General features: G+C 64.0%; 50 protein-coding genes and 7 pseudogenes (2 of these 57 running past the window's edge). 21 read left to right on the top strand and 36 right to left on the bottom strand.

What is annotated here, in order from left to right; all coding sequences use genetic code 11:
• Positions 1–237, bottom strand: the 5' portion of a protein-coding gene (gene istB / locus D2T30_RS24115) for an IS21-like element helper ATPase IstB (protein WP_128209012.1). It extends 465 nt beyond the left edge of the window; only the first 237 of its 702 coding nucleotides appear in the window; the start codon lies at positions 235–237; the stop codon falls past the left edge of the window.
• Positions 238–246: 9 nt separating this feature from the next.
• A pseudogene (gene istA, locus D2T30_RS11460) lies at positions 247–1641 on the bottom strand (IS21 family transposase); the annotation flags it as partial.
• 149 nt (positions 1642–1790) lie between these two features.
• On the opposite strand from istA, the pseudogene D2T30_RS11455 reads away from it, so the two are divergent.
• A pseudogene (locus tag D2T30_RS11455) lies at positions 1791–3012 on the top strand (IS3 family transposase); the annotation flags it as partial.
• 790 nt (positions 3013–3802) lie between these two features.
• On the opposite strand, the gene D2T30_RS11445 reads toward D2T30_RS11455, so the two are convergent.
• From D2T30_RS11445 to D2T30_RS11415, 7 genes are all read right to left on the bottom strand, one after another.
• Positions 3803–4591: an ABC transporter ATP-binding protein gene (locus D2T30_RS11445; protein WP_164884286.1), complete on the bottom strand. Its 789-nt coding sequence runs from the start codon at positions 4589–4591 to the stop codon at positions 3803–3805.
• 36 nt (positions 4592–4627) lie between these two features.
• A complete protein-coding gene (locus D2T30_RS11440) occupies positions 4628–5320 on the bottom strand; it encodes an ABC transporter permease (protein ID WP_128208966.1) in 693 nt (230 codons plus the stop codon).
• A 2-nt stretch (positions 5321–5322) separates the two neighbouring features.
• The gene (locus D2T30_RS11435; protein WP_128208965.1) at positions 5323–6036 is read right to left on the bottom strand and encodes an ABC transporter permease; all 714 of its coding nucleotides are present in this window, start codon (positions 6034–6036) and stop codon (positions 5323–5325) included.
• Positions 6033–7196: an NAD(P)/FAD-dependent oxidoreductase gene (locus tag D2T30_RS11430; RefSeq protein ID WP_128208964.1), complete on the bottom strand. Its 1164-nt coding sequence runs from the start codon at positions 7194–7196 to the stop codon at positions 6033–6035. Before D2T30_RS11430 ends, D2T30_RS11435 begins: the two co-directional genes overlap by 4 nt.
• Positions 7189–8664, bottom strand: coding sequence for an NAD(P)/FAD-dependent oxidoreductase (locus D2T30_RS11425; RefSeq protein WP_128209011.1), 1476 nt, complete (start codon positions 8662–8664; stop codon positions 7189–7191). The genes D2T30_RS11430 and D2T30_RS11425 overlap by 8 nt, the downstream gene beginning before the upstream one ends.
• Entirely contained in the window at positions 8664–8966 is a 303-nt protein-coding gene (locus D2T30_RS11420; protein ID WP_128208963.1) for a (2Fe-2S)-binding protein, read from the bottom strand. Before D2T30_RS11420 ends, D2T30_RS11425 begins: the two co-directional genes overlap by 1 nt.
• Before the next feature lie 83 nt (positions 8967–9049).
• A complete protein-coding gene (locus tag D2T30_RS11415; protein ID WP_128208962.1) occupies positions 9050–9892 on the bottom strand; it encodes a transporter substrate-binding domain-containing protein in 843 nt (280 codons plus the stop codon).
• 138 nt (positions 9893–10030) lie between these two features.
• Between D2T30_RS11415 and D2T30_RS23925 the strand changes: the two genes are divergently transcribed.
• The 7 genes and pseudogenes from D2T30_RS23925 to D2T30_RS24110 all read left to right on the top strand — a co-directional run.
• Positions 10031–10924 carry a LysR family transcriptional regulator gene (locus tag D2T30_RS23925; protein ID WP_128208961.1) on the top strand — a complete coding sequence of 298 codons (894 nt, stop codon included), beginning with the start codon at positions 10031–10033 and terminating at the stop codon, positions 10922–10924.
• Between the two features lie 24 nt (positions 10925–10948).
• Positions 10949–11331: pseudogene (locus tag D2T30_RS11405) on the top strand (aldehyde dehydrogenase family protein).
• A 292-nt stretch (positions 11332–11623) separates the two neighbouring features.
• Positions 11624–12304, top strand: a complete 681-nt coding sequence (locus tag D2T30_RS11400; protein WP_206612932.1) for a GntR family transcriptional regulator — start codon at positions 11624–11626, stop codon at positions 12302–12304.
• Positions 12305–12511: 207 nt separating this feature from the next.
• Complete coding sequence (locus D2T30_RS11395; RefSeq protein WP_128208959.1) at positions 12512–13459, top strand: 3-hydroxyacyl-CoA dehydrogenase family protein; 948 nt, start codon at positions 12512–12514, stop codon at positions 13457–13459.
• Between the two features lie 25 nt (positions 13460–13484).
• Positions 13485–14864 carry a short-chain fatty acid transporter gene (locus D2T30_RS11390; RefSeq protein ID WP_128208958.1) on the top strand — a complete coding sequence of 460 codons (1380 nt, stop codon included), beginning with the start codon at positions 13485–13487 and terminating at the stop codon, positions 14862–14864.
• Positions 14865–15020: 156 nt separating this feature from the next.
• Complete coding sequence (gene fahA / locus D2T30_RS11385) at positions 15021–16343, top strand: fumarylacetoacetase (RefSeq protein WP_128208957.1); 1323 nt, start codon at positions 15021–15023, stop codon at positions 16341–16343.
• 299 nt (positions 16344–16642) lie between these two features.
• Positions 16643–16930: pseudogene (locus tag D2T30_RS24110) on the top strand (DJ-1/PfpI family protein); the annotation flags it as partial.
• 180 nt (positions 16931–17110) lie between these two features.
• Here the strand turns inward: D2T30_RS24110 and D2T30_RS11375 are convergent.
• From D2T30_RS11375 to D2T30_RS11365, 3 genes and pseudogenes are all read right to left on the bottom strand, one after another.
• A complete protein-coding gene (locus D2T30_RS11375; protein ID WP_241651252.1) occupies positions 17111–17995 on the bottom strand; it encodes a helix-turn-helix domain-containing protein in 885 nt (294 codons plus the stop codon).
• Between the two features lie 34 nt (positions 17996–18029).
• Positions 18030–18218, bottom strand: a pseudogene (locus D2T30_RS11370) (hypothetical protein); the annotation flags it as partial.
• 195 nt (positions 18219–18413) lie between these two features.
• Positions 18414–19319, bottom strand: coding sequence for a LysR family transcriptional regulator (locus D2T30_RS11365; protein WP_128181661.1), 906 nt, complete (start codon positions 19317–19319; stop codon positions 18414–18416).
• Positions 19320–19680: 361 nt separating this feature from the next.
• On the opposite strand from D2T30_RS11365, the gene D2T30_RS11360 reads away from it, so the two are divergent.
• Positions 19681–20265: a hypothetical protein gene (locus D2T30_RS11360; RefSeq protein WP_128208956.1), complete on the top strand. Its 585-nt coding sequence runs from the start codon at positions 19681–19683 to the stop codon at positions 20263–20265.
• Positions 20266–20865: 600 nt separating this feature from the next.
• Here D2T30_RS11360 and D2T30_RS11355 read toward each other — a convergent pair.
• From D2T30_RS11355 to D2T30_RS11345, 3 genes are read right to left on the bottom strand one after another with little or no spacing between them, the layout of a single operon-like run.
• The gene (locus D2T30_RS11355; RefSeq protein WP_128208955.1) at positions 20866–22137 is read right to left on the bottom strand and encodes an acetylornithine deacetylase; all 1272 of its coding nucleotides are present in this window, start codon (positions 22135–22137) and stop codon (positions 20866–20868) included.
• A gap of 6 nt (positions 22138–22143) precedes the next feature.
• Positions 22144–22845, bottom strand: a complete 702-nt coding sequence (gene tenA, locus D2T30_RS11350) for a thiaminase II (protein ID WP_164884285.1) — start codon at positions 22843–22845, stop codon at positions 22144–22146.
• 23 nt (positions 22846–22868) lie between these two features.
• Positions 22869–24197: an amidohydrolase family protein gene (locus tag D2T30_RS11345; protein WP_128208953.1), complete on the bottom strand. Its 1329-nt coding sequence runs from the start codon at positions 24195–24197 to the stop codon at positions 22869–22871.
• A 407-nt stretch (positions 24198–24604) separates the two neighbouring features.
• On the opposite strand from D2T30_RS11345, the gene D2T30_RS11340 reads away from it, so the two are divergent.
• The 3 genes from D2T30_RS11340 to D2T30_RS11330 are packed head-to-tail and all read left to right on the top strand — an operon-like array spanning position 24605 to position 27055.
• Positions 24605–25312 carry an ABC transporter ATP-binding protein gene (locus D2T30_RS11340; protein WP_241560770.1) on the top strand — a complete coding sequence of 236 codons (708 nt, stop codon included), beginning with the start codon at positions 24605–24607 and terminating at the stop codon, positions 25310–25312.
• The gene (locus D2T30_RS11335) at positions 25309–26073 is read left to right on the top strand and encodes an ABC transporter permease (RefSeq protein ID WP_241648384.1); all 765 of its coding nucleotides are present in this window, start codon (positions 25309–25311) and stop codon (positions 26071–26073) included. The genes D2T30_RS11340 and D2T30_RS11335 overlap by 4 nt, the downstream gene beginning before the upstream one ends.
• 34 nt (positions 26074–26107) lie before the next feature.
• Positions 26108–27055, top strand: a complete 948-nt coding sequence (locus tag D2T30_RS11330; RefSeq protein WP_128208952.1) for an ABC transporter substrate-binding protein — start codon at positions 26108–26110, stop codon at positions 27053–27055.
• Between the two features lie 151 nt (positions 27056–27206).
• Here D2T30_RS11330 and D2T30_RS11325 read toward each other — a convergent pair whose 3' ends face one another.
• The 9 genes from D2T30_RS11325 to D2T30_RS11285 form a co-directional block, all read right to left on the bottom strand.
• Entirely contained in the window at positions 27207–28214 is a 1008-nt protein-coding gene (locus D2T30_RS11325) for an aldo/keto reductase (protein ID WP_128208951.1), read from the bottom strand.
• A 70-nt stretch (positions 28215–28284) separates the two neighbouring features.
• Positions 28285–28686: a RidA family protein gene (locus D2T30_RS11320; protein WP_128208950.1), complete on the bottom strand. Its 402-nt coding sequence runs from the start codon at positions 28684–28686 to the stop codon at positions 28285–28287.
• A gap of 51 nt (positions 28687–28737) precedes the next feature.
• Positions 28738–29679, bottom strand: a complete 942-nt coding sequence (locus D2T30_RS11315; protein WP_128208949.1) for an ABC transporter permease — start codon at positions 29677–29679, stop codon at positions 28738–28740.
• Positions 29661–30752 carry an ABC transporter permease gene (locus D2T30_RS11310; protein WP_128208948.1) on the bottom strand — a complete coding sequence of 364 codons (1092 nt, stop codon included), beginning with the start codon at positions 30750–30752 and terminating at the stop codon, positions 29661–29663. The genes D2T30_RS11315 and D2T30_RS11310 overlap by 19 nt, the downstream gene beginning before the upstream one ends.
• On the bottom strand, positions 30745–32238 hold the full coding sequence (locus D2T30_RS11305; RefSeq protein WP_128208947.1) for an ABC transporter ATP-binding protein: 1494 nt from the start codon (positions 32236–32238) through the stop codon (positions 30745–30747). The genes D2T30_RS11310 and D2T30_RS11305 overlap by 8 nt, the downstream gene beginning before the upstream one ends.
• Before the next feature lie 5 nt (positions 32239–32243).
• Positions 32244–33209, bottom strand: a complete 966-nt coding sequence (locus D2T30_RS11300; protein WP_128208946.1) for a BMP family protein — start codon at positions 33207–33209, stop codon at positions 32244–32246.
• 84 nt (positions 33210–33293) lie between these two features.
• Positions 33294–33698 (bottom strand): RidA family protein, encoded by a 405-nt coding sequence (locus tag D2T30_RS11295; RefSeq protein WP_128181684.1) that lies wholly within the window; start codon positions 33696–33698, stop codon positions 33294–33296.
• Positions 33695–34813, bottom strand: coding sequence for an LLM class flavin-dependent oxidoreductase (locus D2T30_RS11290; protein ID WP_128208945.1), 1119 nt, complete (start codon positions 34811–34813; stop codon positions 33695–33697). Before D2T30_RS11290 ends, D2T30_RS11295 begins: the two co-directional genes overlap by 4 nt.
• A gap of 26 nt (positions 34814–34839) precedes the next feature.
• Entirely contained in the window at positions 34840–35778 is a 939-nt protein-coding gene (locus D2T30_RS11285) for an alpha/beta fold hydrolase (RefSeq protein WP_206612930.1), read from the bottom strand.
• Between the two features lie 303 nt (positions 35779–36081).
• On the opposite strand from D2T30_RS11285, the gene D2T30_RS11280 reads away from it, so the two are divergent.
• Positions 36082–36372: a winged helix-turn-helix domain-containing protein gene (locus D2T30_RS11280; protein ID WP_206612929.1), complete on the top strand. Its 291-nt coding sequence runs from the start codon at positions 36082–36084 to the stop codon at positions 36370–36372.
• Positions 36373–36459: 87 nt separating this feature from the next.
• Here the strand turns inward: D2T30_RS11280 and D2T30_RS11275 are convergent, their stop codons facing one another.
• From D2T30_RS11275 to D2T30_RS11245, 7 genes are read right to left on the bottom strand one after another with little or no spacing between them, the layout of a single operon-like run.
• Positions 36460–38226, bottom strand: a complete 1767-nt coding sequence (locus D2T30_RS11275; protein WP_128208943.1) for an ABC transporter ATP-binding protein — start codon at positions 38224–38226, stop codon at positions 36460–36462.
• Positions 38223–39182 carry an acetamidase/formamidase family protein gene (locus D2T30_RS11270; protein WP_128181692.1) on the bottom strand — a complete coding sequence of 320 codons (960 nt, stop codon included), beginning with the start codon at positions 39180–39182 and terminating at the stop codon, positions 38223–38225. Before D2T30_RS11270 ends, D2T30_RS11275 begins: the two co-directional genes overlap by 4 nt.
• Positions 39183–39186: 4 nt before the next feature.
• Positions 39187–40797, bottom strand: a complete 1611-nt coding sequence (locus D2T30_RS11265; RefSeq protein WP_128181694.1) for an ABC transporter substrate-binding protein — start codon at positions 40795–40797, stop codon at positions 39187–39189.
• A gap of 27 nt (positions 40798–40824) precedes the next feature.
• On the bottom strand, positions 40825–41745 hold the full coding sequence (locus tag D2T30_RS11260; RefSeq protein WP_128208942.1) for an ABC transporter permease: 921 nt from the start codon (positions 41743–41745) through the stop codon (positions 40825–40827).
• Positions 41745–42629, bottom strand: coding sequence for an ABC transporter permease (locus D2T30_RS11255; RefSeq protein ID WP_128181698.1), 885 nt, complete (start codon positions 42627–42629; stop codon positions 41745–41747). Before D2T30_RS11255 ends, D2T30_RS11260 begins: the two co-directional genes overlap by 1 nt.
• On the bottom strand, positions 42622–43230 hold the full coding sequence (locus D2T30_RS11250; RefSeq protein ID WP_128181700.1) for an ANTAR domain-containing response regulator: 609 nt from the start codon (positions 43228–43230) through the stop codon (positions 42622–42624). Before D2T30_RS11250 ends, D2T30_RS11255 begins: the two co-directional genes overlap by 8 nt.
• The gene (locus D2T30_RS11245) at positions 43227–44321 is read right to left on the bottom strand and encodes a transporter substrate-binding protein (RefSeq protein WP_128208941.1); all 1095 of its coding nucleotides are present in this window, start codon (positions 44319–44321) and stop codon (positions 43227–43229) included. The genes D2T30_RS11250 and D2T30_RS11245 overlap by 4 nt, the downstream gene beginning before the upstream one ends.
• A gap of 334 nt (positions 44322–44655) precedes the next feature.
• Between D2T30_RS11245 and D2T30_RS11240 the strand changes: the two are divergent.
• Together D2T30_RS11240 and D2T30_RS11235 are read left to right on the top strand one after the other, a co-directional pair.
• Positions 44656–45335: pseudogene (locus D2T30_RS11240) on the top strand (IS3 family transposase); the annotation flags it as partial.
• A gap of 205 nt (positions 45336–45540) precedes the next feature.
• Positions 45541–45819, top strand: a pseudogene (locus D2T30_RS11235) (transposase); the annotation flags it as partial.
• Between the two features lie 211 nt (positions 45820–46030).
• On the opposite strand, the gene D2T30_RS11230 reads toward D2T30_RS11235, so the two are convergent.
• Positions 46031–47050 carry a LacI family DNA-binding transcriptional regulator gene (locus tag D2T30_RS11230; RefSeq protein WP_128208940.1) on the bottom strand — a complete coding sequence of 340 codons (1020 nt, stop codon included), beginning with the start codon at positions 47048–47050 and terminating at the stop codon, positions 46031–46033.
• A 147-nt stretch (positions 47051–47197) separates the two neighbouring features.
• Between D2T30_RS11230 and D2T30_RS11225 the strand changes: the two genes are divergently transcribed.
• Genes D2T30_RS11225 through D2T30_RS11205 form a run of 5 tightly spaced genes read left to right on the top strand, consistent with a single transcriptional unit; the run spans position 47198 to position 51990 of the window.
• The gene (locus D2T30_RS11225) at positions 47198–48364 is read left to right on the top strand and encodes an ABC transporter substrate-binding protein (RefSeq protein WP_206612928.1); all 1167 of its coding nucleotides are present in this window, start codon (positions 47198–47200) and stop codon (positions 48362–48364) included.
• A gap of 26 nt (positions 48365–48390) precedes the next feature.
• Positions 48391–49416 carry an ABC transporter ATP-binding protein gene (locus D2T30_RS11220; protein WP_128208939.1) on the top strand — a complete coding sequence of 342 codons (1026 nt, stop codon included), beginning with the start codon at positions 48391–48393 and terminating at the stop codon, positions 49414–49416.
• Positions 49413–50291, top strand: coding sequence for an ABC transporter permease (locus tag D2T30_RS11215; protein ID WP_128208938.1), 879 nt, complete (start codon positions 49413–49415; stop codon positions 50289–50291). The genes D2T30_RS11220 and D2T30_RS11215 overlap by 4 nt, the downstream gene beginning before the upstream one ends.
• A gap of 3 nt (positions 50292–50294) precedes the next feature.
• The gene (locus D2T30_RS11210; RefSeq protein ID WP_128208937.1) at positions 50295–51086 is read left to right on the top strand and encodes an ABC transporter permease; all 792 of its coding nucleotides are present in this window, start codon (positions 50295–50297) and stop codon (positions 51084–51086) included.
• Between the two features lie 19 nt (positions 51087–51105).
• Positions 51106–51990 (top strand): phosphorylase family protein, encoded by an 885-nt coding sequence (locus D2T30_RS11205; RefSeq protein WP_128208936.1) that lies wholly within the window; start codon positions 51106–51108, stop codon positions 51988–51990.
• Positions 51991–52090: 100 nt separating this feature from the next.
• Here D2T30_RS11205 and D2T30_RS11200 read toward each other — a convergent pair whose 3' ends face one another.
• Positions 52091–52648: a nucleotidyltransferase family protein gene (locus D2T30_RS11200; RefSeq protein ID WP_128208935.1), complete on the bottom strand. Its 558-nt coding sequence runs from the start codon at positions 52646–52648 to the stop codon at positions 52091–52093.
• Between the two features lie 638 nt (positions 52649–53286).
• Between D2T30_RS11200 and D2T30_RS11195 the strand changes: the two genes are divergently transcribed.
• Positions 53287–53868: an MFS transporter gene (locus tag D2T30_RS11195; protein WP_128208934.1), complete on the top strand. Its 582-nt coding sequence runs from the start codon at positions 53287–53289 to the stop codon at positions 53866–53868.
• Positions 53869–53998: 130 nt separating this feature from the next.
• Here D2T30_RS11195 and D2T30_RS23375 read toward each other — a convergent pair whose 3' ends face one another.
• The 3 genes from D2T30_RS23375 to D2T30_RS11185 form a co-directional block, all read right to left on the bottom strand.
• Positions 53999–54430: an ATP-binding cassette domain-containing protein gene (locus D2T30_RS23375; protein WP_206612927.1), complete on the bottom strand. Its 432-nt coding sequence runs from the start codon at positions 54428–54430 to the stop codon at positions 53999–54001.
• Between the two features lie 2 nt (positions 54431–54432).
• Positions 54433–55083 (bottom strand): ATP-binding cassette domain-containing protein, encoded by a 651-nt coding sequence (locus tag D2T30_RS23370; RefSeq protein ID WP_206612926.1) that lies wholly within the window; start codon positions 55081–55083, stop codon positions 54433–54435.
• Positions 55084–55158: 75 nt separating this feature from the next.
• Positions 55159–56289: the 3' portion of a helix-turn-helix domain-containing protein gene (locus tag D2T30_RS11185; RefSeq protein ID WP_128208933.1), read on the bottom strand. Its footprint extends 645 nt past the window's final position; 1131 of the gene's 1776 nt are visible here — the last part of the coding sequence; its start codon lies off the right edge, out of view; its stop codon occupies positions 55159–55161.

The following is a 56289-nucleotide window of genomic DNA, read 5'->3' as shown; positions in this document are numbered from 1 at the left end:
ATCTCGCACCAGCGTCTCGTTCACGGGCGTTTCCTCGAAGGCGAACTCGTCGATCTCCTTGGCCAAGGGAAGCCGTGCGATCGTCATCTGGTATTTGATCGAGCGTGCCTGCTTCTCGCTGATCTCCGCGTTCAGCAGGTCGCCGACGATCTGCTGCGGCTCGTGCTGTCGCTTCACTGCCGTGGCGATGATCTCATCGTAGGCGGCTTTCATGCCGTAGAGCTTCCGCTGGCCCATCGCGTCCAGCACCTTGCCCAGCTTGCGCTGAACGCGCCTGATCGCTGGCGGCAGTTCCCATTCCTTGAAGGGAGCTCCGTTCCGAAGGGCGCCGGGCTTGCGGGCCGGAACCGGAATATAGTGCAGCGGATCGTAGATGGCCTTGTCGCGACCGAAGGCGCGTTCGTGCTGCCCGACGATCTTGCCGTCCTGCCAGAACTCGACGCTCGGCATATGCGCGGATCTCGACCGGTCGACCTACAGCGCGACCGTCCACCGAGTAGCGGTTCTTGTCGAACCGGACGAGACAGGTCTTGGAGACCGAGGCCGGCACGGCATGGAAGCCATCGAAGGGACCGACATAGGGCACCAGACTCGCACGCTCGTCCTGGAACACCTCCCAGATCGTGCGCTCGCGCAGCTCGGGGTGCGGATGGGATCTGGCCCAGGCAACACAGCGATCCTTGAGCCACGCACTGAGTTCGGCGTGGCTTTTGAACTTCGGTCGAGACACGAAGAACCGCCGCCGGACAACGCCGACCTGGTTCTTGACCTGTCCCTTCTCCCAGCCAGAGGCAGGGGTGCAGGGCCGTTCATCGAGGCGCCATTGGTTCAAGCCCAATGGACGGCGGATCGACCAGATAGCGCCCGCACATCTGCTGGAAACGGCGATTGTAGGCGCGGTCGCGGCCAACGAAAATCGTATCCGCCGCCGTTTTCGTTCGGCTTGGCCTCAGACCCATGGCGGCCCAGCCTCACTGTCGTAGATCCCCCGAGCGCAGGCACCCCCGAAGAAGGCGAAGGCCTTGTCATGGCGTCGAAGATCGAAGCCATCGTAGCGCCATCGGTCCGAGCCCGATGGCTGAGGCTCCTGCGTCTCGCGCGGATAGGCCCGGACAAACAGCATCCGGCTGTGGCAGAGGCGGACATGCGCAACCTTCACTGTGGTGGTCGCCCCATCGATCACCACGATCTCGTGGCTCCAGTCGAACTGATAAGCCTCGCCCGGATCGAAGATCAACGGCACATAGGCGACGGCCGAAGCCTCCCGTTCCTCCTTGGACCACGAGCCCGCGTAGCGCCGGACAGCATCGTAGCCACCGTCATAGCCGAGGGACCGGAGTTCCTCGAAAACCCTGATCAGGGTCAGGCGCTCGCGCTTCGGTTTCAGGGCGTTTGCCGCCAGCATCCCGTCGAGCTTGTTTTCCAGGGGCCGATCTTCGGCAGCGGCTGGATTGTCCGTTCATAGGTCAGTTCCGTCACACCGGATCGGATCACTCTCCGCACCGTTCGGCGTGGCCTTGAACCGGTGGCGGCTCACGCCGCACTCCACGAGATCCGCAACTCCCGGCATATCTGCTTGATCGTCTTCTTCTCCTGGAAATACGCCCGACGGATCTTCGCAGTCATCTCCACAACCAACATCCCGCACTGCACCCCCCCGATGACCACGGGGGCATCATGACCATCAGTGTAAGGAGGCAGTTTTCTATGCCGGTTCAAACACTTTTGACGAGCCACTGAATTTTCCTCCAACTGAGATTGGAGTCCGGTCTTGATTGGAGGACGAACAGATGAAGCGGAAACGATTTACGGAAGAGCAGATCATCGCGGTGCTGCGGGAGTACGAGGCCGGTGCGAAGGCAGGCGAGCTGGCCCGCAAGCACGGGATCAGCTAGGCGACGCTGTATAATGGGAAGGCGAAGTATGGCGGGATGGACGTGTCCGACGCCAAGCGCCTGAACGCTCTGGAAGACGAGAACACGAATCTTAAGAAGCTGTTGGCCGGCCAGATGCTGGACGCTGCGGCGCTTAAGAAGCTTCTGTCAAAAATGGCAGGGCCTGCCGTGAAGCGCGAAGCCGTCGCGCATCTGCGGGCCGTCATGGGCCTGTCAGAACGGCGGGCTTGTTCCATCGCCGGAGCGGACCGGAAGAGGGTGCGCTACCAGTCGTGCCGTCCGCCAGAGACGGAGCTGCGCGCCAGGGGATCTCGCCAACGCGCGGCGCCGCTTCGGTTATCGTCAGCGGTTCATCCTGCTGCGGCGGGAGGGCGAACCATCGGGGGTCAATCGCCTCTATCGTCTCTACCGGGAGGAAGGACTGACGGTTCGCAAGCGTCGAGCCCGACGGCGAGCCGTCGGCACATGGGCTCCGATCCTGGTTGAGGCAAAAGCAAACGCTCGATGGTCGCCGGACTTCGTGCATGACCAGTTTGCCTGCGGGCGGCGGTTCATTCGCCGTTAGGCGCGCACCAATGGCGCCTCAACGGCTCATTGCTGAACATCGTCGATGACGTGACGCGGGAATGTCTTGCCGCAATCCCGTTTACCATCGGCCTCGAACCGATGGCGGCTCGATGGCTCACCCTCGATCTCCGGCAGGCGTGTTGCTCGGAAACTGACCGACCTGATCGATCGTCGCAGCAAACCGGGGATGATCGTGTCCGATCACAGCACGGAGCTCACTTCGAACGCGATCCTGACCTGGTCGAAGGATCATCGTGTCGAGCGGCACGATATCGCGCCCGGCAAGCCGATGCAGAATGGCTCTGTCGAGAGCTTCAATGGGCGGATGCGCGATGAGCTCTTGAACGAGATCCTGTTCTCCGGCCTCGCCCATGCCCGCAGTGCCATCGTCGAATGGGTGGAGGATCCCAATACGACGAGGCCCCACTCCTCGCGTGGCTATCAAACCCCGGCGGCCTTCGCCGGGCTTCTCGCCGCAACCGCCAATCCGGTTGCTCATCCCGCGCCTCAGGGCGTGACAGTAACAGACGAGGCTCTAATCGCCGCTGGAAGAAGGTTCAGTGGCACGTCAGCCGGCCTCAAGAACAGGATGATGTCGCCCGAGATCGCCGCCGAGGCCATGCGCGCCTATGCCGAGGAGACCAACCGGCTGAACCGGGAGCGCCACTCGAACGGCGACGCCTGGAAGGCGGAACTGGTGAAGGTCGGGAAGCAGATCAGGGGCATCATCGAGGCGATCAAGGCCGGCATGCTCCATGAGAGCATGAAGGGCGAGATGACGGAGCTGGAAGCGCGCAAGAAGGAACTGGCGGAGCTTTTGGCCGATGGGCCGGATGATGGGCCGGACATCCTACCGAGCGCATCGGCGGTCTATGCGAAGATGGTCGCGGTCCTCACCGGAGCGCTGGCCCGACCCGACGAACGGCCGCAGGCGGCCGAGGCTTTGCGGATGCTGATCGAGAAGATCGTGCTCACTCCGGCCCAGAATGTGGGAAATCTACGCCACATTGCATGGCGAACTGCGGACGATCCTCGAATGGACCGATCGGCAAGCTATTGGAAAGGCGTCCAAAACGACAAAACCCGCGGTGTTATCCGCGGGCATGCCTGAAACGGTAGTTGCGGGGGCGTGCAGCTACCGATACCGACATTCGCTCCAGATAGTGATCTGACAAGCCGCTGTTGCAGCCCTTGCATCGGGTTGCTGTCCCGCCGGGATCTATCCGGCTTTCCGCCTTCAGCGGAGCAGGGACAAGCTGGAAAATCTCTTCCAGCGTCGCTCCGGCAGCCACCGCATGCGACGCAATCATCATCCAGCGACGCGACGGCAAATCATCGCTTCAGCCCTGATTGAACCGGGAAACGAACTGGTCGAACCTCGGGTTGTGGCCGCCACCGAAGAGCTGTTGCGGCGTGCCCTCGGCGCCGATCTGCCCCTGGTCGAGAAACAGGATCCGGCTTGAGACGTCGCGCGCGAAGGCCATCTCATGCGTCACGATGAGCATCGTCCGCCCTTCGTCCGCCAGATCGCGCATGACCTTCAGCACCTCGCCGACCAGTTCCGGGTCGAGCGCGGAGGTCGGTTCGTCGAACAGCAGCACCCGCGGCTTCATGACCAGCGCCCGCGCGATCGCGGCGCGCTGCTGCTGCCCGCCGGAAAGCTGCGCCGGATAGGCATCGCGCCGCGCGGTCAGGCCGACGCGCGCCAGCATGGCCTCCGCCTCTTCCCGGATCTCGGCCCGGCTGCGCCCCTGCACGTGGACGGGCGCCTCCATCAGGTTTTCGAGCACGGTCATGTGGCTCCAGAGGCAGAAGTTCTGGAAGACCATCGCCACCTGCGTGCGCAGACGATCGACCTGCCGGCGATTGGCGATCCGCAGCCTGTCCTTGCCGGCCCGCAGCCCGACCTCTTCGCCAAAGATGTGCAGCCGGCCCGCCGACGGCATTTCCAGAAGATTGAGGCAGCGCAGGAATGTCGATTTTCCCGAACCCGAGGCGCCGAGGATCGAGATGACCTCGCCATCCCTCGCGCTGAAATCTATCCCTTTCAGGACCTCGACGGTTCCGAAGTGCTTGCGCAGGCCCTCGGTCGCGATGACCGGGCTCGTATTCGCGGTGTTTGCTTGCATGGGGGAAGTCATGGCATTTCCAATCCTGTGGGGGGTTCAGGTGCGGCGATGGGCGTGATGGGCGTTCAGCCGCCGTTCGACCAGGGCGACGGCCAGGCTGACGAGGAAGGTCAGCGCCAGATAGATCGCACCGGCGACGACGAAGACCTCAAGCGCGCGATAGGTCGAGGAAATCAGCCGGTAGGAGATGTTGGTGACCTCGGCCACGGTGATCACGCTGGCGAGCGAGGTCGCCTTGACCATGAGGATGACCTCGCTGCCGTAAAGGGCGATGCCGTGGCGCAGGGCGATGGGCCAGGTGATCCGGCGGCGCAGCAGGACCCCCGACATGCCGGCAGCGCGCGCGGCCTCGACCTCACCTTCCGGTACGGCCTGCAGCGCGCCCCGGATGATCTCGGCGGTATAGGCCGAGGTGTTCAGCGCCAGCGCCAGGATCGCGCACCAGTAGGGCTCGCGCAGGAACGGCCAGAGGAAGGAGTCCCGCAGCTCGGGGATCTGGCCGAGGCCGTAGTAGATGAGAAAGATCTGCACCAGCAGCGGGGTGCCGCGAAACACCTCGACATGGGCGAGCGCGATCCACCGCAGGGGGGCGATCCCGCTGGCGGCGGCGGAGGCGACCAGCACGGCCAGCACGCCCCCCGCCAGAAGGCCGGAACCGGCGAGTTGCAGGGTGAGCGGAACGCCCGACAGGAGCTGGCGCGCGACGTCGATGAGAAAGGGCCAATCCATGACTAGCGGCTCCACGGTTTTGCGAGATGGCGTTCCAGCCCGCCGAGGGCCGCGCCGGTCATGCGTCCGATGATCAGGAACAGGATGGCGGCGATCCCGTAGAACAGCAGCGGCTGGCGGGTGGAACCGGCCGCCGTGCCGGCCTGACGCAACAGCTCGGTCAATCCGATGACGGAAAGCAGCGAGGTTTCCTTGAGCACCGATTGCCAGATGTTGCCGAGCGCGGGCAGCGCGAAGCGCAGGGTCTGCGGTGCGATGATCCGGCGCAGCAGCAGGTGCCGCGGCATGCCGCAGGCGGCGCCCGCCTCGATCTGGCCGCGATTGAGGCGCAGGAAGGCCGACCGGTAGGCCTCGGTCTGATAGGCGCCGGAGACGAGGCCGATGGCGATCACGCCGATGACGAACACCGGCAGCGAGTAAAATCCGGGAAAGCCGCCAAGGTTCATCACCTGCGTCACGGCGACGCTTCCGCCGAAGAACAGCAGATAGACGATGAGAATCTCCGGCACGCCACGGAAGATCGTGGTGTAGAACTGGCCGATCATCCTCGGGGCGAGCAGGGACGAAAGTTTCAGGGCCGCGCCGAGAAGCCCGAACAGGCTTCCCAGAAAGAAGCCGCAGATCGCGGCGGCGATGGTCGTTCCGGCGGCTTTCAGCAGCAGGAATCCCCATCCCTGCGGTCCGAAGCCCAGTAGTTCAAAAGTGCCTGGCGTCATGCGGAGCTCCTTGACATCGGGCGGTGATCGGGACGGACGAAACGGTCCGTGGCGAAAGGGGCGAGCCGCGGATCGGGGCGGCCCGTGACGATCGACTGCGCGACGATCTCGCCCACGGCGGGGGCGAGCTGGAAGCCGTGGCCGCAGAAGCCGAAGACATGCCAGAGGCCGGGGTGCAGGCTGCTCGGGCCGATGAACGAGATGCCGTCCGGTGTTTTGCCTTCAAGCCCGGTCCATGTCCGCACGACGGGGACCCGCGCCAGCGCCGGAAAGGCCGCGACGGTGGCGGCGGCGCTCGACGCCATGCGGTCCATCACCACGAAGGAGGTGTTGCGGTCGAGGCAGGGCTTGCCCGATATGCCGCCGCCGATGACGAGCGATCCGACCGCGCTTTGCTTGAACGACAGCGGCTGGTCGATGCCGATCACCACCGGCGCGAAGAGCGGTTTGACGCGGGCCGTCACCATCATCGACAGCGCCAGAACGTCGAGCGGCAGGGTTTCACCCACGCTCTCGGCCACCTGCGCGCCCCATGCGCCGGCGCAGTTGACGACCTGTTCCGCCTCCATCGGCCCGGCATCCGTTTCCGCGCGCCAATGCCCTGCGGCCTGTGGTGTCAGGTCGCGCAGGGAACAGCCCTCGATGATGCGCACCCCCGCCGCCTCGGCCGCCAGCCGGAAGGCGCGGGCGGCATTGGCCGGGTTCGCATGCCCGTCGCGCCGCGAGATGAGCCCGCCGAGGGCCGAGGGCGCGAGCCCCGGCAAGAGCCGGTGCAGCTCCCGCGGCTCGACGACCTCTTCCGACAGGATCCCGCGGCGCTGCATGTCCTGCACGCGGGCATGGATCCATTGCAGCTCCGCCGCCTCCATCGCCACGGCGATCTGCGAGACCCCCAGACGGATCTCACAAGTTTCGGCCGCTTCCGCGCCGACGATATCGGCGAGGTTTTCCCACATCTCCATCGCGCGGAGGGAAAGCGGATATTCCCGCACGTCGCGCATCAGCAGCCGGAGCCCGCCCGCATTCACGCTGGAGGCATGGCGTCCAGCGATGTTCTTTTCGATCACCGTCACCCGGCGCCCCGCGCGTGCGAGGAACAGGGCGGCCGCGCAGCCATGCAGCCCGCCGCCGATGATCAGGACGTCCGAGGGACTATTCATCGGCATCATCTCCGGCGGCAACGGGCTTGTCTTCGAGCGACACGACTTGCGCGAGTTCAGGATCCAGCCCCGTCAAACCCGCCAGCGCGCCGAGCGGCAGCGGCCGAACCGGGGGGCGGGCATGGAAGGGAACGGGCGGCGCGGAACATTCAGCTTCAAGGATGCGGGCCAATGTGACGGCGCAGTTCCGCCCCTGACACGGCCCCATGCCGCAGCGCGTGATCCCGCGGATCTGGTTCATCTCGGTCGCTCCGGCACGGATCTGTGTGCGCAGCGTGCCGGCGGTGATCTCTTCGCAGCGGCAGACGGTGGTTGTGTCAGCGGGCAGATGTTTCGCCAGTCCGGGCGGAAAGGCCGCGTCGATGAAGCCCCGCGCGGCCATCGCTTGCCGGACGTCGGCGGCGGTGTCCGAGGCCGCGGCCCCCAGGATCGCCGCCGCGACATGCCGCCCATGCGCGATGGCGGCCTCGGCCCCGCCGATCCGCCGGGCATCGCCCGATATCCGGATGCGGCACGGCCCTGCCGTCAGGGACGGCCCGGGCACCAGCTCCGCCCGGCCATCGGGCGATGTCCTCGGCCGCCAGCTTGCCTCCGAATCCCGCCATTCGAGCGCCAGCCCGGCGCAATGCGCCAGATCGACCGAGGGCACGATGCCGTCATGGACCACCAGCAGGTCGCAGGGCAGGTCCAGCGTCTTGCCCGAGACCTTCATGCTCACGGCCTCGACCCGCTCCGTCCCTTTCGCCGCCAGTTCGGTGATGCCCGTGCGCATCGGGATGCCCGCCAGCCGCAGACGCGCGAGCCAGTCCAGCCCCTTGACGACGGCGGGCAAGGCGGCGGGGCGCAGCTGTGCCAGCGCGGCGATCTTGTCGCGCAGGCGGTCCGTGCGCGCGATCAGCGCCGGCTTCACGCCGAGGCGTCGCAACTGTTCCGCCAGAAGGAAGATCAGCGGCCCCGTGCCCGCAAGGACGATGCGCCCCTCGGGCCTCAGGCGCCCGGCCTTGATCAGCGTCTGCACCGCGCCGGCGGTCATCACGCCGGGCAGGGTCCAGCCCGGAAAGGGCGTCGGCCGTTCCATCGCGCCGCTTGCAAGCACGACCTGCGGGGCGCGCAGATAGCCCGCCGCGCCGCCCCGGAGCCAGCCGACCGTGCCATCGGCGCGCAGGTCCCAGACCGTCGTCTCGGGCCGATAGTCGATCCCCGGCGTTGCGCGAAAGGCCTGCATCAGCGCCTTGCCCGCGCTGTAGGCGGGGCCGAGCGCCGCCAGAAGCGCCCCGGTTTCCGGATCCGCGAAATTCGCCTCGAGCGCGCGGAAGATCTGGCCGCCCGGCGCGGGTTGCATGTCGAGGACGATGACCCGCCTCCCGGCAGCCGCGAGGTCGATGGCCGCCGACATGCCGGCCGGGCCGGCCCCGATGACGATCACATCCGCATCGGCGGCGGGCGCTCCGAAGGACAGGGCGTTCATCACGGGGAGACTCCGTCGATCGTGGCCGCGCCCTGCTGCGTGCGGACCCGCATCCCATCCGAGACCGGCGAGAGGCAGGCCTGACGGCTTCCGACGCCGTCGATCTCCACCAGACAGTCGAAGCAATGCCCGATCATGCAATAGGGCAGCCTCGGCGCCCCGCTGACCGGCGTGGTGCGGAAGCGGGACAGGCCGGCCCGCAGCAGGCATGCCGCGATCGTCTCCCCCGGGCGGGCCGGGATCGGCGTGTCGTCCATGAAAATGGTTATCGTCGCCTCGGCGGACCCGATGGGCGTAAACATGTCGGCACCTGTCTGTGGATGGGGTCGGATCGCAGCAACGCGACCGGGGGGAGGTCCCCTCCCCGCAGGGAGGGGAGGCCGCGTCACTCGTGGATGGAAATGTCGACGCCGAACCACTTTTCGGTCAGCGCCTTGTTGGTGCCATCCTCGTTGACCGCCGTGATGGCATCGTCGAAGGCCTCGCGCAGCGCGTCGTCACCCTTGCGCAGGGCGACGTTGGTCGTGCCCATACCCAGCACCCCGCCCGAGAAGGTCGGGCCGGTGAAGACCAGCGCCGGGTTCGCGTCGATGACGGCCTTGAAGGCGGTGACATTGGCCACGGCGACGTCGATGCGCCCGGCGGAGAGTTCAAGGCCAAGCTGCTCGAACGACGGATATTCGCGGATGTTCAGGCCCTTGAAATATTCCGAGACGAAGCTCGCCGCGGTCGAGCCGGTCTGCACGCCGATCACCTTGCCGGCCAGACCCGCCTTCAGCGTGTCGATGGCGCTGGACGCCTCGTCAGGTGCATTCGTCAGATCGAAGGACAGACCCGTATCCGGCAGTTCCGCAAGGCTGGTGTCGCCCATCGCCAGAAATCCGTTCGGCGCCTTGGCATAGGGCCGGGAGAAGGCGACGACCTTGGTGCGTTCCTCGGTCACGCCCATCGAGGCCATGATCGCGTCGTATCGCCCGACGGTCAGGCCGGGAATGATGCCGTTCCATTCCTGCGCGACCACGGTGCATTCGATCTTCATCCGTTCACACAGGATCGGGATCAGGTCGATCTCATAGCCGACGAGAGAGCCGTCGGCGGCAGAATAGTTCCACGGGGGATAGGCCCCCTCGGTCGCGATGGTGATGCGTTCCGGCAGGTTCTGCGCGGCGGCCGCCCCGGCAATGAGAGGCAGAATCGCAAGCGCAAGCGTCATGTGACGTGCAAGCATTTCCCTGTTTCCTTTTGTTTGTTTTGTCGACGGGCCGGCAGTCCGGACCGAAGCCCTTTTTCCTTAGCGGCTCGATCGAGGTTTATGGATACAGTATCTGTTTGATCTGAGACCAAGCTGAGCTTATGCTGAAAGCCGATGTCATCGCTCATTCCCTCCCTGAACTGGCTCCGCGTGTTCGAGGCTGCCGCACGGCATCAGAGCTTCGCCAGAGCCGCGCAGGAGCTGAACATGTCGGCCGCCGCCGTCAGCCAGCAGGTCCTTGCGCTGGAAACCTCGCTTGGCCGGCCGCTGTTCGAGCGCGCGCCCAATCGCGTGACCCTGACGACCGAGGGAAGCGATTTCCTCCCCACGGTTCAGGTGTCCCTCGCGACGATCGAAAGCAAGGCCTCCCTCCTCTTCGCGCGGCAGCGTGTCGAGCGGATCACCCTGCTTGCCAGTCAGCTGATGGCGATGAGCTGGCTACCCCGTGTCATCGCCGATTTCGAGCGCGACAATCCCTTGATCCGTGTCGATGTCGTCATGGAGGGGGTCAGCCGGGGCGATGCGCCGGATCTGGCCATACGCTTCGGCGATGAGCCGCGGCTGGTGCGCCATCCGGGCTGGCTGATGGGGATGAGCCATGTGGTCCTCGGACGGGCGGAAGATGTCGCCCGGCTCGACAGCCTTGACGACCTGCTGTCGTCATTCCGGCTGTTCGACCTTGCCCCGCATGTGATGGGCTGGGCCGCGCTGCTCCACCACAATTTCGGACCGATGCCGGACCGGCACCTCAGAATCGAGATCGTCGACACGACGCCTCTTGCGCTCGTCATGGTCAGTCAGGGCATGGGGCTGGCGATCGGCCATTACCCCGTCTGCGCGCCGCTGGCCAAGGCTCTGGGCCTGCAGGTCTGCCCGCTGGTCCCGAGGACGCCGGGGCCGGGCAATTACTACCTCGAACAACCAGTGGGCCGTCCGCAACGGGCCGCCGTATTCCAGTTGGAACGCGCACTTCAGGCGGCGGCTCAGGTCTCCATGCGGGCAATGTAGCGCTTCCGCCGTTGGGGGGATGATATGATCGTCGCCGAGGATGCCGATCCGGTGGCGGCGGGGCTGGCCTGTGCGACGCGGAAATACCGCAATTCTGGGCAGGTTTGCACTGCGCCCACCCGGTTCTTCGTGCTGAAAGTCTTTGCCGGCCGTTCACCGAAGCCTTCCTTGAAAAGGCCCGGTCGATCCGCGTGGGGGACGGGATGGATCCCGACGCGCAGATGGGTCCCGTTGCCGACCACCGCCGCGTCGATGCGCTGGAGGCCTTGACCGCGGGCGCCGAGGCCAAGGGCGCCAGACTGCTGTGTGGCGGCAAGCGGCTGAACCGCGAGGGCTATTTTTTCCCGCCGACGGTGTTTGCGGACCTGCCGGATGAGGCAGATGTCCTGAAGACCGAACCCTTCTGACCGCTCGCGATCATCAATCCCTTCGGCTCGCCGGACGAAGCGATCGGCTACCCGCCCAGAAACCGAGGATGGCTGCGTGAAGTCTACCGGCGCTCTGAACTCAACGGGGAAAAGGGCGTGCCCGATCACGCCCGACTTCCGCAACAACGTCTTTCTGCACAGGTCAGGACCTGATGAGCAGAAAGCGGCACGAACCGCCCTCCCAGATTTTATTTTTGCACAGAATCGATTTTTATATATAGAATGAAAAATAACATCGTCGCACGGGCTGCATATCGGAGAGGAGGGGCTGGTGACAAACAAGGCTGCGCCAGAGGAAGGAACCCTGACCGAGAAGGCTGCGCAGTTGCTGCAGCGCGAGATCCTTCAGGGCGTTCTTGAGCCGGGAGCAAGGCTGGCGGTCATCGACCTTTCCGAACGATATGGCATCGGGGCCACGCCCATCCGCGAGGCGTTGTCGCGTCTGACGTCGCAGAATCTTGTCGCTGCGGTCGGGCGGCGCGGCTTTCATGTGCGCGGCATGAACTATGAGGATCTGCACGACATCACCCGTGTCCGCTTTCTTGTCGAGCAAGAGGCCCTGCGTCTGTCGATGCGGCAGGGCGGTGACGAATGGGAAGGAGAGCTGGTCGCCTCACTGCACCGTTTGCAGCTTTACGTCGAACGGGCCGGATCGAATTTCGGCGCGGGCGGAGAGCAGTTCGACCAACTGCATCACCAGTTCCACGCCAAGCTGATCGGTGGGTCCGGTTCTCCGCGTCTCACCGAACTGGCGCGCGATCTTTACAATCAGGCCTATCGGTATCGGCGCTCCAACATGCGCAGGTTGATCGACGCCGACGACTTCATGCAGATGCACCGGGTTCTGGCGCATGCCGCCCTGAGCCGCGATGAGACACGCGCGCTGGAGCTGCTGCATGAACATCTGAATTCCACCCTGGCCAATGTCTATCCTGATCGGGAGAGGCCCTGACCAGAAAGCGCTGTGGGAGGTTCCGGAGGAGGTAGCGTGACGGGGCCGTAGCGGCCCAAGAAGTGGCGATAGCTGAGGCTGCGCCGGGACTTCGGCCCCTCAGGGCCGGAGATGGGAGAGAAATGTCAAAGCAGAGCGGTGCTGCCGCCCGGAACATGTTCCGGGGGAATGGCTTCGCGCACCCGCACTGCAAGGGAGGAGGACGACATGACGGAAATCAGGGATATTGCGATCATCGGTGCCGGGACAATGGGCCACGGCATCGCGGAAACCTTCGCGCGCTTTGGATATGAGGTCCGGGTTTACGAAAAGTTCCGGGCCACGCAGGAAAAGGCCCTGGCGAGCATCGCCGAAGAACTGGGTCTTCTGGCCGAGATGGGCAGGATCGAGACCGCTTCGATCGACCAGATTCTTGGGCGGATCACCTTTTGCGAGGATCTGGCCAGCACGGTGAAGGGCAGCGATTTTGTCATCGAGGCCATACCCGAGGACATCGGGATGAAGCGGGACCTGTTCCGCGCGCTCGACGCACTTTGCGACCCGGGAACCATTCTGGCGAGCAATACCTCAAGCCTCGATCTTTTCGACATGATCGACGGGGTGCGCCCGGAGCGGGTGAAAAGCTGCCTGATCTGCCACTGGTATAATCCGGCGCATCTGGTGCCGCTGGTCGAGCTTTCGCAGTTCGGGAACATGCCCGATGACGCGCTCGAACGGGTCGAAAGGCTGTTCACCGGCATCGGCAAGAAGACGATCCGCGTGCTTGCGAACATTCCCGGCCTGATCGCCAACCGCATTCAGCAAGGCATCGCGCGAGAGGTATTCTCGCTCATCGAGATGGGCGCCGCTTCGCCCGAGGATATCGACGCCGCCCTGAAATACGGCCCGGCCTTTCGTTATGCGACGACCGGCCAGCTCGAAATCGCGGATTTCGGCGGCCTCGATATCTGGTGCACGGTGGGCGACAATCTTCTGCCGGCCATCAGCAGCGCACAGAAGGCGAGTGACCTTCTTCGCCAGAAGATCGCCGAGAACAAGCTCGGCCTCAAGACCGGCGAGGGGTTCTTTGCCTATGCCGATGATCGCAGGAGCCAGGTGACGCGCGATTTCCATATCCGTCTGATCCGCCAGCTCGCGGTCACGGAGCAGAACTGAACCGGTTCCAGGGGAGGAGAGAACCATGATTACCGACACGAGACAGATGGGCGGCGGCTCATTCCTGTGGCGACTAAGCAAGAAATTCGACTTCGCGGCAGAAAAGATCATTCCGGATCCGCTGGTATTCTGCCTGATCTTCACGCTGGTCCTGTTCGTCTGCGGCGTGCTTTTCACCGGCAGCACGCCGCTCGACATGGCGCAATACTGGTATGACGGCATCTGGTCGCAGATCGCCTTCGCCTTCCAGATGTCGTTCATGGTGGTCTGCTGCGCGGTCGCGGCGCGCTCGCCGCAGATCGCGGCCGGGCTCGACCGTCTGGCGGGACTCGCGCGGACCCCGATCTCGGCGGTGCTGCTGCTGATGGTCTTCGGCTATCTGGCCAGTTTCGTGAACTGGGCCTTTGCGCTGATCGTGACGCCGGTGCTGGCCATGGCGCTCAGCAAGCGGATCCCCGGACTGCATTTTCCGATGCTGATCGCGGCGGGATATTCGACGATGATCCTTGGCCAGTGCCTCAGCCCGACGGGAACCGTCTTTGCGCTGCTGGCCAGCCCGGAGCATTTCCTTGCCGGCAAGATCGGCGTCATTCCGCAGACGGAGACCACCTACAATCCGGCGAATATCGTCATCTGGGTGATCCTTGCCTCCATCACCGTGCTGATCGCGGTCATGGCCCTGCCGCCGACGCATCAGGTAGTGGAGTTCCGGAGCGAAGCGGCCCCTGCCCCACCATCCGCGGCCAGGCTGGATTCCACCGGGGAATCTCTTGCCGATCGGATGAACGGCAGCCGGTTGATCATGTGGGCGATGGGGCTGCTTGGCGTGACCATGATCGTCTACACGATCGTGTCGAACGGCCTCTTTTCCTCGTTGACGCTGAACTTCGTGATCTTCGTCTTTCTCATCCTGAACTTCTTTCTCTACAACACGCCGGAGAAGTTCATCACCGCATACCGCGACAACCTGAAGCTTGCGACGGATGTGATGATCCAGTTTCCGTTCTATGGCGGAATCGCGGGGATGATGGCCCAGTCGGGCATGGCGGTGGCGGTGGTCGGTTTCTTCACCTCGCTTTCGACCGCCGAGACGATGCCGCTTTACACCTACTACGCCACCTCCTTCGTGAACCTGTTCATCCCGTCCCAAGGCGGACAGTGGATCGTTCAGGGGGATATGACGGTCGATGCCGCGATGCTTCTGGGCGCGGATCTGAACCTGGTGGTGAATGCCTTCGTCTACGGCGATCAGGCCACCAATCTGCTGCAGCCGCTCTATGTCATTCCCGCGCTGGCGGTGGTGGGAATGCGGCTCAGGGATGTCTGGGGTTACATGGCGTTCCTGTGGTGCATCTGGTTCGTCGTGACCTCTGTCGCGCTCCTCGTGATCCCGAGATTCTTCTAGGGGAGCCATACCGATGACCCGCCGGTTCCGCCGCCTGTGCGCGGTATCGGCGGGCCTCCTCTCCGGGAGCCGCCAAGCGGGTGGCATCCGGGGAGGTTTACTTCGCCGATGCGCTTGCGGATCGGCCCGGACCGAACCTAACGCAGGATGGATTTGATGGCCTTGTACCTCGATATTGATCACACCCATGACATTGCTCAGAAAAGCTGGGTCCCGAGCGCGAATGCGCCCGATACCGAATTTCCGATCCAGAATCTGCCACTCGGCGTCTTTTCAACCGAAGAGGGGAAGACGCATGTGGGCGTGGCGATCGGCGATCAGGTCCTCGACCTCGTGACGGCGCATGACATGGGGCTGCTGGGCAATGCGGTCCCGCGCGATCTGCTTGCGACCGATAGCCTCAACACTTTTTTCGCCGCGGGTCACACCACTGGCATTGCGCTCCGCCACGCTGTCTTCGCACTGCTGAACGAGGCAGATCCCCGCGATGCGGCGCGGCATGGCGCGGAGTTGCTCCACCCGCAGACGAATGTCGTGATGCACCGCCCGACGCGGGTGGGGAACTACACCGACTTCTATGCCGGCATTCATCACGCCGTGCGCGCGGGCTCCCTCCTGCAGCCCGAGAACCCCCTGCCCGACAACTACAAATGGGTGCCGATCGGCTATCATGGCCGCGCCTCGACGGTAAAGGTCTCGGGCATGGCGGTCCGCCGGCCAAGCGGTCAGCTGATGGCGGCGCAGGGCAATGGCACGCCCAGCTTCGGCCCCTGCCGCGAGCTGGACCTCGAACTGGAAATGGCGGTCTATCTGGGCAAGCCTTCCGCCTGGGGAGAGACGATCGCAATCGCCGAGGCCGGTGAACATATCGCGGGCTACGGGCTTTTGAACGACTGGTCGGCACGCGACATCCAGCGGTGGGAGATGAAGCCCCTTGGCCCGTTCCTGGCAAAGAATTTCGGCACGACCGTTTCGCCCTGGGTGCTGACGCCCTATGCGCTTGCACCGTTCCGGGTTCCCATGGCTCCGCGCGATGCGGAGGATCCGCAACCCCTGCCCTATCTCCATTCTGCGCAGGATCAGGCGGCGGGAACGTTCGACATCGCGCTGGAGGTGAAGCTGCGGACCCGCAGGATGCTCTCCGCCGGCGAGGATGCGGTGACCATCATCACCTCGAACATGCGGCATCTTTACTGGACACCGCAGCAACTGCTGACGCATCACGCCTCTTCGGGTTGCCAGATGGAGGCTGGCGACCTGATCGGCACGGGCACGATCTCGGGGCCGGTCGATGATCAGCTCGGCAGCCTGCTTGAGCTGACCGTGAACGGGCAACAGCCCGTCAGGCTACCGAATGGCGAGATGCGCAGCTATCTGGAGGACGGGGACGAAGTCACGCTGAAAGGGTTTTGCCGCCGCGAAGGCTTTGCCCCGATCGGTTTCGGCGATTGCTCCGGGGTCGTTGCGGCGGCGTCGTGACGCTGCGCGCGACGAACAGTAATCGCATCGGCATCGGGAAGAAGATCGGACGCGCATGTCGCACCTGCCAGTTGGTCACATCTGTGCAAAGCCGCTTGGCGGGGATGAGTCCGTTTCCGAAGTCTGAAGTCTGGATTGATCGGCTGATTGGACGCATAGGCCCGAAAGATCATGCACGGCACGACGACAGATCGCCGCAAAAGGAACGCAACCGCGCGAGGGTCTCGAAACGGAACGGGAGCTTCATACAGGCCAGCCCCGCTCTCAGCGTGATGGACCGTTGATCTGCTCGCCTGAGGATGGCCAAAGCTCGGGGCCATGGCCCCGAGCAAATGCGAACACGCCCCGCGCCCGGGTCAAACGGGGTGATGGATCGCATCACCGCCGAACCGGAGAGCTTCCGGGTCGTAACCGGGTCGCTGGTGTTCGGCGCGGCGGGGATGCTGCGCGGGCGACGGGCGACGACGCATTGGAACGCGCATGATTTCCTTGCCCGTTTCGGCGCCATTCCGGTCGAGGGGCGGATCGTACGGGATGGCACGCTGATCTCAGCGGGCGGGGTGACTTCGGGGATCGACTTCGGGCTTGCGGTGCTCGCCGAACTGCCCGGGCAGGCCGAGGCGGAAACCGTGCAGCTGTCGCTCGAATACGCCCCGGCACCGCCGTTTCAGGCGGGAACCCGGAGACCGCGCCTGCCGCCGTGCTTGCCGCGGCCCGGGAAAGGCTGGCACCATCACGGCACGCGCGGGCGGCCATCCTCGACCGGATCAGCGCGGCGCAGGCCTGATCCGGTCGTCCGTCCTCTCTTCCGGTTGCCCCGCCCCAGCCGGGAACCTTGCGCGATAGACAGAGGGCGGCAGGCCCATCGCCGCCCGGAAATGCTCGCGGAAGTTCGTCGCGCTGCCGAGACCGCAAAGCGCAGCGATTTCGCCGACGGAGCGCGAGGAGCCTTCGAGCAGCTCCTTCGCCAGTGACAACCGTTCGCGCAGCAGCCATTCCCCCGGCGCCAACCCGGTCGCATCGCGGATATGACTCTGAATGCTACGCGAGTTGACATGCGCCTCTCCCGCCATGCGCACGATGCTCCAGTCCTCGTCCAGATGCGCCCTGATCCTGTCGAGCAGTCCCGCGACACGCGTGCCCGACGGCGTCGGCAGGGGGCGCTCGATGAACTGCGACTGGCCGCCATCGCGGTGGGCCGCGATCACCAGACGCCGCGCCACGCGGTTCGCGGCCTGTGCGCCATAATCGCGGCGCACCAGATAGATACACAGATCGAGCCCCGCCGAACTGCCGGCCGAGGTCATCACCGCCCCCTCATCGACGTAAAGCGCATCCGGCAGAACGGTGATCTTCGGAAACCGGGCGGCGAGCCGCGCGGCGTGATGCCAGTGCGTCGTGGCTCGTTTCCCGTCGAGCAGCCCGCATTGCGCCAGCACAAAGGCTCCGCCGCAGATCGAAACGATCCGTGACCCCGCCGCATGGGCATCGCACAAGGCCGACAGAAGCCCGGCAGGCGCGGGCTCGTCCATCCCCCGCCAGCCGGGAAGGACAACCGTATCCGCCCGGGGAAGCAACTCCAGACCGCCATCCGGCTCGACCCGCAATCCGCCTGCGGCGTGGATCGGGCCGGGCTCTGCGGCGACGGTCATGCAGCGATACCAGCTTTCGCCCATCTCCGGCCGAGACAGGCGGTCGGCCATTGCGCCCGGCTCTCGCAGTTCGCCAGACCATATCCCTTGTCCAGTCAGATCAGCAGGGAGCCTCGTCGCTTCAGCGCATTCGCCATCAGGCTTGAACCAGTGGCGCCTCAATGGCTCATTTGCAAGACTTCCAGTTCGTCGTGCGGTAGCGGGCAGGCTCAGGTTTACTCATGACAGAAGTCTAACAGCATGGATTCGCCTTGGGCATCCTGCTGGAGATAGACTTTCTTCAACAGCCCCTTGCACAGATGAAAAGCCGTTTCATCCACGAGCTTCCCATCGCGCGATAAAGCAACTGCGCTACGTCGACCAGAAACCCGCGTCCAGGTTGATGTGACATCTCCCTTGACAAAACCCGACACCCTGCTCAGGCCGCAATCCCGGATTGGGAAAAACCCATCCGCAGCATCTTGATGAACTCATGCGCCGCAAAGGACAGCTTGCGGTCGCGGTGCACGCAGACCGACGAACGCACCATCAAAAAGGTCGGGACATCGATCGGAATGGCCACCAGCAGGCCCATCTGGATCTCTCGGAAGGCTGCTAACACGGGGCCGAGCGTCACGCAATTTCCGGTCGCGGCCATGGCGCGAGGCAGCTCGATGTTGTTGGTCTCGACGACATAGTCAGGCTGCAGACGTCGGGCCTCGACCGCGCTGTCGAACAGCTGACGCAGGCCAAAGCCACGGTGCGGCAACGCAAGCCGGTTCTGACAGATCTCGTCAAGCCGGACGGTCGCATTCTGGGCCAGCGGGTGGTTGGTGGCGACAAGGCACATCACCGGATCGGCGCGCTCGACCACGATCTCGAGCTCGGGCCGCAACGAGGCGTTATAGGTGATGCCAATGTCGGTCTGGTTCTTGATCAGCGCCTCGACTATGGCATCGCTGGCGTTGCTCGATACTGAAAAGCGAATGCCGGGAAAGCGGCTGCTGAAACCCGCGATCACCTCGGGCAGCATGCTCGACAGCACCCCCTCCATCACATGGATCTTGACCTCGCCCTGACGTAGCGACCTGAACCCCGAGATGCTGTCCTTTACCTGGTCAAGTTCCCGGAACATGTTACGGGTATAGCGCTCGAGCAATACGCCCGCGGGGGTCAGTTCGACACCGGTGTTGGTCCGCTCGAGCAGCGGCGCCCCAAAGGAATGTTCAAGCATCGCCAGCTGTCGGCTGACAGCCGAGGGCGCAACATGCAACCGGTCTGCTGCGCGGCGAATGGCCTTGGTCTTGGCGACCTCGTTGAAATAGCGAAAGGCGACAAAGTTCATCTGAGGTCTCTTGGGCCAGCGAAGTCGTCATGGGTAAAGGCATCCGGCGGCCCAGAGGCGGGCCCGAACGGTCGGGCCATATGGCCCGATGTCGGATCAGTCCGCGGGGCGGGCCGCCTGTCGGTTCGCTGTCGGCGTCGTGACGTACCGAGATCAATCTGGCCGTTATCAATCCGGCAACGCACGAGCTGGAAAATGGGGCTACACCGCAACCGGGCGGTATGGCTAGCCTTGGCGTTGAAAGGACTATCAGGAATACGGCACTTGCGGAATTTATGTTCATATCGACCGAAAATCATGCGAAAATGAAAATTGCTTTAGCCCCCTTTGCACTGCTCATGCTGCGGCCAAAGGCCTCGGTATGCTGAGGGCGCCCCCCCGCGCCGCCCTGCCGACACACCCGGATCGACAAGCCAATACGCTGGCCGACTGTATCCGGCGGCTGCGCCTCGTCGAGCGGGTGGTGATCGAGGACGGCCATGGCCACTTCTGGCTGGTGCTTCCGGCGGCCTTCGCCAGTGCGGGCAAGGTCGCGGCGATGACCCGGGACGCGGGCGGTGCCATGGCACTAGTGCGCAGCGCGGGTGATATGGCGGCCCAGGCCAGCGCCACCGCCCTGAGCGCGCTTTTCGCACGCCTCGGCATTGCCAGCGTGCTGGCCGATGATCCAGCCCCGGATACCGCCAAGGAAGCGACCGCGCCCCTGCCCGAGCTTTGCACCGAAGCCGCGAAGGATGCGGCCGAGATTGCCACGCTGGCCATCGCGCTGGCGCAGGTGGCGGGACTGCCCGAGCAGATGCTCGTCTGTCCCTGTCTTGGGAGGGAAGGCGGCGCGTGCAGCGCTGAGGCGCTGGAGGCTCATCCAGCACTTGGCCAGTTGGCCCGACTGCGAATTGCCGACCATGCGGCCCTGACCGAGGCGCTGGCCCGGCTTCAGACGCCATGATGGCTGTGAACGGATTGGGCCGGCGGCCTCTCCCGCGGCGTTCTCCGTTCGAGGGGTGCACCAGAATTGGCTGGTGCCGAGCGTCAAGAATGGGGAAGAGACCAGATACAAGAGACGGCAGGTTTGTCTGACTTGCTATGTGCAAGGCAATGATTTCGGTCGTGGTTGATCTGCGCCGAACATGCCCCGGCAAAAGCTGGAACCGGCTGACATGTTCCGCACTGATCCTGCACGGCGACAGGCTAGGAGGAGGTAGACGGAAGCATATCGGCGCTGGCTTTCGATGGCATGCACCTACACTGAACCGTGCCCGGCCGAGCCGGATATTCCATAGAACAATGCCTTGCCAGAAATCATGAGAGCAGGTTGCGGGAAAATCCTGTGCGTCAGCACCAACCGAGGCTGAAGGCAGGAAATCGACCTTAAATCTGCCCGGACCACCCGGTTTCCGCGCCATTTCCCTGGAATGAGGACAGCTTCCCCAGCTTGGCCAATCGAAATTCTTTTCAGCGGTCTGTCAGGCCACACCTGCCACTGCTGCACCAGAACAAACTCGCGAAGAAACAGGCGGGCCAGATGGCCCGCCGTTTCCTTCACGGTTCAGCTCTTGGGCTGGTCGAGCCATTCGACCATGAAGCGCAGCATCACCTTGGTGAAGTCGATCAACTGCGCGATCTCGACCGATTCATTGACGGCATGCGCCTCTTTCAACGTGCCCGGACCATAGACAACAGCCGGGATTCCCACATGGCCGAACCAGCCGCCATCGCTGACGCTTGGCGAAATGCCAAAACTGGCGGACTGGGCCAGCACCGCCTGATGGGTCGCCGACAGCAGCTGCGTTGCCGCATGCCCGCGGTCGAGGTTCAGCGCCGGGAAGATCTCGCCCCGGTCGATGATCATCGATCGCCCTCCCCATTCGAACACGGGCGGGTTCTCGCGCAGCCAGGGATCAGCGGCGGCAACGGCGGCCAGATGCGCCTCGATCTCGGCCACGATGTCCTCGTGGCGCTCATCGGGCAGGAAGTGGACAGTGATCCACAACCGGCATTCATCAGCGACAAAAGCCGCGTGCCGCCCCCCCTCGATCACGGCGGGATTGATGGTGTTCGAGCCCGGCGCCATGCCGGGGAAGGACTTGGTCACCGCCCAGTGCCGTTCGAGTTCCTGCAGGCCCGCGATGATCTTCATCATCTTTTCGATGGCACTGGCGCCTTTCAGCCCGCCACCGGCGTGGATCATCTGCGCGCGGGTGCCGTCATGGTGCGTCGCCTTCGAGCGCACCGTGACCCAGCCGGTGATCACTCCCCCCTGCCCCTGCAGAACCAGGTCCGAGGTGTCCACCACCACGGCATAATCGGCCTTGTAGCCATGCTCATGGCATTCGAGCGTGCCGGGCTCGCCGACCTCTTCCCCCGTGACGGCCTCAAAAAACAGGTCTCCTTTCGGCGCCCATCCCGCCTCACGCAAAAGCTTCAGCGCGAAGAGAACGCCAGCGATCCCCCCCTTCATGTCCGAGGTGCCGCGGCCAAAGATGCGCCCGTCGCGGATGAAGGGATCGAAGGGGCCGGTCTCCCACGGCTCGTCCTCGTGGACCTCGGCCACATCGACATGGCCATTGACGATCAGGCTGCGGTGGCTACCGGGGGCTGAGCCCTTGAGCGTGCCCACGACGTTGCTGTCGCCGGGGTGCAGTTCCCAACGGTCGGTGGAAAAGCCAAGCCCCTTCAGCAGGCCCTCGATATGGTCCTGCGCGGCGTCAGTGTTGCGGGCGGGCGGCGCGGGGGTTTCAAAGCGCACAAGGTCGGACAGAAGGGCGAGAAGCTCGTCCTGCCGCCTCTCGACCGCGCCGATCAGGCTGTCGATATCCATGTTGTATCAGGCTCCCGTTTTGCGGCGCGGATCGGCATCCATACCCATCTGCCAGAAATCCGCTTCGAGCCGCGAAGCCGTGGTGAAGATCTCTTGCAGGCGGGCAAGACGTGTCTCGCCGCCATAGCGCTGGCCGATGTCCTCGAACTTGCACAACGAGGCCGCGACCATCTCGTGGTATTCCTCGCCCTTGTAGTTCTCGATCCAACTGCCGTAGGGGTTGCCCTCGATCCGGGTGGTGGACGCGGCAAGCAGCCGCTGGCCGATCTCGGCATAGCCTGCCACGCAGGGCATCAGCGCGACCAGCAGGTCGAGCAGGTCACCCGAATTGCCAATATCATTGACATAGCGGGTATAGGTGATCGTCGCATTCGCCTCGGGTTCGTATTGCATCTGGGCTTCGGAAAGGCCCCAACTGGCGCAATAGGTCACATGCAGCGGCACCTCTTGCAAGATGCCCTGCAGCGCGGCATTGGCGGCACGAATGTCGCTGACGGTCTGCGATTTATAGACCGCCAAGCCATATGCCCGCGCGAAATGCTTCAGGAACAAGTAGTCCTGCACCAGAAAGCGGCGGAAGCAGGCCTCCGGCAGCTCGCCCGTGCCCAGTACGCGCACAAATTCATGGTCGACATAGCTTTCCCAGATCTGGCCCGCACCCGCGCGCAATTTGCCGAACAGGCCGGCGGAGAAATCAATCTCAGTCATCGTCATTCCCAATTTTGGTATTTTCAGGCCTGCGCGCGACGCACGACGACCATTTTCTCTTTCATCCGCACAAAGGCCGCATTGGCCTTTTGAACGATCTCGCGTTCGTTGGCGCGGGTCAGCACGCGGCCTTGCATCACGACTTCGCCATTGATGATCGTAGTGTCGACGACGCTACTGTTCGAGGCAAAGACCAGATGGCTCGTCATCTGGACCGGCGTGTCGCGCAATAGCGGCGTAAAGATCGGCGACTGGGTCTCGATCAGGATGATGTCGGCCTTGTTACCCACTTTCAGAGCCCCGGTCTGGTGACCAAGGGCACGGGCGCCGTTGTTCGTAGCCATGCGCAAGACATCGGCCGCCTGGCACAGACTGGCATCGGCCCGGTGCGCGCGATGCACAAGCGAGGCCCATTTCATCACCTCGAACATATCGGCCGAGTTGTTGCACTCGACCGCATCATGACCAAGGCCCACGTTGATGCCGGCCGCCAGGAACTCGGGCAGGCGTGCCACGCCGTTGCCGAGCTTGGCGTTCGAGTTGGGGTTGTGCGAGATATGCGTGCCGGTCTCGGCGATCATGCGAATCTCGTCGTCGCTGAGGTGCACGCAGTGGGCGGCGACACAATCGGGACCAAGAAAACCCGCCTCATAGGCCAGTTCCGTCGGCCGCTTGCCGAATTGCTTAAGCGAGAACTCGACCTCGGTCTTTGATTCATTGAGGTGGATGTGCAGCCCCGCGCCCAGATCGTTCGCCAGCGCGCGGGCATCACGCAGCAGCCCGGGCGAGGACAGCGGCACCCATTCGATACCCACCCGCACCTCGATCAGCCCATTGCCACGGCCGTGGTTCTTGTGGAAGGCATCCTTGTTGGTCTCGAGCGTGTCAAGGTCGTGCTCGGGCAGAGCCACATCGTTGCACAGCACCGCGCGCATACCGATGTCGCAAGCGGCATCGGCCAGGCTGTCAAGCTGACGGTACATGTCGTTGACCGTGGTCACGCCGGATTTGATCGATTCCGCGTAAGAGGCCATGGCCGCCCAATAGGCCGCCTCGGGGTCCAGCGCGCGCACCAGCGGGTACCAGCATTCGTCGAGGTATTCCCACAGCGGCATGTGGTCATTGTAGCCCTTGCCGATCGCGGTGTGGTAATGCAGGTCGATCAGGCCCGGCATGATGATCTTGTCGGTGGCGTCGATCACCCTGTCGCCCGCCTGAGGGGCAACGGAGTCATGGCCCGGCACGATAGCGGTGATGCGGTCGGCCTCGATGATGACCGAGCCCTCTTCGTGATAGGTTCCCGCCTCGTCCAGCGTCAGGACCATACCATTTTTCAAGATCAGACGTGACATGCTTATTCCCTCGTTGTTCGCCCCCTGCTTATGGCCGTCGGGGCCGCGGCGGGTTCATCGGCGTCGAGAATAACCAGCGATTTCAGCATGCACCGCTCGAAAAGAAATGCCGGTGCGTTGCCAGAATAAGAACGCAAGCGCTATTTAGATCAACATCGCTTGCCGTCAGACGGCATCATGGTCTGCTTGCGTGAAGATATTCCGCATGTTGTTGCAAAATCGGCAACGCGTAGTCTCAATAACGCGTCTGAGCCATCCCGACGCCTCGGCATAACATCCGCCCATCAGCCCCGGCAGGCCAGTCGCAAAGGCCGTCAATCCTGCGGGGATCACTGCGAGGATGACCATTGAACAAACCAGCCGTAGCGGACGCCACGCCGGGAAAAGCGGGACAAATCGGGATCCGGGTGCGTGATCTTGCCCTGCGCTTCCACAGGCACGTGATCTTTGAAAACCTTTCCTTCGATATCGAGCCGGGGCAGTTCGTGGCCCTGCTCGGCTCAAGCGGCGTCGGCAAAAGCAGCCTGCTCAAGATCATCGCCGGCCTGCAAAGCCCCAGTGCCGGCAGCGTCACCGCCACCGACGGTGGCCCCGTCCCCGGGCGCATCGCCTATATGGGTCAGCAGGACCTGCTGTATCCTTGGCTCACCTTGCGCCAGAACGTGACGCTGGGGGCGCGGCTGCGCGGCGAAAAGCCCGACCTCGACTGGGCCGATCACCTGATCGAGCGCGTCGGGCTGACCAAACGGCGCGATGCATTGCCGATGATGCTGTCGGGCGGAATGCGCCAGCGCGCGGCCATTGCCCGCACCCTTTACGAACGCAAGCAGATCGTGCTGATGGACGAGCCCTTTTCGGCGCTTGACGCCATCACACGGGCAAGCGTTCAGGATCTTGCAGCCGAGCTTCTGGCCGATGCGACCGCCTTGCTGATCACGCATGATCCAATGGAAGCCTGCCGCCTCGGCAAGGTGCTTCTGGTGCTCTCGGGCGGCCCGGCCAAGCTGGACGCGCCGATGGTCATCCCCGGTGCGATCCCGCGCCATCAGGACGAACCGCATGTCGTCGCGGCGCAGGCCGCGCTCTTGCGCCGATTCCAGGAGTTGCAGTCGTGAAATCCTCGAACCTGTCGCGGCTGCGCGGCCTTTTGATCTTTGTCGGCCTGATCGCCATCTGGTGGGCGGTGACCGCGCTGAGCGGCATTCCGAAATTCATGTTGCCCAGTCCCGCCTCGGTCGCGCAGGCCATATGGGTTCAGCGCGCCATGCTGACGCATCACACCCTGGTCACGCTGAGCGAAATCGTGCTGGGTCTGGGCTTCGGTCTGGCCTTTGGCGCGGTGCTGGCGCTGGCCATGATCCTGTCGAAGACGCTGCAAAGCTGGCTGATGCCGGTGATCGTGGTATCGCAGTCGATCCCGGTCTTTGCCATGGCCCCGCTGCTGGTGCTGTGGTTCGGTTTTGGCATGGCGTCGAAGGTGGTCATGGCCGTGCTGATCATCTTCTTTCCCGTCGTCGCGGCGTTTTATGACGGGTTGCGGCGGACCGACAAGGGCTGGCTCGACCTTGCCCGCACCATGGGGGCCACACCCTACGCAGAGATGCGCCACGTTCGCCTGATCGCGGCGCTGCCCGCCTTTGGCTCGGGGTTGCGGGTGGCGGCGGCGGTCGCGCCCATCGGGGCGGTGATCGGTGAATGGGTCGGCGCCTCGGCCGGTCTCGGCTTCATGATGCTGAACGCCAATGCGCGGATGCAGACGGATACCGCATTCGCCGCGCTGTTCATCCTGGCACTCGTCGCGGTGCTGCTGTGGCAGGGGGTCGATCTGTTCCTCAAGCGGATCCTCTACTGGGTGCCCGACAGCTCCGCCAACTGAATTCGATCCACAACAACCAACAAGGGAAGCACAGATGAAACTGAGAAAAAGCCTGCCGATACTGGGCTGTGCGGCGATGCTGATGACCGCCGCCCCGGTCTATGCACAGGAAAAACTGACCGTCCTGCTCGACTGGTTCATCAACCCTGACCATGCACCGCTGATCGTGGCCGAGCAGATCGGTGCCTTCAAGGATGCGGGCCTCGATGTCGAGATCATCCAGCCCTCGGATCCCTCGATGCCGCCGCGCCTGGTCGCGGCCGGTCAGGGCGACATCGCCATCAGCTATCAGCCGCAGCTTTACATGCTGGCGCAAGAACAGCTGCCGGTGAAGCGGGTGGCCACGCTGGTCGACCAGCCGCTGAACGTGCTGGCAACCGTCGAGGGCAAGGGCATCACCAGCCTTGAGGATCTCAAGGGCAAGAAGGTTGGCTTTTCGGTCAGCGGCGTCGAAGAGGCCACGCTTGGCGGCATGCTCTCCTCGGCCGGCCTGAGCCTTGACGACGTCGAGATGGTCAACGTGAACTTTCAGTTGGTCGCGGGCCTGCTGACGGGTCAGGTCGATGCGGTGATCGGCGGCTATCGCAACTTCGAGGCGACCGAGATCCGGGAACAGGGCGCCACGCCCATCATATTCCCGGTCGAAGAGCATGGCACACCGATGTATGATGAACTGATCGTGCTGTCGGCGGCCGACAAGTCCGACGATCCCAAGATCAAGGCCTTTGTCGCGGCGCTCAAGAAGGGCACCGAATACCTGCGCGCCCATCCGCAAGAGACCTGGGAGCGGTTCATCAAGGATTACCCCGACATGAACACCGACCTTTACAAGACCGCGTGGATCGACACTCTGCCCTTCTTTGCCAATGATCCCGGCAAGCTCGATGTCGAACGGTACGAGGCATATGGTGCCTTCCTCAAGGAGCACAAGCTGATCGGCGAGGATGTCAACGTGATGGATTATGCCGTCGAGACCGAGTGATCACTTAGGGGTTCTCAGGACATATCCCCCTCTGGCTCCCCCCAATCCGTGACCCCATAACCCGCGGGCCATATGGCCAAGAGAAGAGCCCCCCTTCTGGCAAGAATGGGGGGCTTTTCCGTTTTAGGGTGGGAGAGCTCCCACCATATCGTTACAGGCGCGCGATACGCCCCTCGATCGGATGATGCGGATCGACCGGGCCGAGGCTGGACCCCTTGCCGGGCGAGACGAGCGCGTCACAGAAGGCCTCGTCCTCAGCCGACCACGGGGTATCGAGCGCGGCCAGGCCGTCTTCCCATTGCGCGAAGGTGCGCGGTCCGACCAGCGTGCTGGTGACAAGGCGGTTGCGCATAACCCAGGCCTGGGCCAAATGCGCGGGATGCCGCCCGGTCGAGACCGCATAGTCGGCCAGCTTGGCAGCCAGCTCCAACGATTCCGGGCGCCACTCTGCCTCGAGCATCCGGGGGTCGGCGCGGCCTGCGCGGGTGGTGGCATCGGGCGCCACACCGGGGCGATATTTCCCGGTCAGGATGCCACGGGCCAGCGGGCTGTAGCAGACCGTCCCCACACCGAAATGGGCGGCGGCGGGGAAATGCTCGACCTCGGCCTCGCGGTTGACGAGGTTATAGAGCGGCTGCGAGGCGACGGGGCCAGTGATGCCGGCATCCCGCGCGATACGGGCGGTCTCGGCCAGGCGCCAGGCCTTGAAGTTCGAAACGGCGAAATAACCGATCTTGCCCTCGCGGATCAGCTCGGCAAAGGCCAGCACCATCTCTTCCAGAGGGGCATTGAAATCAGCCTTGTGCATGTAGAGGATGTCGATGAAATCGGTCCCCAATCGCCTGAGCGAGCCATGGGTCGCCTCGCGGATCCATTTGCGCGACATGCCCGATTGGTTGGGGCCCGAGCCCATGGGGTTGCCGACCTTGGTGGCAAGAACCCAGTGGTCGCGCTCGGCCGAAATGGCGCGGCCGACGACGCGCTCGGACTCGCCACCGTTGTAGATATCGGCGGTGTCGATGAAATTCACGCCGCGATCGCGCGCAGCGGCAATGATGCGTCCCGACTCCGCCTCATCCGTCGCACCGCCGAACATCATCGTTCCGAGGCACAGCTCGGAGACCTTGAGGCCACTGCGGCCGAGGTATCTGTAATCCATGGTCCTGTTGTCCTTGTTCTTTCGGGCCTTGGGGGCGACGCCGGGACACAGGCCCCGGCGTCCCGGCGCATCAGGCCGGAATGACGGCCGTGGTCGCGATCTCGACCAGGAATTCGGGGCGCACCATCTCGAGCTTGACGCAGAAGCGGGCCGGCAGCAGGTTCGGGAAATAGGTGACGTAGATGTTGTTGAACTTGTGATAGTCGTTCATGTCCCGCAGGAAGATCTGATTCATCACCACATGGTCCATGCTCGAACCTGCGGCTTCAAGCACCACCTTGATGCTGTCTAGAACACGGTGCGTCTGCACCTCGATGTCGCCCACGCCGATGATCGAACCGTCGACCGGATCGGTCGACAACATGCCTGCGACATAGACGTGGTTGCCTGCCTTCATACCCCAGTTCAGGTGGTTCAGGCCGGTCGCGGTCTTGCCGATGGTCCAACCTTCGGGATTGATTGCTTGGTTCATTGTCAGTCTCCTGGATTTCGAGGCACAGGATGTGCCCCTTGGGTATGGATTTCAGCGCAGCTCGCCGCGCAGGAAGGGTCGGCCCAGATCGGCCGGCGCGGCACCCGCGCGCCCAATGGCGATCCAGGCGATAAGCGCCACCACGAAAGGGGCCGCCATCAAAAGGGGAGTGGCGATCTGGATGCCAAGGTACTGGCCCTGGAACTGCAGCGCCTCGAGCAGACCAAGGACAAAGGCCACGAGCATCACCCGGACGGGCTTCCAGCGGGCAAAGATCGCGATGGCGATGGCCAGATAGCCGCGCCCGGCCGTCATGTTGTCGACGAACGTGCCGCCCGAAGCGACGATGCAAAGCGTGGCTCCCCCCAGCCCCGCCATCACCCCGGTAAAGACGGCAGCCCCCATCCGTATCGGCAGGACCGGCAGGCCGGCGGCATCAGTGGCGGCCGCATTTTCGCCCACCGCACGCAGCACCAGCCCAAGACGGCTGTAGCGCAGCATCGCCCACAGCAGAACCGCGATCACCACGGCCAGATAGAAGACCGGACTTTGCGAAAAGAACGCCCGTCCCACCACCGGAAGATCGGCAAGCCACGGCAACTTCATCATCGTGACCGTCCGCAAAGAGCCCGTGGGCGGTGCATTCGTCAGCACCAGCTGCCGGATGAGCGAGGTCGCCCCGATGGCCAGCAGGTTGAAACCTATCCCCATGACGATCTGGTTCGCGCGCGCCAGCACTGTGCCGAGCGCCAGGACGAATGCCGCAGCCGCTCCCCCGCCCGTCCCGATGACCAGCGCCATGAGGGGTGAGCCGGTCATGGCCAGCCCAACAGCCGAAGCGACCGCACCGAACAGCATCAGCCCTTCAAGCCCGATGGTGAAGACGCCCGCCCGCTCGGACACCGCCTCGCCAAGTGCGGCCAGTGCAACGGGCAGACACAGCCGGACACCCGCCGCCAGAAACAGCGCGATGGTTACCGCGTCGAAGTCCATACAGGCCTCCCTTTCGCAAGCAGGACGCCGCTGATCACGGCAAGCAGGATGATGGGCAGGCCGCTGAGGATCTCGGCCAGTGCCGAGGGAATCGACAGCTGGCTTTGCAGAGAGAGCGTCGCGCTGTTGATCGCCCCGAAGTAGAGCGAGACGACCACCGCCCCCATGGGTTCAAGCCCGGCAAGGAAAGCCACCGCCAACCCCTCGAAGCCGAGGCCTGCCGAAAAGCCGTCGATCAGCCGGTATTGCACGCCCAAGACCTCGAAAGCTCCGGCCAGCCCGCCGATCATGCCGGAAATCGCCATGCTCGAGACGATCATGCGCCCGGCCGACTGGCCCTGCAGGCGGACAAATCCCGGGCTTGCACCGCTGGCACGCAGCGCAAGGCCAAAGGCCGTGTGCTGCAGCATCACCCAGACACCGAATGCCACGACCAAAGCCAGGACCACTCCCAGATGCAGCCGCGTCCCCTCGATCAGCAACGGAAGAGTGCCTGCACTGGGCAGCTGCGCCGACATGTTGAAGTTCGACCCCACGGGCTGCATCGGCCCCTGAACAAGGTATTTCAGGAAGAAGATCGCGATGAAGTTCATCAGCAGCGTCACGATCACCTCATCCGCGCCGCGCCACAGTTTGAGCAGCGCCGGGATCGTGGCCCAGATCCCGCCGCAGATCGCCCCCGACAGGATGGCCAGCGGCAGAAGCGCAACGCCGATGTCGCCGAAGGCCAGAAAGGGCAGCATGGCGCCGATGGCTCCCATCTGCAGCTGGCCCTCGCCACCAAGGTTGAACATGCCGCCGCGGATCGCCACCAATGCGCCCAGTGCCACCAGCAGCCGTGGCGTCATGAACACGAGCGTATCGCTGATGGCGCGCATATCGCCAAATGCCCCCGCCGCAGCCACCCGCGCCGCAGCCCCGAGCGGCACGCCCAAGAGCCCGATGAGCATCAGCCCGATCACCAGCGATCCGGCAAAGGCCGCCAGCGTGACCCGCATCGAAAGCGGCACCGAGAGAGCCCGCCGGATCAGGCCAAGTGCCGCGCCCATCTGGTCTGCCATCGGTTCAGCCATGTGCCACCCCCTCTTTCCCGGGCGCAACCGCCCGCGTCATCAGCGGCCCGATCTTCTCGATCACCATGCCCGCACCCGAAACCTCGCCGGTGACGCGCCCCCCGTTCAGGACGACGATGCGGTCCGAAACCCGGATCAGCTCTTCGATATTGGACGAAATCATCACCACTGTAGTGCCGCGGTCGGCCGCCTCAGCCAGCCGGGCCAGCACCGCCTCGGCCGCCGCGACATCAAGGCCACGCGTCGGCTGATAGACGGCGATGACCGGCGCATCCTCGGCCATGGCGCGGGCCAGAACGATCTTTTGTTGATTGCCGCCCGACAGCGCGCGGGCAGGCGTGGCATGCGATCTGGTGCGGATGTCGGCGGCCTCGATCATCGCCTCGGCCCGGTTGCCGATGGCCGCATGATCCAGCAGTCCCGCACGCCGGTACCGCCTGCGCATGATCTCAGAGTAGAGCAGATTCTGCGACACCGGCAGATCGAGCGACAGCCCCTCGTGGTGCCGGTCCTGCGGGACCAGTGCCACCGCCTTGGGAAGGGTAATACGTCCCTGATCTGGCAGGCGCTGACCCGCCAGCAACTCGAAAAGTTCGGTCTGTCCATTGCCCTCGACGCCCGCCACCCCCACGACTTCGCCTGCGCGCAACTCAAGATCGACATTGCTCAGCCCCGGAGAGCCGCGGCCTGGCCTGATGCTCACCCCAGCGAGCACCAGCCGCGGTTCACCGCCCGTCCGATACGGCCCGATCCGGCTGCCGGTGGCCACGCTGCGCCCCACGATCAGCTCGACCAGCGCGTCGGCATCAGCCCCGGCAATATGCCCTGTGCCGACGGTGCGTCCGCGGCGCAGCACGGTATAGCGGTCGGCATTGGCCAGTACCTCGTCGACATTGTGGGTAACCACCGCCACCGCGGTGCCGCGGTCGCGGATCCGGCGCAGCGTGTCGTAAAGCGCCCCCACTTCAGACGGGGCCAGAATCGTCGAGGGCTCGTCCAGCAGCAGAATGCGGCTTTCATTGACCAGCGCCTTGAGAATCTCGACCCTTTGTTGCAGTGCCAGCGGCAGATCGCCCAACACCGCCCCCGGGTCGAGCTCGATCCCGAATTCGGCCATGAAGGTGCGCACATCCGCATGACGGCGCAGCCGGGCCCGGGCCGCTCCCTTTGCGACCAGCGCCAGATTTTCGGCTACGGTGAAGGGCATGACCAGTTTGAAATGCTGGTGCACCATGCCGATCCCGTTGGCGATCGCGTCGCCCGGCCGGGTGTGGCGCACCTCGCGTCCATTGAGCAGCAGCCCGCCGCCCGTGGGTTCATGAACCCCGTAAAGGATGTTCATGAGCGTGGATTTGCCCGCCCCGTTCTCGCCCAGCAAGGCGTGGATCTCACCGGGATATAGGTCCACCGTGACATTCTCAAGCGCCAGAAACCCGTTGGGATAGCGTTTCGAGACATGGTCACATTTGATGATCGGGGCGGACATGGCGCTTACTTGTACAGGTCGATCTTGCCGGCCTTCAGCTCGTCGATGACGGCAAAGACCTTGGCCTCGACCGCGGCATCAACATGCTGGAACGGCTGCGACAGAGTCCAGCCCGACGAGGCAAGGTTCTCGGTCACGATCTTGTCGCCCAGCGTCTTGGCGGTGAACTCGGCGCCGATCTCGCCATAGGATTTGGCGAAGTTCATCACCGTCGAGGTCATCACCGCGTTGGGATAGGCAGCCGACTGATCGGAATACGAACCGATCGTCAGCGCGCCCTCTTCGTCAGCCGCCTGTTGAATGCCCGCATCGGCGGTATCGGCCGAGGGGATCAGGAAGTCCGCGCCCCGCGCAATCAGGCCGGTTGCGATTTCCTTGGCCCGGGCGACATCGCTGAACGAGCCGACATAGGCGGTCTCGACCGTAACGGCCGGGTCGACATAGGCCGCACCCTTCTTGATGAACTCCATCGTGCGCTCGGCCGAAGGGATGGGCTCGCCGCCGATCACCGCGATATGGCCCGACTTGCTCGCCGAAGCCGCCAGAACGCCAAGGACAAATCCGTATTCGTCCCAGTCTACCGACCATGCGGAATAGTTCTTCAGCCCGTCCGTCGAACCCTCATAGGAATAAAGGACGAACTGCGTATCGGGGAACGACGGCGCCACCTCCTTGATCGCGGCCGAATAGCCCGAGGAATGGGCGATGATCATCGCCACACCGTCCGAGGCCAGCTGGCGCAATGCGGCCGGCGCGGATTCGTAGGTCACATGCTCAAGATAGCTGGCGTTGAAGCCCTGAGCTTCGGCCATCGCTTTGAACCCGGCGTAACCGGCTACGTCCCACGAGCCCTGAGTGACGGTCTGGGTGAAGAGGCCCGCGACGCGGGGTGGGGCATCCTGCGCAGCTGCGGCCGAGGCCAGCGCCAGGGCGCCCGCAGCCAGTGTGGCAAGAAAGGTGTTGGTTTTCATTGGTCAGTCTCCCTGTGACGCCGCCTTTGATGGCGGCTGTTTCGATAGTTTTATTGGGGCAGAAGGGCGGACGCGTGAAGTGGATCAACCCTGCGGCAGCATCACTGTCGCCTCGATTTCGGCCAGCAGCTCGGGCTCGGCCAATCCCGCCACCATGACGAAGGTCGAGGCAGGCAGATCATAGCCGGCGAAGAAGGCCTCGCGGGCACGGTGCAGTGCCGGGATTGCATCGCGCGACACTGCGAAGGTGGTCAGTTTGACCACCGCCTCGGGACCAACGCCCAGACCCTTGAGGGCATGGCCGATGTTCTCCCAGATCTTGCGGGCCTGGGCGTCGATGTCGCCTATGCCCACCACCTCCCCCGCCTCGTCCCAGGCAACCTGGCCGGTCAGAAAGACCGGCTGGCCGGGGCGCAGAATGGCGTGGTTGTAATAGCTTTGCTGTTTCAACCCGGCGGGATTGAACGGGCCTTGCGGATGATCGGTCATTGGGCGGCCTTCTGGTGGGTATAGGCGTTGGTCATCACGCCGTTCTGGGCCAGAACCTCGACCACTTCGGTGCCGACGGTGCGCAGGTCATCGATGAAGTCGGGCACGATCACCGTCACGCCGTCGAGCTGTGCACCCTTGACGATCTCGGCCAGCTTGCGCCCGATCGTCTCGGACGAGCCGACAAGCGCGGCGCGCGTCATGGAGTTACGGCTCTCGCCCTGCGAAACGAAACGCTGCGCCATGGTGTTCTGTTTGAAGCTCTTGTCGCCGGAATATTCCCGCGTCTGGTTGTCGAGCGCGATCGTGTCGACACCACTGTCATAATAGGCCACGCGCTCGCGCGCCTCGGCATCGGTGGCACCGGGAACGATGGTGAACAGCCCATAGGTCTTGAAACCGGGCTTACCCTGCTGAGCGGCAAGCTCTTTGGCGCGCAGGCCGGTCTTGATGAAGTCATCGTGGTCCGAGCCCAGCATGAAACTGCCGGTGCAATGCTCCATCGTGAACAGGAACCCGCGATCCGAGGCGCCGGCGCAGATGATCGGCGGCTGAACCGAGGGTTTCGGGTTCGACATGCAGTCGATCAGCTCGTAATGCTTGCCTTTGTGGTCGACCCGTTCTTCGGTCCACAGCCGCTTGAGCACGCTGAGCCATTCCTCCGCCAGTTCGTAGCGCTCGGCATGGTCAAGGTCCATCCACAGCCCCATCTGTCCCTGATCCGACGGGTTCGAGCCCGACACGATGTTGAGCCCAAAGCGCCCTTTCGAGATCTGGTCGATGACGGCCGTCATCTTCGCCACCACTGCCGGATGGAAGACCATGGTGTGCACCGTGCCCCAGACACCGATGCGGCTGGTGGCCTCGGCGATGCCAGCCATGGCGGTCATGCTTTCAAGGGTGATGTCCCAATGTTTCGACGGGCCGCCGTAACCGCGCCATTTTGCCATTGCGAGGGCGAAGTCAAAGCCCATCTCTTCGGCAAGGATCGCCACTTGCTTATTGTAGTCATAGGTCGCAGGCAGTTGCGGGCTGGTGGTCGAGGTGATCCAGCCGCCGTTGCCGACGGGAAGGAACACCCCCAGTTCAGTGGTTTTTTCGCTGGTGTCGAGCATGGTCTTCTACCTTTGACTGTGGCGGTTCAGGCTGCGGTTGCCGTGATGCTGGCCAGAAAGTCCAGCACAATACGGTTAAAGATTTCGGGCTGCGTTTCCGACAGGCTGTGTCCACCCTCAGGCAACACCTGCAGCTCGGCCCCCGGGATGGCCTCAGCCAGAATGCGGGCCTGATAGGGCGGTGTCAGAATGTCGTCATTGGCGCAGATCACAAGGGTCGGGATACGGATGCGGCCAAGAACCGCCATCGCGTCATGGGCCGTGATCGCATCGATCCGGCGCATGATGATCGCGGGATCTGGAAAGGTCCTGACCGAATCGAGCAGCCGCTCGGACAGCGCCACTCCACCCTGTTGCACATGCTCGGGCGGGTAAAGGAACAGGGCCGAGCCGTGGACATATTCCTCTATCGGGGCATTTGCCAACAGTGCGCGGCGCAGCCGGAAAACCCAGTTGAAATGCGCATCAGACTTGGACCAGCTGGCATATTGCACCATGCCGCGCAGCATATCGGGGCCGCGCGCGGCCAGAATCTGGCCGATCGCGCCGCCGGTCGAATGACCGATCAGCGCCGGACGTTCAACACCGAGCGCAGAAATCAGCGCCTCCAAATCATCGGCCAGCATCTCGATGCTGTAGGCCATGTCGGGATGATCCGAGCCGCCCGCGCCACGCTGATCATAAGTGATGACCTGATACTGCCTCGACAATGCCTCGATCTGCGGCCCCCAGTAAGCGCCCGTCCCCCCCAGCCCCGAGACCAGAACGACAGGCGCACCCTCCCCTTTCATTTCGAAATGGGTCTGGATTCCATTGGTCGCGATACTGGGCATGTCAATCCTCACATGCCGCCCATATCCGGCGGCACTCCGATAGTTCGGGACCATCATGCCCCTCTGGCCATGGAGGACGTAGTCGAGAGTGCGAAGCTTCGTGTTGCGAAAAACAGAACACAAAGAGGCCATACCGCATTAGAGCGTGTAGCATTTAATCGGCCTCATATCCCGCGGCGAGGAAGCACCTAGCCCCCTGGAGGATACTGTCGCGAGCGATGGCGGCCGGACAATCCCCTTTCCAAAGTCGGCCTTCCTTGCGATGCGTGGGGGCTACGTCTAGCTTGGCGCGGACATGGAGGCCGGAGCCTTTCAAACCAGCCGTTTCAACTTCAGCAACAGGCTCTTGCTCAACGCGCCACAGCTTCTGGCTGATGTGTTGCGCAAGGCCTCAGCGGAGGCCGCCGCCCTCCCGAAGTGGCGGTGGGCGATCTCTTGCTCGATACCACGACACGGCAATTCCGGCTGGCGGAGGCGCCGCTCGCGTTGACCCCGCGCGAATATGCCGTGCTCGAATATCCCATTCTCAAGACCGGGCGCACCGTCACCAAATCGGCACTGTCGGGCAGCATCTTCGGCCTTGGCGCAGAGACAGATCCAAGCGCGATCGAGATTTACGTTCACCGGTTACGCAAGAATATCGACGGTGCGGCCGTCGAGATTGCCACCCTGCGCGGGCTTGGCGAGCCGAGGTTGTGGCGCTCCCGTGACGAACCTGGCCCATGATGCTTCCTGCCATTCCGGAGAAAGGATCGCACCATCACACCATGGGATCAAACACCTAGTCGGGTCTTCTTCTGCGTGCCGGACAGGCTATTGGCCCGGTCCCCCTTCATCTATCGCGACCAGATGGCCGCCCCCGATATCCGCTAGAGAGACCCGAACGGATGACACTCCCACCGGAAGGATGGGGCTTGGCACCTCTCCTGTCAGCCGAGCTGCGGGCATACGCCGATATGCTGGGTCAGGAACCGGCACCGCCTCGATCAGACGGCGGGTGTAAGGATGCTGCGGATTGCCGAACACCTGCGCCCGGGTACCGGTTTCGACGATCTGACCCAGATACATGACGCCAACCCGATCGGCGATATTCTCCACCACCGCCATGTCATGGCTGATGAAAAGATAAGAAAGCCCGAATTCGGCCTTCAGCTCGTTCAGAAGCGCCAGCACCCGGGCCTGGACCGAAACGTCCAAGGCCGAGACGCTTTCATCGCAGATGATCAGCTTTGGCTTCAGGGCCAGTGCTCGGGCGATGCAGATCCGCTGACGCTGGCCGCCCGAGAACTCGTGCGGATAGCGGTCCAGTGTGTCGCGGGGCAGGCCCACGCGGTCAAAGAGGTCTTCGGTGCGCTCGCGGCGTTCCATGGGGCTGCCGATCCCGTGGATCACCAGCGGCTCCGCCACCAGATCGCCGACGCGCATCCGGGGGTCGAGCGCGGCCATCGGATCCTGAAACACCATCTGCACGTCGCGGCAAATGGCGCGCCGCCCCTCGACCGTCAGCCCCGCCAGTGGCTTTCCCGCGACCTCGATATGCCCCTGATGGGGGACAAGGCCAGCGATGGCCCTGGCAAGCGTGGACTTGCCGCAGCCGCTCTCGCCGACGATTGCGAAGGTCTCGCCCGGCAGGATCTCGAGGCTGACATGTTCGACGGCATGGACGCGGTGGGTCACGCGCTGAAGGATACCGCCCCGAATGTCGAAGCCGACCTGCACGTCATGCAGCCGCGCAACCGGCGGCGCCTTGGCGACCGGGATCGCGCCCGAGCCATCGCCCATCCGCGGCACCGCCGCCAGAAGATCACGGGTATACTGTGCGCGAGGCGCGGCGAAGATGCTGGCAATGGAGCCTCCCTCGACCATCTGCCCGGATTTCATCACGATCACCCGGTCTGCCATTTCGGCGACAACGCCCATGTCATGCGTGATCAGGATCAGCGCGGTCCCGGTCTGGCGCTGAAGGTCACGCAGCAGATCCAGCACCTCGCGCTGAACCGTCACATCCAGCGCGGTCGTGGGCTCGTCGCAGATCAGCACATCGGGTTTCAGCGCCAGCGCCATGGCGATCATCACCCGTTGGCGCATCCCGCCCGACAACTCGTGCGGATACTGCGCCAACCGTCGTTCCGCCTGCGAGATCCGCACCGATTTCAACGCCGCAACCGCACGGGCGCGTGCCTCGCCCCGCCGCAGCGGCTCATGCGCCGTGATGGCTTCGACCAGTTGCGCGCCCACGGTCATCACAGGGTTGAGGCTGGTCATCGGCTCCTGAAAGATCATCGCGATACGCCCACCGCGGATGGGCCGCAGCGCGCTTTCGGGAAGGGCCAGCAGATCGCGGCCGTCGAACAGCACCTGCCCGGCGGTCGCGCGCACCTGCGGGGGCAGCAGGCCCATAACCGCCAGCGAGGTGATCGACTTGCCCGACCCGCTCTCGCCCACGATGGCGAGGGTTTCATCGCGGGCAAGATCGAAAGACAGCCCCTCGACCAGCGGCTTGTGCCCGATCGAGACGGTCAGGCCCCTCACCGAAAGAACCGGCGCCCCTGCGCCTGCCGATGGCCTCCCCTCGGTCATTCGAAAACGGCGCGAGGGAAGTAGAAGCTGACCACCCAGTTTGGCATGTCGACGATCTCGGATATCCGCAGGTCGCCGCAGGTGGAACAGAGCATATAGGCCTCGACCGCCGACATGCCGTGCGTGGCGGTCAGAAGGTCGACCATCCCCGCCACCGCATCGCGCGCGCCGCTCATCAAATCGGGACCGATCCCGGTCGTGACCTCATAGCCCTTGGCGTCGAGATGGGTGGTGACCGGCCCGGGTGTCGTGAAGCGCGGCAGTTTCAGATTGGCGCCCTTCACCAGATCAAGCTTCAGGACTACATCCATCGGGCTTTCGATGGCCGTGCCGCAGACCTCTCCATCGCCTTGGGCGGCATGGGTGTCGCCAACGCTGAAGAGCGCCCCCGCCACCTCGACCGGCAGGTAGAGAGTGGTGCCCGCCGCCAGATCGCGGATGTCAAGATTGCCGCCTACCCGCCGGGGCGGGACAACCGAGTGATGCCCCGGCTCGGCCGGTGCGCAGCCGATTGTGCCGGCAAAGGGCTTCAACGGGATCTTCGCCTGACTGGACCAGAGAGCAGGCGCCAACGTTGCCGGATCAAAGTCCCAGACGATCAGCGACGGATCGGTGAACTGGTCGGCCAGAAGGCCGAAACCCGGGATGTTCGCGGTCCATCCCCACCCACGCCCTGCAACCGCCTGCGGAGCAAAGCTGTCTATGGTGACCTTCAGCGCATCGCCCGGCTCGGCACCATCAACGAAGATCGGGCCGGAAACCGGGTTGATCTTGCCGAAGTCCAGCGCCGCCACATCGGCCAGTTTCGACGACGGGCCAAGCTGGCCCGCCGAGGAATCGTGACAGTGAAAGAGAATGGTCGATCCCGGCGCCACCCTTTCGACCGGAACAAATGAATTGTCCCAGCCAAAGTGATGCTGCGCGCCGTGGATGGTATAGTTGCAGGCCTTGCACATGGCCTTATTCCTTTATGAAAACATAGTCATAGTTGATCGGGATCGAAACCGGATCGACATAGAGCGCATCCTCGCCGCCCATGCGGGGCGATTTCATCGTATAGCGCTGTTCGTTGAAGACCGGCGCCCAGGGGGCATCGTCCATGATTTTCACATAGATGTCGGACCACATCGCAAGGCGCGCAGGATCCGAGGGGTCCTTGAAGCTGTCGGCCTTGACCGCCTCGGCATCCAGCGCCTCGTTGCAGTATTTCGACCAGTTCCAGCCGCCCTCCCCCGCGCCCGCGCAGCCGAGGATCGGGCCATAGAAGTTCGACGGATCAGGGAAGTCGGCGATCCAGCCCATGCCGCCCGACCAGACCATCGGCGCGGTGCCCGCGCCGCCGGCCTCGATCACGTTGGCCTGCGCAAGGTTCTGCAGCGAGGCCTTGATGCCGATGGCCGCCAGATCCTGCTGGATCGCCTGCGCGATCCGCGGGTTCGGGTCCGTGTTCATCACGTAAAGCTCGGTTTCGAACCCGTCGGGATATCCCGCGTCGGCCAGCAGCTTCTTCGCCCCTTCGGGATCGTGGGCATAGCCTTTGTAGTCCTTGGCATAGCCGGGCATCGAGGGCGGCAACGGCTGGTTCGCAGGCACGGCGCGCCCGTTGATGATCTGGACGATCCGCTCCTTGTTCAGCGCCATGTTGACCGCACGACGCACCTCGACCTTGTCGAAGGGCGGCTGCGTCACGTTCATGGTGATATAGCCGGTGTGGAGCTGCCCGCCCTCGACCACGCGCGATGCCTCATCCGGGTTGGCCATCACTTCGGTGAATTTCGCCGGCGGAATGCCGTCGCCGGGCACATCGACCTCGCCCTTCTGCAGGCGAAGCAGGGCCACGACCGGCTCTTGCCCGACCTCGAAGGTGATCTGGTCCAGATAGGGCACGCCGGCGCGCCAGTAGGTCTCGTTCCTGGCGAAGACAAGACGCTGCCCGATGGTCCATTCGGCGAGCGAATAGGCGCCGGTGCCGACAGGATGCTTGCCGAAATCGGCGCCGTATTCATCCACCGCCTCTTTCGGCACGACCGAGGCGAAGTTCAGCGCCATCACATGCAGGAAGGTCGCATCGGGCCGGGACAGCTTGATCTCGACCGTCAGCGGATCGATGATCTTGACGCCCGAGAGGCCGTCCGGCCCCGCATTCTCGAACCCTTCGATCGAACCGAAGAAGCCCGCGCCGGGCGATTGCGTTTCGGGGTTGGTGACGCGGTCCAGCGAATATTTCACGTCCTCGGCAGTCATCTCGCGACCGTTGTGGAACTTGACGCCCGGGCGCAGGTGGAAGGTGAAGGTCAGCCCGTCCTCTGACAGGTCATAGCTTTCGGCCAGACCGGGGCGCAGGGCGGTGGAGCCGGGGACGTAGTCCATCAGTCCGTCGAAGATCGACTTGATCATCGACCAGTTCTGCCAGTCATAGCCGATGGCAGGGTCAAGCGTCGCCACATCGTCCTTGTAGGTGATCACGATGGCCCCGCCGGGTTTGGCGTTCGGATCGGGCGTATAGTCCTGCGCCAGCGCCGGAACGGCAAGGCAAAGCGCAAGCGCGGTAGAGGCAAGCCAGTGTTTCATCTTATCTCTCCTGTCGGTTTTTGTTGTTCAGCGTAGTTTGATGCGCGGGTCGACCAGTGGCGCGATCAGATCGGCCAGCAGGTTGCCCAGAACGATTGCGGTGGCAGACACCAGCGTGACGCCCATGATGATCGGGATGTCGACGCGCTGGATCGCCTGCCAGGCGAGCTGCCCCATGCCGGGCCAGCCGAACACGCTTTCGACGACGACGATCCCGCCCATGAAGATACCGATGTCGATGCCGATCATGGCGACGATGGGCAGGATCGCATTGGGCAGGGCATGGCGCAGGATGACACGGGCGCGGTCCAGCCCCTTGGCGCGGGCCGTGCGGATATAGTCTGCGCGCAGCACCTCGATCATCGAGGAGCGCATCATGCGGCTATACCAGCCCGATCCGAGTATCCCCAGCGTAAGCGCGGGCAGGACCAGATGCGCGAATGTGCCGTAGCCGCCGATGGGAAACCACCCCAGCCGCACCGCAAAGACATAGAGGAGAAGCAGTCCGACTACGAACTGCGGTGCCGAAACGGCGACAAAGCTGCCGACCATCAGCCCCTGATCCAGCGCGCGGCCCCGCCACAGCGCGGCGATCACGCCCAGAGTCAGGCCGAGCACCAGCTCGCACGCGATGCCCCCCGCCATCAACAGCAGCGAGGCAGGCAGGCGCGACCAGATCAGTTCGGCCACATCGGTCTTTTGCAGATAGCTGCGGCCAAGATCGCCGTGCAGCAGGTTTCCGAGATACCGCCCGTATTGCACGAGGAACGGCTGGTCGAGGCCCAGTTGCTGGCGGATATTCTCCACCGTTTGGGCGGTGGCCGCGCGGCCCGCGATCTGGCGGACCGGATCGGCCGGCAGGACATAGAGCAGCAGGAAGGTGATGAAGCTGACGCCCAGAAGGATCAGGACCGACTGGATCAGGCGGCGGGCAAGATAGGCGGCCATCAGTCACGTCCCCTTTGGGTCGGGTCCAGCACATCTCGCAGGGCGTCGCCCACGAGGTTGAAGGCAAGGGCCAGCAGGACGATCGCCGCACCGGGAATGAAGACCAGCCAGGGCGCCGCCTGGAAATAGGTCTGGTTCTCGAAGATGATGTTGCCCCAGCTGGGCGTAGGCGGCTGCACCCCGACGCCAAGGAAGGAAAGCGTCGCCTCCAGAAGCACGGTCGTCGAGATACCCAGCGTGCCCCAGACGATGACCGTCGGCACCAGATGCGGCAGGATGTGGCGAAAGAGGATCCGCCCCGTGCCCGCGCCGAGTGTCCGCTCGGCCGCGATGAACTCGCGTTCGGCAAGCGCCGTGGTTTCCGTATAGATGACGCGCGCCGTCTGCACCCAGTTCACCAGCGCGATCACCATGGCCACGATCCAGAGCGAGGGGGTGAAGATCGCGGCAAGGCAGATCGCCAGCAGCAGCGCGGGGAAGGCCATCATCAAATCGGTCAGCCGCATCAGTCCGCCGCCGATCCAGCCGCGAAAGAACCCCGCGGTGACGCCGATCAATGTGCCGATGGCCAAAGCGATCCCATTCGCCACCACGCCGATCACCAGCGAGGTTTGCGCGCCGTAGAGCATCCGGCTGAAAAGGTCCCTCCCCAGAAGGTCGGTGCCAAAGATGAAGGTCGCATCGGGGGCAAGCGGCGCGCCCTCCAGCGTCAGCCCGTCGAACAGCTGTTCCTCGGGCGCGTAGGGAGCGATCCATGGCGCAAACAAGGCGCCCAGCACCACGACCGCGATGATGGCCAACCCGAGGATCGCCAGTTTCCGCCGCAGCAGACGGCGCAACGCGCCGGCAGGGGCCTTGGTGGCGGAGGCGGTAACGTCAGTCATCCCGTCCGCCCCGCACCTGCGTGTCCGGGCCGCGCTGCGCAGCGACAACCCGTTCTGCCGCGCCCTCGAAGCTGATCCGCCAGGCCATCGCCATGGCGCGCAACTGGGCATAGGCTTCGTCCTCGGTCTTGCCGAGGCCCATCAGCATGGCCACGGCACGCACCACCGTCTGCCGCTGATCCAGCCGCTGCCGCAGCGCCGCGACTTCTGCCGCCAGCGCTTGCCGCGCTTCAAAGGCAGCGCGGGCGGTCAGAAGGGCGGAAAAGGCGCCGCCGTCCCCCACGGGTTTTAAAAGCTGCGCATCCGCGCCCGCATTCAGCGCCCATTCGATGCGCCCCGGCGCCTCGGACCCGATCAGGGCGATCATCGGCATGGGGGGATTGCCGGGCTCCCACGGGAACTGGCTGTCGTGGCCGTGGTCTGCATCGAAAAAGATGAAATCGGCGGCGATGGCCGATGCGGGCAGGTCGGGCCAGCATTGCTCGACCGCAAGGCCAATGGCGGCAAGCTGACGTTCCAGCGCCTGAACGGTCGGGTGCGGGCGGTGCAACAGGATCGCTCGCGCCCCGCCAAGGTTCTGGCTGCGGACCCGTCGTTTCATGGCACCACCCTCAGACGCGGGGCGGGCAAGGCCAGTTCCCTGCCCCGGGTGAGATAGGGATCGCCAGCGACGCTGCCGCAGTCCTTGACCACGCGGAAGCTGCCGCCCTCCGCCTGCGCGATCAGCACCGGCAGCACGGTGTGGTGGGTCTTGGGGTCGATACCGGTTTCGGCCGCGGCTGTTGAGGCGAGCAACTCCGACAGCGGCGCGTTCTCGGCTCCCGGCCGCCCGGCCAGAAGGCGCGCCAGCCGCCATACCGCGGCATAGCCCGCTGCCTCGTGCGACGAGCCGAACCGCCCGACACCGGCAGGGCCAGGCGCGTCGCGGAAATACGGCCCGGCTGCCACCAGCCCTTCGGCCACTGGCCCGACGGCATGCAACTCGCATTCCGTGAGGTTGCAGGACAGGATAGGGCAACGATCCGGGCTGAAATGCTTATCCTGTCGGCCAAGCTCGGCATAGGCGTTCAGAAAACGATACTGTGAGGCACCTATCAGGTTGTTCAGAATGAAATCCGGCCGGGTCGCACGGATTTCGTCGATCATCCGATCGACCTCGGTTGATCCGATGGGAAGATACCGCTCGCCCAGCGTCTCGCCGCCCGCATCGGCGATCAGTTCGCGAGCCAGCCGGTTCATTTCCCAGCCCCAGATGTAGTTCGATCCCGTCAGGTAGCCGCGCCGGCCGAAGCGTCCGAAGGTCCAACCAAGCAGCGGCAATAGGTGCTGGTTTGGGCAAGCGTGGCTATAGACCACATGGTCCGATGCCTCGAACCCCTCATAGGGTTGGTTGTACCAGAGCGTGCCGCCCGCCCTCTCCAGCACCGGGATGACCTCTTTCCGGCTCCATGAGGTCACGCAACCGAAAACGTGGCGGGCGCCGCCGTCGTGCAGGATTTCCTCGCACATCGGCCCATATAGGTCGATATTGCCACCCGGGTCGCGCTCGGTCAGCACGAAGGTCAGGTCCAGCGCTTGATCGCCGTTCACCTCGGCTACCGCTGTCAGCACACCCATCCGGCAGGCATCTGCAATCAGCGAGTAGCTGCCGGAACGCGAGTAGAGCAGGCCGATGTTGATGCGCCGCTTCATTAAGCCTCAAAACAAAAAAACCCGCCAACTGGTCACCGCGAATGCGGCTTACAGAAGACGGGCGTGGTTGCCATATATGATCTGTCGACTACAGCGTGGAGTCCGCCCAGCGTCAAGCGCAGCCGGAGTCATGCACTCGGAAGACCTGCCACCTGATGAAAAACAGGCATTCTCGTGCCAATATGACTATTCATTGTGCAGATCCGTCAGCAGTGGGCCGAGGGTGTATCGAAACTCGCCTGCGAGCTACACTTCCGCGATGGCGGGAGATCGGCACGGCTGCGCCACTGGTTCGAGCAACGGCGCGAAGGCCCGGCTCCGAACGGAGCGTGAGCTTCATCGCATCGAACGGTTGATGCGGATCAATGCCCTACGAACGCGGCCCAGGCGTCGGGGAAAGCCCGGGGACGATGGGGAACGGTCGGTCATCGCCGACATCGAGCCGGTGACTGCCACCGGTTCTAAGGAACCGGCGAGGCTCGACCGGAACTTTCAGGCAGACCGGCGGAACCAGAATGGCTGGCCGACTTCACCTACATCTGGACTGTGGAAGGCTGGTTCTAAGTCGCAGTCGTTCTGGACCTGTTTTCCCGACGCGCCTTGGGCTGGTCCATGAAGGCCGATCGGGATGCATCACTGGTCATGGATGCACTGAGGACGGCCTTCGCGGCACGTTCGAACCGGTGGCACTGCCCCGCTCAGTGACGACGCGGCAAAGCCGATGCTCCGCTCCATCTCTCAGACCAGGGATCGCAATATACAAGCGAACAGTTCCAACGGCTTCTGGCCGACAATGGAATTACCTGCTCGATGAGCCGCGCGGGTAACGTCTGGGATAATTCCGCGATAGAAAGCTTCTTCTCAACGCTGAAGACCGAATGGACAGCCATCAAGGGTTATCGAACCCGCAATGAAGCGTGTGCTGACGTCTTCGACGACATCGAGCGCTTCTACACCCCGCGCAGGCGGCATTCGAAACTGTGCTACCTCAGCCCAAAGGAGTTCGAGGCCCGCGCTATGCGCTTAAGCCGCTGTCTACGAAACCAGCAGCAACTCAGATTTCGGAAAACCGGACAGCCGTTTCAGTAAAACCCGGACAATTGTCCGACGGCTGGTCCTTGCGCTGCTGTCATTCGTCCTGGGTGATGATTTCGGGGGTTTCGGTCTGGATCAATCCGGGTTTGGCACTTTTTCGGCGCATGCTGTCTCCCTTCAGTTCGATGCGATGATGGAGATGGAGGTTGGTGCCAAGACTGGCGCCGACTACGGCGAAAAGAGTGACGAGCGGCTGGCCTGCGCAACGGCTACCACGCTCGGGACTGGCAGACCCGTGACGGCAGTGTCGAGCTGCGCATTCCACGCCTGCGCGCGGACTGCCCCGCTCCTTCTCGAGCCTCGGCGCTCGGCAGGGAAGGCACTGACGGCCGTCATTCAGGAAGCCTATGTCCGGAAGGTCCGGCATTCTTCTTGGGTGAACCGATTGCAGATGTCGCCGGGAGCCTAAGTGAGTCAGTCGAAGGTTCGTGCCTCCACGCACCGGAGGTGTGCTTTCAGCGCGGCAGATATGAGACTGCGAATGCGACGTGTTCGTGTGAGCGGTCGATTGATTTCCTTGGGATCGAGATCCGGTGAGCATGCAGGGAGATCGCCGTATCGAGGAGGGCGTTCGCGATTGTGACCCGCCTGAATTTCCAGCGAAAGGGTATCGATCAGTAACCGGAGAGTTGCTCGACCCCCCCATGCAGCAGTAGCCGGATTGGTGCGCTTGACGGGCTTGTGAGGCGCTTTACCAAGGTGTTGATCAGGGCCTGCCCGACTTCGGCCATATCAACGAAATGCACCAGCACCGGCACTGCCAGATAGCGGCTCATATGGCTGGTGTCGCGTGTGACGAGAGCCACATCCCGTCCAGGGACCAGACTGCGCTTGCGCAGTGCACTGACGGCGCCCAGCAAACCCAGTTCGTTTGCACAGATCAGCGCTGTCGGCGGGTCGGTTTCCGACAATAGCCGGGTGAAGAGTGCTTCGCTTTCGCCCATGGTAAAATGGCCATAACCAATCAGACGGTCAAGCACGGGGATATCGGCCTCGGCATGGGCGCGGGCAAAGCCATGCGCCCGCGCCACACCGATCAGATCGTCGCGCGACAGAAGCTGAAGGGCAATGCGGCGGTGACCCTGAGCCAGAAGGGTCGCCGCCGCGTGGTAACACATCGCCTCGTTGTCGATATCGACATAGTCGTGATCGATGCCGCTATCGCTGCGCCCAAAAGTGACATAGGGCAGGTCCTGCTCGCGCAGGAAGGCGATACGCGGATCATCTGCGACGATACGGGTGACAATCACCCCATCGGTTCCCCCCGAAAGGCGCAGACGACGCAGCACATCGAGTTGATCCTCGTCCGGCCCGACCGAGCAGATCGACAAGGTATAGCCCGCCTGGCGCGCCGCAAGCGTCATCCCCTCGATCAGCGGAACCTTGGCGATATCGGCAAGATAGGCATTGGTCTCCAGCGGCAAGACGACCGTCAGCGTGTTGCTGCGCCCGGTGCGCAGTGCGAGCCCGTGCGGATTGGGGCTGTATCCTGCCGCCAGCGCTGCGGCCTTGACCCGGGCGATGGTTTCGGGATGGACTTCCGGCCCATCCTTCAAGGCGCGCGAAACAGTTGTGACCGAGAGGCCAAGTGCGCTTGCGATCTGCTTCAGATTGGGTCGGCTCCGCCCCGTCATTCGCATACTTCCGATTGTCTTTCGATCTGACTATCCCCAGCCGAGCAGCTTGTCATCCGTCGGCGCACATGACGCGCCTCGATCAGCGGCAAGTCGAACGTCATGATCAGTTTTCAGGCAGTTTCGCGATCTGGCTGAAAACATCGATTGCAGACAAACAATAAGGTTGACGGGTTTCTCGAATCTGTAAATCGTAACGTTACGATTTGGAAAAAACTGCGAATCCGAACGAAAATCCTGATCCCAACTCAGCGCCGGGGAGGCCTCATGAGACCCATTCTGAAGACCACGACCGCCTTGATTGCGGGTGCGATGATTGGCCTGCCGGCCCATGCACAATCCATAACGATCACCACTGCGGGCGGCGAATACGGCGCCGCGATGAAAGAGGCCATGTGGGGACCTGCCGCGGCCGAGCTTGGCCTTGACGTGCGCGAAGAGACGCAGAGCGACGGGCTGGCCGCGATCCGCATGCAGGTGATCTCCGGCAGCGTGACCACGGATGTCGTTCATCTCGGCTCGCCCGAAGGAGCGCAGGCTGCCGAACTCGGCCTGCTGGAACCGCTGGATTATTCGGTGATTGACGGCGAGGCGTTGCCCGAAGGGGCCCATTCCGACCATTGCTATCCTTTCGACAGCTACGGCACCGTCATGGCCTGGAACACCAGGACCTATCCAGAAGGGGGGCCCGCAAACTGGGGCGAGTTCTGGGATGTGGAGAAATTTCCGGGCAAGCGCGCGCTGCGTGCCAATGCGCAGGATCTGATCGAGATTGCCCTGCTGTCCGAAGGCGTGGCCCCGGCGGATGTCTATACCGTTCTGTCTGAAGAAGGCGGAATCGAGCGCGCGATTGCCCGGCTCGCCGAGTTGAAACCCGCGGTTTCGGTCTGGTGGACCTCAGGCGCGCAATCCGCACAACTCCTGAAGGATGGCGAGGCCGATCTGGTCATCACCTGGAACGGTCGGGCGCAAAGCGTCATCGATGATGGCGGCGGCGTGGACTACAGCTTCAAGGGCTCGATCATTGGCACCGATTGTCTGGGCGTACCGAAGGGGGCACCGAATATCGCCGCGGCGATGAAACTGATCGCCGCGATGACCACTCCCGAGCGCGAAGCCAGGCTGACCGATTACATCGCCTATGGCCCGGTCAATACCGCCGCTTATGAGGGCGGGCTGATCCCCGGGGATCGGTTGAAGCAGCTGGCTACTGCGCCGGGCAATCTCGACAGCTCGGTCTTCTCCCGGGCCGACTGGTGGACCGCGCATGGCGAGGAGGCGCAGATCGCCTTTGACGAGATGATGAATAACTGATCCAGCCGAGGCGGAGCCCCAGAACAATGACATCGCTGCCAATTTCGATCAACCGCATCCGCAAGGTTTACGGCAATTACATAGCGCTCGACGATGTATCGCTGGAGATCCGCGCGGGTGAGTTCCTGACCTTGCTCGGGCCGTCAGGCTCGGGCAAGACCACGCTTCTGATGGCTCTCGCGGGCTTCACCCGGCCCGATGACGGCAATCTGCGGATCGGCGAACGTGACGTGACGCGGCTTGCGCCGAACCGACGCGACATCGGCATCGTCTTCCAGAACTATGCGCTGTTTCCGCATATGTCGGTGCTGGCCAATGTCGAGTATCCCCTGCGCCTGCGGAAGATCCGGAAAGCCGAAGCGCACGAGCGTGCCCAGGCGGCGCTGTCCCGGGTCAAGCTCGACGGGTATGGCGACCGCGACATCGCGGCGCTGTCGGGCGGGCAGCGCCAGCGTGTCGCATTGGCCCGGGCCATCGTTTTCGAGCCGCGCGTCATGCTGATGGACGAGCCGCTGTCCGCGCTGGACAAGAACCTGCGCGAACATATGCAGTTCGAGATCCGCAAGCTGCATGACGATCTGGGCATCACCACGATCTATGTCACCCACGACCAGCGCGAGGCGCTGACCATGTCCGACCGGATCGCGGTGATGAACGCCGGTCGCATCCAGCAGATCGATACGCCGGACGAGATCTATCATCGCCCACGCACGCAGTTTGTCGCCGAGTTCATGGGCGAAGCGAATATCCTGCCCGGCGATGCCTTCAGCGAGGGTGCGCGCCCCGCCTCGGACATGGTGATGATCCGGGCAGAAAGCTTCCATCTCGAACCGCCGGCCGGCGAGACGATCGCGTTGACCGGGCGGCTTACCGCCAAGGCATTCCGGGGCGAGAACTGGTTGTTGCAGGTTACCACCGGCGAGAGACAGGTGTTGTTCAGCATTCCGGCCACCCGCGCCGCGGGCTGCGAAGCGCTGACGCCCGGGTCCGAGATCACCGCCTGGGCCGCGCGTGATCATCTGCATGTCTTCGCCAGAGAGGCCGCCACATGAACACGCCCCGATCCGCGCAGTTGATGCGCGATGCGCGATACGAAAGGATATTCTTTCTGTCGATGTCGCTCCCCGCAATGGTACTGGTCGGGATCGGCGCGCTGATCCCGGCAGCATGGATCATCCAGCAATCCTTCCAGACCCTGGGCGGCGATTTCACGCTGGAAAACTACGCGAAGCTTTTGTCCAGTTCGCTGACCTGGCGGGCGCTGTTCGTTACGATAGAACTGTCGGCGGCGACGCTGGGGATCTGCATCGTTCTGGGAATTCCACTGGCCTTCGCCCTGGCGTCGACCCCCCCCAGGATCGCAAACCGGCTGATGATGCTGATCCTGCTGCCGCTCTGGACCTCGATTCTGGTACGGACCTATGGCTGGCTGGTGCTGCTCCGCAGTGACGGGCTGGTGAACAAGACGTTGATCGGCTCGGGCATCGTGTCGGAGCCGCTGCCGCTGATCTACAATTTCACCGGCACCCTGATCGGCATGGTGCATTACATGTTGCCGCTCTTCGTTCTGCCGACCTACGCTGCGATGCGCGACATCGACGCCAATGCGGTCCGCGCCGCCGCCAGCATGGGCGCAAGCCTCTGGCACAGCTTCTGGACGGTGATCCTGCCGCTGTCCATGGGAGGCATCGTTTCCGGCGGGACGATTGTCTTCATCTACACGCTCGGCTTCTTCATCACCCCGGCGATCCTGGGCGGCGGCAAGGTCGCGCCTATCGCCATCCGCATGGAGCGCACTCTCTCCACCTTCCAGAACTGGGGCGCAGCCAGCGCGCTCGGAGTATTGCTGCTGGTTCTCGTCGCCATAGTTGCCGCCACCCTGTTTGGTGCGATGCGCCTGCTGCGCCGCCACCGCGTCGGAGGATGATTCATGCTTGATGCCTATCCCGACAATCGTCTCGGCCGGTTTCTGTTGTGGCTGCTCGCAGCACTGGTTCTGACCTTCCTCGTGCTGCCGACGCTGGTGGTGATCCCCCTGTCCTTCTCGGGCTCGAATCTCTTGGAGTTCCCGCCACGCAGCCTGTCCTTGCGATGGTATGAGAATTTCTTCGGGTCCGGCGCCTGGATGGCGGCGCTCCGGACCAGCATCCTCCTCGGCGTGCTGACCCCGATGGTGGCGGTGCCTCTGGGCTTCCTGTGCTGCGTGGGAATGAACCGGCTGAGCGGTAAGGCGTCGCGGGCGATCTACGGCTATGTCCTGATGCCCTCGATCCTGCCGGGCATCCTGCTTGCAATCGGCCTGTTCTTCGTGCTGGCCAAAATGAAGCTGATCGGCACCGTGGCGGGTGTGTTGATCGGTCACGCGGTTCTGGCCATTCCGGTCGTGGTGATCGTGCTTGCTCCCGCAGTCAATCGCTTTGACTGGGCACAGGTCATGGCGGCGCGCAGCCTTGGTGCGGGCTGGTTCAGGGGGCTTGCCGGAATCATGGTGCCGCAGTTGCGCTTTTCTTTCCTTGCCGCGGCGCTGATGGCCTTTCTCACGTCGCTCGACGAAGCGGTCATTTCGATCTTCGTCTCCGGCGGAGCAAACAGCACATTGCCAAAGCTGATGTTTTTGTCGCTGCGTGACCAGATCGACCCGACTATCGCTGCGATTTCAACACTCTGGACCGGGTTTATCATCGCCATTGTGCTGATCGTGAACACCTGCCAGAAATCCTGACCTTCGGAGACCAACCAGAATGACAAGTGCAACGATTCCGCAGGTGGACTTCGCGCTCATCACCGGATCGGCAAACTGGGGCATTGCCGTGCCCGAAGATGTCGGGGTTGAAGGCGTACGCCTCCTCGCCCGGGATCTCAGCTATGCCACCCCCTGGGGACCAAGCAACAACTGGAAACTCATGGAGTTCGACGGCGCGATCACTGCCGACGGGCAGAATCGGCAAGTGCTGTGCATGTATTCGCACGGCAATCCGCGTGACGAGATCGACCATAGCTGCCACCGTCGTGCCTACTGGGTGCTGCAACAGGCGGGTGTGCGCCGGATCGTGGCCTGCTCCACGCTTGGTGCGGTGAACCGCGCGATCCAGCCGGGCGATCTGGTGATCCCCGCCGATGTGATCGAACTGACCCAGACCCCCTATTCGCTGCTGCCGGGGCGCCAGCGTTTCGACGCGAGCGGCAAGCGGATCATTTGCTCCGACGGCGCGGCAATACTTGCAGCGACCGCCGGGCGGCACTGGCCCGAAGGACGTCGGGTGCATGGGATCGAGCAGGGGTTGGTTGCAGGTCATTCCTACGGTCCCCGCCTGACCACTCCCGCCGAGGCCATGGCCTTTCGCTCGCTTGGGGCCGATGTGATCAACCACTCGCTCGCCGTCGAGGCGACACTGGCACGCGAGATCGGCGCCTGTTTCGTGCCGATTGCCTATGTGACCGCGGGGATGAACGATTATCTCGACCGGACCAGTGGTGCGTTGTTGCAACAGGACGTGCTGTCAGGTTTGCAGGCCCGGACCTCAAGACTTGCGCTGGAGATGATTGCAGCCCTGCAGCCGACCTGCCCCTGCGGTTGTCACGATCAGCTGACCGCGCAGCCGGAAACCCGCTACACGCGGTGGTAAAGGTGCCGCTGTTCGTCAAGCCGATCGTATAGCCAGCGATCAGGGGCCTGAACCGGGTCATACGGAAATCCGTCAAGGCACGCGCGGTACGACGCCGGGATCAGCGCAGACGGGCCAGTTGTTCGGGTGTGTCGACATCGCTGGCCTCTCCCGCATCGAGTTCGATCAATGCCTCGGACAGCAGCCCGGCGATCACCCCGCGCGCACCGGCATCACCCTGGGCCTGCAACCCGGCCTCGTAGTCACGCGCATCGAGCAGCACCGGGGGCATGCGCACCGTGCCCAGCCGACAAGCAGCCGACCCCTGCGGTCGCGCAAGCAATGCAGCAAGCGTCGCGGGCCGGACCCGCGGCATATCCCCGAGGCAGATCAGCGCCCGCCCGGCTCCGCATTGTTGCGCATGGGCGACCGCAGCCCGGAACGACATCGACATCGGCTGATCCGGTGCCACGCGGATTGACCGCATTCCCGCCGGCAGCAGCGCCGCGACGGCTTCCGACGACACCACGGCCACCGTTTCGGAACAGCCCGCCGCCATCAGAGTGCGGGCCGCGTGCAAGATCAGCGGCGTGCCGTGCAGCATGGCAAGCAATTTGTCCTGCGCACCGAACCGGCGCGATGCCCCCCCCGCCAGAAGCACGCCAAGGGTCCGCGTCATCGCCCGGCTCCGCGGGATTTCGGATCCAGCAAGATCCGTAGGCTGAAAATCATGGTGCCGCCTGTCCAGATCGGTTTACCCACAGCCTAACACCCACCGTCCTCGGGGACGAGGGTCTCCTGGCTTCCGCGGAACGGCCCTTCGTATTCTGTGCTCTGCGCGCGAAACCCGGCTTTGCCGAGGCATAGTCTTTCTCACTGTCGCCACCTTCCTGCATCCTTCCCACTGTGTCGGCCCACGGCCGCCCCGGACCTGAGGGGGATTACGGGAGAGGCCCAATCCCGCGCATCCGACGGAAGAAAATTCCATGCAACGCATCACTTCAGTGGAAGATACGCGTGCGGTGGTGGCATATGATACGGCACCATCATCAGGGTTTCCCCATGCCGTTACATGTCTCGCCCATCTCCCGCCCACCCGTGGCCCGGGAGCCGCGGATTCATGCGGGGAAACCGACATGAGCATCGCCGGACCCAACCGGCCGCAGGCCGGAATGCGGGGCCTCGGCTGGCTGCTGCCGGTGATGCTGGGTGGAGCCCTCATGCAGAGTTCGACCGGGCTCCTGCATACGATCGTGCCGCTCAGAATGACGTTCGAGGGCTTCGAAACGCGCATGATCGGTCTTGTCGGTTCGGTCGATGCACGGGGATTCGGGGCGGGCTGCAGTGGTGCGCGGCATGGGCGCAGGGCGGACCTTCGTTCTGGCGGCTGTCGCCTGCGCGCTGACGGTTCTTGCGATGATCACCGCCGAAACGCCAGGCGGCTGGATCGCCTTGCGGTTCCTGACCGGGATTGCCATCGCCGCAATCTTCACCCTGCCCGAGGCCTGGGTCGGCCAGCTCGCGCCCGAGGGCAGCCACGGCCGGTCCTTCGCGCTCAGCGCGCTGATGGCACGGGTCGCGCTGGTGCTGGCACCGCTCACTCCGCAGATCCTTGCGATCAAGGGACCCGGGCTGTTCATCCTCAGCGCCGCTGGCGCAGTTGCCGCCTGCGTGCCGATCCTGCTCGCTCCCGCAGTGCGCCCGAAGGGCAAGCCGGTGGTGCTCTCGGCCGAACGGATGGGTTTGCGCCTGATGCTGCGCGGGGTGCCGACCGCCACGCTCGGCTGCGCGGCATCGGGGCTGCCTGGCGGTCCGGTCTTCACCTTCGCGCCGCTCTTCGGATCGGTGGCGATCCATTCGACCATGAGGCTGACCCATTCGTCGAGGGGAATTACATAAAGATCGTCGGTATGGAACATGTCCGTCCTTGTCTGATTCGGTCCGCGTTCCGGTCACGCGGCATGGCGTCCGCCGATGCAGGCAAGCAGCCGCCCGATGTCGATTTCGCCGAGGAACCTGCCGTCCGCGTCTATGACGGCGACAGGTCGGTCGCTAGGCAGGCTGCCGCGACTTCGGCCAGGTTGGCGCCGGGCGCAACGGTGAGAGGTGGCCCGCCGTCGGCCGCGCCCAGAAGGCGCCCCGCGGCATCAAGTGCGAAGCGCGAAGGGGTTCCGGGCGGAGCCATCACCGTGCGCGCGTCGAACAGGCGGCTGCGATCGGCCCCCCGGGTGAAGGCCGCCACATAGTCGCTGCCTGGCGCCTCGACGATGTCTTGCGGAGTGCCTTCGCGCATCACCCGGCCCTCGGCCATGATCGCGATCCGGGTGCCGATCCGAACGGCTTCCTGAAAGTCGTGAGTGATGAAGACGATGGTCTTCTTCAGCATCTTCTGCAGCCGCAGCAACTCGTCCTGCATCTCGGTGCAGATCAGTGGGTCGAGCGCGCTGAACGCCTCGTCCATGATCAGCAGATCGGCATCGGCCTTGCGCGCGCAAGGCCGACACGCTGGCGCATGCCGCTGCTGAGCGCGGCGTTGGGCCGGTCGCTCCATTCCGCGAGGCCGACGATATCAAGCATCTCCCGTGCCTTGGCACAGCGTTCGGTGCGCGGCACGCCATGCAGTTTGAGCCCGAATTCGACGTTTTCGACAACACTCTTGTTCGGCAGCAGGGCGAAATGCTGGAACACCATGGCGATGCGGGCCCGGCGGATTTCGCGCAGGCGGTCCGCGCCGGCCTGCAAGATGTCCTCGCCATCAAGAAGAATACGTTCTGCATCCGACTCTATCAGTCGGTTGAGGCAACGCGCGAGCGTAGATTTCCCGAACCCGACAGCCCCGTCACCGTATACCGGGATCGAGAGCGAGACATCGTTCAGTCCGACGACATGCCCGCTCGCGGCCAGCACGCTCTGTTTGCTGCCGCCTTCGCGCAGCCGGGCCAGTGCCTGTTGCGGAGCATGTCCGAAAATCTTGTAGATGTCCTCGACCGTCAGCCGGTGCGTCCTTCCTGTTGTCCCTGTTGTTTCAGGCCCACGTCCCCGTTGCCTGCCGGGATGCCGATTCCTGCATCCCGGATATGGGTTTCCTCGGGGCAGTTTCGGCGCCGCTGGCAATGACGTCTTCCTATGCCGCGGTGCAGCCGACGGAGGTTCTTTCCTCAGGACCCGAGCAGCGGGGTTCCGGTCCGTTCAGGCGGGTGCCGCGCCCACGCCGGACAGCCGGATCGCAAGCCCCAGCGAGAACCGCGCTTCGGGCACCGACAAGTCGATACCGAACAAATCGCTCAGCCGTGCCAGGCGGTAGCGCAGCGTCGTCACATGCAGCCCGAGCGCATCGGCACAGGCCTGATGGCGGCATCCCTGATCGAGGAAGGACGCCAGCGTGGCGAGGTATTGCGTGCCATGGCTGCGGTCGTGGCGCAGGATCGCCCCCACCGAGATTTCGACGAACTCGCGCACCTCGCCAGTTCCGGCGGCGGCGAGCAGCATCGGATAGGGGCCGAAATCGCGCGCCGACAGCAGTCCTTCGCGCCCGAACTGTCTCGCCAGTGCTGCGATGCGCCGACATTCCGCCCAGACCGCTGCGTAATCGGTCAGCGCGGTACAGATCCGCCCCGAGACGGCCACTGGCCGGCGGCCCAAAAACCACTGCGTCTCATCGATGAGCCGGCGGATCAACGGTGGTTCGCCAGCGCCCGCGGGGTCTTCAATGTGGCACAGGATCATACCGTCGACGAGCGCGGCGCAGGCGGGTTCGGGCTGACGTCCCATCGCACGGCGCAGGACGTTGAGCAGATCCGTTGCCATTTCGGCGTTTTCGTCGGTCAGGTCGATCGCGATCAGCCGCGCGGGGGCGTCGGGGTTCATCCCCAGCCGCCGCATCCGCCCGCCAAGTGCCCGCAGATCGCGGCAGCCACCGGCAACGATTTCCGCGTAAAGCTCACCCGAGGTTTCGGTCGCATTGCGGAACCGCACATGGCTGCGCAGCATCTGCACGCCCAGCACCATCCGCGCCGTCTCGACTTCCTCGGCATCGGGGGCTGGTGTCCCGGGCGCGCCGAACAGGATCAGCGCGCCTGTGAGATGACCATCGACCTCGATGGCCACGCGCTGCGCCGGCACGACCAGACGCCGGCCGCCGCAATCGAGCACCGCCTCGCTGAACCGTGGCGCGCCGCATCCGCCATGACGCGCCAGTCGCAGAATGTCACGCCGCGCCGGACCCGCCACCGCCCGTGCCCAGTCCGCGTCGGACAACGTCTCGGGGTCGGGCGAACGGCCGGGGACGATCTCGGATCCGTCCAGATCGACGATCAGCAC

The organism is Paenirhodobacter populi (assembly GCF_004022215.1).
In the GTDB taxonomy this organism is placed as follows: Bacteria; Pseudomonadota; Alphaproteobacteria; order Rhodobacterales; family Rhodobacteraceae; genus Rhodobacter; species Rhodobacter populi.
Note: the sequence above shows the minus strand (reverse complement) of the source record. Positions and strands in the feature narration are given on the sequence as shown.

Excerpts from the sequence above, each read along its gene's own strand:
- D2T30_RS11445 (WP_164884286.1), bottom strand. The coding sequence starts at position 4,591 with ATGCAAGCAAACACCGCGAATACGAGCCCGGTCATCGCGACCGAGGGC.
- D2T30_RS11440 (WP_128208966.1), bottom strand. The coding sequence starts at position 5,320 with ATGGATTGGCCCTTTCTCATCGACGTCGCGCGCCAGCTCCTGTCGGGC.
- D2T30_RS11435 (WP_128208965.1), bottom strand. The coding sequence starts at position 6,036 with ATGACGCCAGGCACTTTTGAACTACTGGGCTTCGGACCGCAGGGATGG.
- D2T30_RS11430 (WP_128208964.1), bottom strand. The coding sequence starts at position 7,196 with ATGAATAGTCCCTCGGACGTCCTGATCATCGGCGGCGGGCTGCATGGC.
- D2T30_RS11425 (WP_128209011.1), bottom strand. The coding sequence starts at position 8,664 with ATGAACGCCCTGTCCTTCGGAGCGCCCGCCGCCGATGCGGATGTGATC.
- D2T30_RS11420 (WP_128208963.1), bottom strand. The coding sequence starts at position 8,966 with ATGTTTACGCCCATCGGGTCCGCCGAGGCGACGATAACCATTTTCATG.
- D2T30_RS11415 (WP_128208962.1), bottom strand. The coding sequence starts at position 9,892 with ATGCTTGCACGTCACATGACGCTTGCGCTTGCGATTCTGCCTCTCATT.
- D2T30_RS23925 (WP_128208961.1), top strand. The coding sequence starts at position 10,031 with ATGTCATCGCTCATTCCCTCCCTGAACTGGCTCCGCGTGTTCGAGGCT.
- D2T30_RS11395 (WP_128208959.1), top strand. The coding sequence starts at position 12,512 with ATGACGGAAATCAGGGATATTGCGATCATCGGTGCCGGGACAATGGGC.
- D2T30_RS11390 (WP_128208958.1), top strand. The coding sequence starts at position 13,485 with ATGATTACCGACACGAGACAGATGGGCGGCGGCTCATTCCTGTGGCGA.
- fahA (WP_128208957.1), top strand. The coding sequence starts at position 15,021 with ATGGCCTTGTACCTCGATATTGATCACACCCATGACATTGCTCAGAAA.
- D2T30_RS11375 (WP_241651252.1), bottom strand. The coding sequence starts at position 17,995 with ATGACCGTCGCCGCAGAGCCCGGCCCGATCCACGCCGCAGGCGGATTG.
- D2T30_RS11365 (WP_128181661.1), bottom strand. The coding sequence starts at position 19,319 with ATGAACTTTGTCGCCTTTCGCTATTTCAACGAGGTCGCCAAGACCAAG.
- D2T30_RS11360 (WP_128208956.1), top strand. The coding sequence starts at position 19,681 with ATGCTGAGGGCGCCCCCCCGCGCCGCCCTGCCGACACACCCGGATCGA.
- D2T30_RS11355 (WP_128208955.1), bottom strand. The coding sequence starts at position 22,137 with ATGGATATCGACAGCCTGATCGGCGCGGTCGAGAGGCGGCAGGACGAG.
- tenA (WP_164884285.1), bottom strand. The coding sequence starts at position 22,845 with ATGACTGAGATTGATTTCTCCGCCGGCCTGTTCGGCAAATTGCGCGCG.
- D2T30_RS11345 (WP_128208953.1), bottom strand. The coding sequence starts at position 24,197 with ATGTCACGTCTGATCTTGAAAAATGGTATGGTCCTGACGCTGGACGAG.
- D2T30_RS11330 (WP_128208952.1), top strand. The coding sequence starts at position 26,108 with ATGAAACTGAGAAAAAGCCTGCCGATACTGGGCTGTGCGGCGATGCTG.
- D2T30_RS11325 (WP_128208951.1), bottom strand. The coding sequence starts at position 28,214 with ATGGATTACAGATACCTCGGCCGCAGTGGCCTCAAGGTCTCCGAGCTG.
- D2T30_RS11320 (WP_128208950.1), bottom strand. The coding sequence starts at position 28,686 with ATGAACCAAGCAATCAATCCCGAAGGTTGGACCATCGGCAAGACCGCG.
- D2T30_RS11315 (WP_128208949.1), bottom strand. The coding sequence starts at position 29,679 with ATGGACTTCGACGCGGTAACCATCGCGCTGTTTCTGGCGGCGGGTGTC.
- D2T30_RS11310 (WP_128208948.1), bottom strand. The coding sequence starts at position 30,752 with ATGGCTGAACCGATGGCAGACCAGATGGGCGCGGCACTTGGCCTGATC.
- D2T30_RS11305 (WP_128208947.1), bottom strand. The coding sequence starts at position 32,238 with ATGTCCGCCCCGATCATCAAATGTGACCATGTCTCGAAACGCTATCCC.
- D2T30_RS11300 (WP_128208946.1), bottom strand. The coding sequence starts at position 33,209 with ATGAAAACCAACACCTTTCTTGCCACACTGGCTGCGGGCGCCCTGGCG.
- D2T30_RS11295 (WP_128181684.1), bottom strand. The coding sequence starts at position 33,698 with ATGACCGATCATCCGCAAGGCCCGTTCAATCCCGCCGGGTTGAAACAG.
- D2T30_RS11290 (WP_128208945.1), bottom strand. The coding sequence starts at position 34,813 with ATGCTCGACACCAGCGAAAAAACCACTGAACTGGGGGTGTTCCTTCCC.
- D2T30_RS11285 (WP_206612930.1), bottom strand. The coding sequence starts at position 35,778 with ATGGCCTCTTTGTGTTCTGTTTTTCGCAACACGAAGCTTCGCACTCTC.
- D2T30_RS11275 (WP_128208943.1), bottom strand. The coding sequence starts at position 38,226 with ATGACCGAGGGGAGGCCATCGGCAGGCGCAGGGGCGCCGGTTCTTTCG.
- D2T30_RS11270 (WP_128181692.1), bottom strand. The coding sequence starts at position 39,182 with ATGTGCAAGGCCTGCAACTATACCATCCACGGCGCGCAGCATCACTTT.
- D2T30_RS11265 (WP_128181694.1), bottom strand. The coding sequence starts at position 40,797 with ATGAAACACTGGCTTGCCTCTACCGCGCTTGCGCTTTGCCTTGCCGTT.
- D2T30_RS11260 (WP_128208942.1), bottom strand. The coding sequence starts at position 41,745 with ATGGCCGCCTATCTTGCCCGCCGCCTGATCCAGTCGGTCCTGATCCTT.
- D2T30_RS11255 (WP_128181698.1), bottom strand. The coding sequence starts at position 42,629 with ATGACTGACGTTACCGCCTCCGCCACCAAGGCCCCTGCCGGCGCGTTG.
- D2T30_RS11250 (WP_128181700.1), bottom strand. The coding sequence starts at position 43,230 with ATGAAACGACGGGTCCGCAGCCAGAACCTTGGCGGGGCGCGAGCGATC.
- D2T30_RS11245 (WP_128208941.1), bottom strand. The coding sequence starts at position 44,321 with ATGAAGCGGCGCATCAACATCGGCCTGCTCTACTCGCGTTCCGGCAGC.
- D2T30_RS11230 (WP_128208940.1), bottom strand. The coding sequence starts at position 47,050 with ATGACGGGGCGGAGCCGACCCAATCTGAAGCAGATCGCAAGCGCACTT.
- D2T30_RS11220 (WP_128208939.1), top strand. The coding sequence starts at position 48,391 with ATGACATCGCTGCCAATTTCGATCAACCGCATCCGCAAGGTTTACGGC.
- D2T30_RS11215 (WP_128208938.1), top strand. The coding sequence starts at position 49,413 with ATGAACACGCCCCGATCCGCGCAGTTGATGCGCGATGCGCGATACGAA.
- D2T30_RS11210 (WP_128208937.1), top strand. The coding sequence starts at position 50,295 with ATGCTTGATGCCTATCCCGACAATCGTCTCGGCCGGTTTCTGTTGTGG.
- D2T30_RS11205 (WP_128208936.1), top strand. The coding sequence starts at position 51,106 with ATGACAAGTGCAACGATTCCGCAGGTGGACTTCGCGCTCATCACCGGA.
- D2T30_RS11200 (WP_128208935.1), bottom strand. The coding sequence starts at position 52,648 with ATGACGCGGACCCTTGGCGTGCTTCTGGCGGGGGGGGCATCGCGCCGG.
- D2T30_RS11195 (WP_128208934.1), top strand. The coding sequence starts at position 53,287 with ATGCACGGGGATTCGGGGCGGGCTGCAGTGGTGCGCGGCATGGGCGCA.
- D2T30_RS23375 (WP_206612927.1), bottom strand. The coding sequence starts at position 54,430 with ATGGACGAGGCGTTCAGCGCGCTCGACCCACTGATCTGCACCGAGATG.